Below are 57,671 nucleotides of genomic sequence, written 5' to 3'. Positions count from 1 at the left end.
TCGACAAGATCCCGCTCCAGGTCCAGAAGGCGTTCGTCGCCGCCGAGAACAAGACCTTCTACAAGGACAACGGCGTCGACATCAAGGGCACCACCCGCGCCGCCTGGAACACGGTCACCGGCAAGGGCAAGCAGGGCGGCTCCACGATCACCCAGCAGTACGTCAAGAACTACTTCCTGAGCCAGGACCAGACGGCGACCCGCAAGCTCAAGGAAATGGTCATCGCCATCAAGGTCGACCAGAAGATGAGCAAGAGCGACATCCTCGCCGGGTACATGAACACCAGCTACTACGGCCGCTCCGCCTACGGCATACAGGCCGCCGCCCGCTCGTACTACGGCGTCGACGCCCCCCACCTCACCACCGCGCAGGGCGCCTACCTCGCCTCGCTGCTCCAGGCGCCCAACCAGTACGACTGGACCTCCGCGAGCACCACCGGCCGCAAGCTCGTCGAGGAGCGCTGGAACTACGTCCTCGACAACATGGTCGGCGAGGGCTGGCTCAGCCCCTCCGAGCGCGCCGGCATGAAGTTCCCCGTCCCGCAGAAGCCCAAGCCCGCCCCCGGCATGGAGGGCCAGACCGGCTACATCGTCGAGGCCGCCAACCAGGAGCTGATGCGTCAGGGCGTCAGCGAGGAGGACATCAAGGCCGGCGGCTGGACGATCACCCTCAACATCGACGAGAAGAAGCAGAAGGACCTCGTCAAGGCGGTCGACAAGCAGCTGGAGGACAAGCTCGACCGCAAGGGCGACGAGAAGCAGGCGACCGTCCAGGCCGGCGCCACCTCCGTCGACCCGAAGACCGGCGCGGTCGTCGCCCTCTACGGCGGCGTCGGTGCCACCGAGCACTGGATGTCCAACGCGACCCGCCGCGACTACCAGCCCGCCTCCACCTTCAAGCCGATCGTCCTCGCCTCCGCCGTCGACAACCACGCGGTCACCCAGGACGGGCGGGAGATCGGCCTCGGCACCGTCTACGACGGCACCAGCCAGAGGCCGGTCGTCGGCAGCCCCATCGAGTTCGCGCCGGAGAACGAGGACGACGAGAGCTACGGCCCCGTCACCGTCCAGAAGGCCACCAACAGCTCGATCAACTCGGTCTACGCCCAGATGATCGTCGACGTCACCCCGGCCAAGGCCAAGAAGACCGCCCTCGCCCTCGGCATGAAGGACGGCGCCGGCTTCCCCGAGACTCCCGCCATCTCCCTCGGCACCATGGGCGCCTCCACCATGGACATGGCCGGCGTCTACGCCACGCTCGACAACCACGGCAAGAAGGTCACCCCGACCCTGGTGAAGACCGCCGAGCACAAGGACCGCACGGTCAAGGGCGCCGAGGCGATCGGCGAGCAGGTCATCACCCGCGAGGCCGCCGACACCGCCACGCGGGCCATGACGGGCGTCGTGCAGAACGGCTCCGGCTTCCGGGCCGCCGGCAACTACGAGGCCGCCGGCAAGACCGGCACCTCCGAGAACAACCGCTCCGCCTGGTTCGTCGGCTACACCCCCGAACTCGTCACCGCCGTCGGCCTCTTCGGCGAGGACGCCAAGGGGAACCAGGTCACCCTCACCAACACCATCAACCCCGGACGCGCCAACGGCGGCCGCACGCCCGCCCAGATCTGGGGCGACTACACCGAGCGCGCGCTGGACGGTGGCTCGGACGCCTCCTTCGACCTGGTGACCGGCGGCACCGCCCCGGACGGCACGCTGCCGGACCCCACCTCGACCACCGAGGAGCCGACGGAGGAGCCGACCGAGGAGCCGACCACGACCTCCCCGGACCCGACCACCCCGCCGGCCACGACGGCCACCACGCCGCCGCCGACGCGCGACCCCGTCACCACGCCGCCGGACCCCACCGAGGAGCCGACGGCGACCGAGGAGCCGACGACCGCCCCGCCGACCTCGATCCAGCCGCCGGACGGCGGCGGCGAGCCGGGCGCGAACAGCACCACCCGCTCGCCCCGCTGACGACACGGCCGAAGGCCGGACCCCGCACGGGGGTCCGGCCTTCGGCCGTACGGTACGGACGTCGTCCGGTACGGGCTCAGACGCGGGTCGCCAGCTCGAACCAGACCACCTTGCCGCCCGACAGCCGGGTCGCCCCCCACCGCCGGGCCAGCCGGTTCACCAGGAACAGTCCGCGCCCGCCCTCGTCCGTCTCGCGCGCCCGCCGCTGCCGGGGCAGCTGCGGGGAGTCGTCGCCGACCTCGCAGCGCAGCACGTCCGTCCGCAGCAGCCGCAGGGTCACCGGCCGCTCCGCGTACCGCACGGCGTTCGTCACGACCTCGCTGACCAGCAGCTCCACCGAGTCCGTCAGCTCCTCCAGGTCCCAGCGGGCCAGCGCCCGCCGGGCGAGCCGCCGGGCCCGCCCCGGGGCCGCGTCCTCCGGCTCCAGGAACCAGTACGCCACGTCGCTCGGCGCGATCCCGTCGAAGCGGGCCGCGAGCAGTGCGATGTCGTCGTCCCGGTCGCCCGGTCCCAGCATGTCGAGGACGTCGTCGCAGAGCGCCTCCAGGGGCGGCGAGTGGTCCGGCCCCGTCAGCTGCGCGGTCGCCGCGAGGCGCTCCCGCAGCTGCTCGATCCCGGTCCACACGTCCCGCAGCCGGGACTCGACGAGACCGTCCGTGTAGAGCAGCAGCGTGGCGCCCGCCGGGGCGTCCAGCTCGACCGCCTCGAAGTCCACCCCGCCGACCCCGATCGGGGCGCCGGGCGGCACCCGCAGCACCTCGGCGCGACCGCCCAGGTGGAGCAGTATCGGCGGCGGATGGCCCGCGTTGGCCACGGTGATCCGGTGCGAGACCGGGTCGTACACCGCGTACATGCAGGTCGCCATGCGGTTCTCGCCGAGCCGCTGCGCCTGCTCGTCCAGGTGGTGCAGGACCTCCTGCGGGGGCAGGTCGAGACCGGCCAGGGTCTGCGCGGTCGTGCGCAGCTGGCCCATGATCGCGGCCGAGGTCATGGAGTGGCCCATGACGTCGCCGACGACGAGGGCGACCCTGCTGCCGGGCAGCGGGATCGCGTCGTACCAGTCGCCGCCGACCCGGGCCGTCTCGGCCGCCGGCAGATAGCGCGAGGCCAGCTTGACGCCGGTCGGCTGCGGCAGCGAGTCCGGCAGCATCGTCCGCTGGAGCTCGTCCGCGATGTACGCCTCGCGGCCGTACAGCACGGCCTTGTCGATGCCGAGCGCGGTGTGCGTGGCCAACTGCGCCGCGACGAGCAGGTCGTTCGGCTCGAAGCCGGCCCGCTCGGGGCGGCGCAGGAAGACGGCGGCCCCGATCACCCGCCGTCGGCCGCGCAGCGGTGCGAGGACCGCGCGCAGCCCGCCGGGCAGCGGGTGCTCGGGGCCGAGCAGTTCGGTCAGCGCCGCCTTGGCGGCCGCGGAGTCGCCGAAGACCGGCCGCACCCCGCGCAGCACCTCGGCCAGCGCCCCGCCGGACCGCACCTCGCAGAGTTCGGCCGCGGGGGTCGGATCCGGATCGGGTACGAGGACGAGCTCCTCGCCCTCCAGATCGCTTAACCGCAGCCGGTCGGTGCGGCGCAGCCGCAGCACGAAGGGCGCCACCGGCCGCTCGTCGCCCACCGGGAGCGGATCGCGGAGGTAGACCAGGATCTCGTCGGAGAAGGTCGGCACGGTGGCCCGGCACAGACCGAGGACGATCTCGTCCAGGTCGATGCCGCGCGCGATGCGCCGGGTCGCGGCGCCGACGAACCGCAGCCGGTCGCCCTCCCGCCGGGCGGAGGTGTCCCCGCCGCCGGGATGCTGCGGGGAGACGGCGAGGGCCATGGTGCCGGGGGCACCGGGACGACCCGTACCGCCGGGGAAACCGGGGTGGTTCGTACCACCGGGGGAGTCCGGGTGGCCCGCGCCGCCCACGGGGCCCGGGTGGCCCGCGCCTCCGGCGGCGGCCGGGCCGGTGGGCTGCGGGGGCGCGTCCGGGGCCGGGGTCGTGGCGGCCGCCGGGCCGCCCGCCTTGCCGGGCACGTCGGAGGGCAGGCCGGCCGCCGCCTCCTGGCGAGGGCGCGCGCGTTCCTGCGGCCGGGCAGCCAGGGGCTGCCGGCCTTCGTGGGAGGTGGGATGCTCCGTCACGCCTGGGATTCCGTCCGTCCGGGCCGGTGGTGCGATGCACTCGCTCTGTTGGCCGATGCCGCGCCTTCGGCAGGGCTAAACCCCGAGTCTGCGGTGGATGCGGAGCTTTTGCGAGCGGCGGCAAGGGCGGGGGTCGGCACACCCGGGCACACGTCCGGCACTGCTCTCCCCCTCGTGGGTGACTCGTGGTCAGTTCCTGTGCTGGCTTACGCCTCTGACGTGCTGTTCGGTCGGTCTGACGTGCTCTTCGCTCGGTGTGGGCCTTGCGGAGGACGATCCTACGTTTGAACCCCGGGGGTGCATCAAGGGTCTCACGGGGCCGTGTGCGCCGGAGTGCGGTCCCAGTCCGCCGGGAGCATCGGCACCGGCCAGGCGGGATCCGGCCGCCAGGCCTCCCAGCCGTCCGCGAACGGCGACCCCCAGGAGGAGATCAGCTCCACCGCGTCCTGACCGGCGGCCAGGACCCGCGCGGCCTGCTCGGGCCCCATCAACCCGGCCCGCTGGGCCTGGGCGAACTCGTCCTCGTCCCGCCACAGCCAGCTGCGGTCGGGGTAGACGGAGATGTCGAGGAAGTGGTCCTCGGAGTCGATGCCGCCGGACCAGCGGGTCCGCGGCTCCTCCAGGTTCACGTACCAGCTGCGGAAGCGCCAGCCGCGCTCCCAGAACAGCCACACCGACCAGGGGTCCTCCGGCCGGGCCAGCTTGAGGACCCCGGTGCCGGCCCAGCGGGCGCGCTCGGTGGTGCGCGGGGCGGTGTAGCGGGTGGCGAGCGGCTCGTCGTGCACGGGGGTGCCGTCGGCGAGCACCGGCCGTACGCACTCGGTGCCGGGCGCCATCCAGACGGCGAGCAGCTCGGGCGTGTCCTGGACGACGGTCACCGGCCGGCAGATGGCCACGTCTTCGGTGCCGTTGCCGCGGTAGCGCCAGAGGATGTGCTCCCCCGGCGCCCAGTGCTGGGAGCCGTCCGATCCTGTCATGCGCAGATCTTAGGGGCGCGCTCCCATCGGCGCTGCGGCACAGGTCACGGATGAGTCATCCCGGGGTCGCGGCGCGGGTCGCGGGCGAGCCGTCCCGGGGCCGCGGCGCGGGTCGCGGACGAGCCGCTCCGGCGCCGCGGCGCGGGTCACGGACGCGTCATCCGCAGCACGTCCAGCGCCTCGTCCAGTTGCTCGACGGTGAGGTCGCCCCGCTCGACGTAGCCGGACTCCAGCACCACCTCGCGGATGGTCTTCCGCTCGGCGAGGGACTTCTTCGCGACCTTGGCGGCCTCCTCGTAGCCGATGTACTTGTTCAGCGGGGTGACCACGGACGGGGAGGACTCGGCGTACTCGCGGGCGCGCTCGGCGTTGGCGGTGACGCCGTCGACCGTGCGGTCGGCGAGGAGCCGGGAGGCGTTGGCCAGCAGGCGCACGGATTCCAGCAGGTTCTTGGCCATCACCGGGAGCATCACGTTGAGCTCGAAGTTCCCGGCCGCGCCCGCGACCGCGACCGTGGTGTCGTTTCCGGTCACCTGCGCGGCGACCATCAGGACCGCCTCGGGGATCACCGGGTTGACCTTGCCCGGCATGATCGAGGAGCCGGGCTGGAGGTCGGGGAGGTTGATCTCGGCGAGACCGGTGCGCGGACCGCTGGCCATCCAGCGCAGGTCGTTGGCGATCTTGGTGAGGGAGACGGCGATGGTCCTGAGCTGCCCGGACGTCTCCACCAGGCCGTCGCGGGCGCCCTGGGCCTCGAAGTGGTCGCGGGCCTCCGTCAGCGGCAGCCCGGTCGCGCGGGCGACCTCCGCGATGACGGCGGCGGAGAAGCCGGCCGGGGTGTTGATGCCGGTGCCCACCGCCGTACCGCCGAGGGGGAGTTCGGCGAGCCGGGGGAGCACGGCGCGCAACCGCTCGACCCCGTACCCGACCTGGGCCGCGTAGCCGCCGAACTCCTGGCCCAGGGTGACCGGGGTGGCGTCCATCAGATGCGTGCGGCCGGACTTCACCACCGACGCGAATTCGGCCGATTTTCGCTGCAGGGCGGCGGCCAGGTGGTCGAGGGCGGGGATCAGGTCGCGGGTGACGGCGGCGGTGGCCGCGATGTGGATGGAGGAGGGGAAGACGTCGTTCGAGGACTGCGAGGCGTTGACGTGGTCGTTGGGATGCACCTCGCGCCCCTCGGGGAGCCGCTCGGTGGCCAGGGTGGCGATCACCTCGTTGGCGTTCATGTTGGACGAGGTGCCCGAGCCGGTCTGGAAGACGTCCACGGGGAAGTGTTCGTCCCAGCGGCCCTCGGCGACCTCCTCCGCGGCCGAGACGATCGCCTCCGCGCGGTCCTCCTCCACCACCCCGAGCTCGGCGTTGACCTTGGCGGCGGCGGCCTTGATCCGGGCCAGGGCCTCGATGTGGGCGCGCTCCAGGCGCTGGCCGGAGACCGGGAAGTTCTCCACCGCCCGCTGGGTCTGGGCCCGCCACTTGGCGTGCGCGGGGACCTGCACCTCGCCCATGGAGTCGTGCTCGATGCGGTACCCGTCCGTGTCGTTCATGTTTCTCAACCTCCGATAAAAGATGAGCAGTTGTCTTGTTCGATGTATTCCCAAGGCGCGTACCGGCCAGTAAAAACCGTGGGTAACCCCACTTCCAGGAGGCGCAGTGAAGCGCACCAGGTCCAGACTCCGCTGGCCCGTCGCGGCCGTCGCCGCCGCGGCGGCGGCACTCGGCAGCATGACCGCGGCCGCCCCCGCCGGCGCTGCCGACACGAGCGGAGCGGCCGGAATCACCTCCGTACCGCTCTCTCCCGAGCTGGAGGCGATCCGGGCGGCCGAGGCCACCAAGATCTACGGCAGCCCCGAGGAACGGCCGCTCGCCCAGCGCAGGACCGGCCTGATCTCGCTCGGCGACAGCGAGATCTCCGGCGAGGGCGTCGGCACGTACGAGTCCCCCACCAACGGGCCCACCAACTGGTGCCACCGCTCCCCGGACGCCGCCATCCACCGCACCGGGATCCCCGCGGACCTCACCTTCAACGTGTCCTGCTCCGGCGCGTACACCGGGAACATCCGGATCGGCGGCTCCAAGCAGTACGCCGACGAACTCGTCCAGAGCGACAACCTCGCCGTCAAGGCCCGCAACACCCGCATCAAGATGGTCCTGCTCGTCGCCGGCGCCAACGACGACCTCCAGTTCGGGCCCGTCATGACCGACTGCGTCCAGCGCTACGTGCTCAGCCAGGGCACCTGCGAGCCCAAGTACGCCCCCGGCTGGCAGGCCCGCGTCGACGGACTCGTCCCCAAGGTCGAGCAGACCGTCCGCGACCTGAGGACGGTCATGCGCGACGCCGGATACGCCGACGGCGACTACAAGCTCGTCGTCATGGGCTACCCGAGCCCGATCGGCCCCGACTTCCACGACAACCCGAACTTCCCCGGGAAGCTCGCCTGCGGCGGCATGGGCTACGACTCCGACACCAAGTGGGGCCGCAACACCGCCGTCCCGGCCTTCGAGCGCGGCATGCGCACGATCGCCGCCGACACCGGCGCGGTCTACCTCGACAACTCGCGGCTCTTCAACGGCCACGAGGTCTGCATGGAGGACGCCTGGGCCCGGGGCCTCTACATCGACCTCTCCAAGCCCGGCGGACTCGACGAGAACTCCGTCCGCCAGTCCTTCCACCCCAACAGGAGCGGCCACGGCGCCTTCGCCTCCTGTCTGACCCAGCTCTACGACTCGGGCCTGCGCGAGGCGAGCTGCGCCGACGTCAACTCCTCCGGCACCCCGACGCTCTTCCCGCTCGCCTGGGACGACGCGTACAAGCCGCTGAAGAACCAGGCGACCGGCAACTGCCTCGACGTGAACGCCTCCGAGTCGGCCAACGGGACCGCCGTCCTCGGCTGGGACTGCCACGGCGGCCGCAACCAGGGCTGGTGGTACGACTCCGCCCGGGGGACCGTCCACACCCAGCTCACCCAGGACCGCTGCCTGGACGTGCCGGGCGCCGTCTACCAGACCGGCAAGGCCCTCGTCGTCTGGAACTGCGGCGGCGCCGCCAACCAGAAGTTCGTCCGCGACGGCGCCACCCTCCGTCCTGCCGCCGCGACCGGCCTCTGCCTCACCCAGAGCGCGGCGAAGGAGCCGGTCCGGCTCCAGAACTGCGACGGCTCCGCGAACCAGAAGTTCGCATAAGGGCCTTCCGCACGCCGTGGCCCCTCGTCCGGTGCGGGACGGGGGGCCACGGTCATGCGGTCGCGGTCGTGCAGTCGCGGTCACGGTCACGCGGTCGCGGTCAGGCTCTCGCGGTCCCGCTCAGAGCGCCTTGGCCGTGCTCCTCGCCAGCTCGTAGGCCGGGAGCATCGCACGGTGCTCCTCGGTGTCGAGACCGCCGAGGTGGATGATGACGACCGCGCCCTTCGGGGTGGAGACGGCGAAGGCCCGTTGCTCCTCGGTCTCGTCCATGAGCTCGCTGTACGCCGTGTACGTGACCTCGGTGGCGGCCAGCGCGCCGGCCCGGGTCTCCCGGTAGGAGACGGCGGAGGGCTCGTCCGCCGCCTTCACGAAGCCTTCGAGAGCGGCCCGGGCCGGGCCCTTCGCGACCGTCCACACCCGCAGGTAGCCGATGTTCCCGGTGGGCTTGGCGTCGATCTCGCAGCGCATGACGGCCGGCCCCTGCCGGACGAGCTCGGCGAACTCCGGGTCCTCGGGCTCCTCGACCGCCGCGGGCTTCCAGCCCGCCGCGAGCCCGAAGGAGACGGGCAGCACGCAGGCCGTCCCGGGGCCGCCGAGCGTGGCGGCGGGGCCCTTGGCGGCGGGAGCCGTGGTCCTCGCCGGGCCCGCCGCGGCGGCGTCGGGCTTCGGGGTCGTCCCGCAGGCGGTCAGCAGCAGCCCGGCCGCCACCAGGGCGACGGGGACGGCCGTACGCATCGGTCGTGCTCTCTCCGGCATGGCCCCATCGTCCCCGAGGGCCGCACTAGGACAGCTTGCCGCCGTAGTCCGGGAGCTTGAAGGCGCGCTCGGCGTGGCCGCCGACGAGGTCGGTCGTGTTGTTGCCGATGTTCGCGACGATCGTGTAGCCCTTGGCCTCGATCTCGGCGCGCTTCTCGGTCTTGTACGCGCTGACCTCGGCGAACAGATCGGGGAGCGAGCGCACGTACAGCCCGTCGACCGGGTAGCCGGCCTTCCTCAGGTTCCAGTCCGTCAGGGAGTGGACGATCCCCGGACGGGCCGTCACGAAGAAGACGGACACACCGCGCGCGTGGGCGTCGGCGACCAGGGCGCGGACCTCGGGGATGGCCGGGGTCGGCAGCTCCCAGAACGGGTGGAAGTCCGTCTCCAGCGAGGAGTTGTCGATGTCGAGGACGATCGCCTGCTTCTGGTGGCCGGCGTCCTCCGCGCGCTCCTCGATGTACGGGCGCGCCCGGTCGACGACCGCGGCCACGTCACGGCGCCAGGTCGTGTAGTCGACGCCCTGGATCGCCGCGCTCGACGTGTGGTGGGTGTCCGGATCGGCGGCGGAGGCGGCGGGTGCCGGGCCGACGAGGAGGAGGGCCGTCAGACCGAGGACGCTGGTGGCCGTGGCGGTGGCTTTGACGGAGGGCATGGGGGGCTCCCGAGGGGGTCGACCGGCTCAGTGGTTGACATGCTCGCGCCCCATACTGGCCAGTAGGCGACGGGAAGGCTACCGGCCGGTAGCGACTTTCTGAGCGAAGACCGACACCGGAGAACGACGGAACCCCCCGGTCCCAGGAGGGACGGGGGGTTCCGGGAGCCGTGACGGTCAGCCGAGACCGGGGCCGCGCACCGGGATGTGCGTGAAGGTCGGCTCGGGCGCCGGGTTCTGGAAGAAGTCGTTGCCCTTGTCGTCGACGACGACGAAGGCCGGGAAGTCCTCGACCTCGATCTTCCAGACCGCCTCCATGCCGAGCTCCTCGTACTCGACGACCTCGACCTTCTTGATGCAGTCCTGCGCGAGACGCGCCGCCGGGCCGCCGATCGAGCCCAGGTAGAAGCCGCCGTGCGCCCCGCACGCGTCCGTGACCTGCTTGCTCCGGTTGCCCTTGGCCAGCATGACCTTCGAGCCGCCCGCCGCCTGGAACTGCTCCACGTACGAGTCCATGCGGCCGGCCGTCGTCGGACCGAAGGAGCCGGAGGCGTAACCCTCGGGGGTCTTCGCGGGGCCCGCGTAGTAGACCGGGTGGTCCTTCAGGTACTGCGGCATCTCCTCGCCCGCGTCCAGGCGCTCCTTGATCTTGGCGTGCGCGATGTCGCGCGCCACGACCAGCGGGCCGCTGAGGGACAGCCGGGTCTTGACCGGGTGCTTGGTCAGCTCGGCGAGGATCTCGTCCATCGGCTGGTTGAGGTCGATCTTCACGACGTCCGAGGACTCGTCGAGGTGGGAGTCCTCCGTCTCCGGCAGGAAGCGCGCCGGGTCGGTCTCCAGCTGCTCCAGGAAGACGCCCTCGGCGGTGATCTTCGCGACGGCCTGGCGGTCGGCCGAGCAGGAGACGGCGATCGCGACGGGCAGCGAGGCGCCGTGGCGGGGGAGGCGGACCACGCGGACGTCGTGGCAGAAGTACTTGCCGCCGAACTGCGCGCCGATGCCGATCTTCTGCGTCAGCTCGAAGACCTTCTCCTCCAGCTCCTTGTCCCGGAAGCCGTGGCCGGTCTCGGCCGAGCCCTCGGTGGGCAGCTCGTCCAGGTAGTGCGCGGAGGCGTACTTCGCGGTCTTGAGCGCGAACTCGGCGCTCGTGCCGCCGACGACGATCGCCAGGTGGTACGGCGGGCAGGCGGCCGTGCCGAGCGAGCGGATCTTCTCCTCCAGGAACTTCATCATGGAGGCCTCGTTCAGGACCGCCTTGGTCTCCTGGTAGAGGAAGGACTTGTTGGCCGAGCCGCCGCCCTTGGCCATGAAGAGGAACTTGTACGCGCCGCCGTCGGTCGCGTACAGCTCGATCTGCGCGGGCAGGTTCGAGCCGGTGTTCTTCTCCTCCCACATGGTGACCGGCGCCATCTGCGAGTAGCGCAGGTTCAGCTTGGTGTAGGCGTCGTAGACGCCCTTGGACAGGGCCTCCTCGTCACGGCCGGAGGTCAGCACGTTCTGTCCGCGCTTGCCCATGACGATCGCGGTGCCGGTGTCCTGGCACATGGGGAGCACGCCCGCGGCGGCGATGTTCGCGTTCTTCAGGAGGTCGAGCGCGACGAACTTGTCGTTGCTCGACGCCTCCGGGTCGTCGATGATCCGGCGCAGCTGGGCCAGGTGGGCCGGGCGCAGGAAGTGCTGGATGTCGTGGACGGCCTCGGCGGCCAGCTTGCGCAGCGCCTCGGGCTCGACCTTGAGGAACGTACGCCCGTCGGCCTCGAAGGTGGAGACACCTTCGGAGGTCACCAGGCGGTAGGGCGTGGTGTCCTCTCCCAGGGGGAGCAGATCGGAGTACGCAAACTCAGGCATGACGGCGGCCATTCCTCACTCGGCAGACAGCAGCGCCGCCTCCGTTGGCGGCGCTCCCTCCAGCGTAAGACGCGGGGGCGGCCCGGATCCTGTGAGGTAAGGCTCACTAGGGCCTGCGACCGCGCCGGAACGGCGTGGTCGGACCCCGGGTCGTCCCCTAGGGGACGCGGCCGGAGCGTTGGGGGGTGCGCCCGGGGTGTTCCCTCTGGTTGCGATCTATCGCGTGTCGCTAGGCTGGCTCCGTGGACCTCGAAAAGCAGCCCGAACCCGAGAAGCAGCCGCGGCCGCAGCGGCCGGTCGCCCCCGCCGAGCCCGCCCCCGCCCTCGCCGAGCCCGCTCTCGCCGGGCCCGCCTTCGCCGATCCGCAGGGCTCGCTGCGGGCCTCGGACGCGGACCGGGACCGGATCGCGGACATCCTCCGGGACGCCCTGGCCGAGGGGCGGCTCGACGCCGAGGAGCACTCGGACCGGATCGACGCGGTCTACCGGGCCAAGACCGTCGGCGAGTTGGAGCCGATCGTCCGCGACCTGCCGGGCGCCCGCTCCGCCCGGGAGGCCGAACCGGCCTTCGCCTACGGCCCCGAGGACCCCGAGGGCCCGGCGGACAACCTCGTCGCGATCTTCTCCAGCACCACCCGCAAGGGCCGCTGGCGGGTGAGCCGCCGGACGAACGCCTTCGCGCTCTTCGGGAACGTCGAGGTGGACCTGACCGAGGCGATCTTCGCCCAGCGGCTGACCACCATCAACGCCACCTCCATCTTCGGGAACGTCGAGATCCGGGTCCCGGAGAACATCAGCCTGCGCGGCAGCGGCAGCGGCGTCTTCGGGAACTTCGAGGTCGTGACCCTGGAAGGGGCCGACCCGCAGGCGCCGGTCGTCGTCGTCAACGGCTTCTCGATCTTCGGGAACGTCGAGGCCAAGCCCAAGCGCGGCAAGTGGATCACCGATCTCCAGGGCAGGCTCCGCAAGCACCACGGACACTGACGCCCGGGGGGGCGTCCGGCGGCGACCGGAAGGCGGCCGGAAGATGACCGGAATTCGCCCCCGGCTCTCCGCAGTGCGGAACGGCGGGGCACGCAGTGCATAGGCGCGCGCACAACGGGTAAGGCTGGTGCATCGCCGCTCTCTCGCGAAGCCGTCGTCAGGAGTAGACCGTGCTGCAACCGCCGCATCAGCCCCTCCAGGTCGCCGCCGTACCCCCTCAGCGCGCCCCTGCCCGGGAGGACGAGGCCGGTCCATGGCACGCGGAGGCGGTGTGCCGCCGGGACGAGGCCGGGCTGTTCTTCGCCCCGTCCAAGGAGCCGACCGCCGCGCGGCTCGCCCGCGAGGAGGCGGCCAAGCGGGTCTGCGCGCGCTGTCCCGTGATGGTCGAGTGCCGGGAGCACGCGCTGCTCCAGCCCGAGCCGTACGGGGTGTGGGGCGGGCTCACGGCGGCCGAGCGCCGCGTCGTCCTCGCCCGGCGCCGACGGCGTGAGGTGGAGCTGCGGAAGGCGGCCGCGACCGAGCGGATGCCCCAGGCCGGCTGACGGGATCGCGGAGACCCTCCCCCGGTCCGTACGAGAAGGGGCGCCCCCACCGCACATGGGGGCGCCCCTCTTCGTGCGGCCGGCCTCCGGCCGCCTCGCTACTTGGCCCGGTCGAAGTCGATCTGGCTGTACGCGCGCAGCTTCGAGAGCCGGTGCGTCGAGTCGATCTGGCGGATCGTGCCGGACTTCGAGCGCATGACCAGCGACTGCGTGGTCGCGGTCTCGGCGCGGTAGCGCACCCCGCGCAGCAGCTCGCCGTCGGTGATGCCGGTCGCGACGAAGAACACGTTGTCGCCGCCGACCAGGTCGTTCGTGGAGAGCACGCGGTCCAGGTCGTGGCCCGCGTCCAGGGCCTTCTGGCGCTCGGCGTCGTCCTTCGGCCACAGCTTGCCCTGGATCACGCCGCCGAGGCACTTGATGGCGCAGGCGGAGATGATGCCCTCGGGCGTGCCGCCGATGCCCATGAGCATGTCGACGCCGGTGCCCTCGCGGACGGCCATGATCGAGCCGGCGACGTCGCCGTCCGAGATGAACTTGATCCGGGCGCCCGTCTCGCGGATCTCCTTGACGATGCCCTCGTGACGCGGGCGGTCCAGGATGACGACCGTGATGTCCTCGGGGGAGGAGTTCTTGGCCTTCGCGACCCGGCGGATGTTGACCGAGACGGGGGCGTTGATGTCGACGAAGTCGGCGGCCTCCGGGCCGGTGACCAGCTTGTCCATGTAGAAGACCGCGGACGGGTCGAACATGGTGCCGCGGTCGGCGGCGGCCAGGACGGCGATCGCGTTCGGCATGCCCTTCGCGTTGAGCGTGGTGCCGTCGATCGGGTCGACCGCGATGTCGACCTCGGCGCCGGTGCCGTCGCCGACCCGCTCGCCGTTGAAGAGCATGGGGGCTTCGTCCTTCTCGCCCTCGCCGATGACGACGACGCCGTTCATCGAGACGGTGGAGATCAGGGTCCGCATGGCGTTGACCGCCGCCCCGTCCGCGCCGATCTTGTCGCCGCGGCCGACCCAGCGGCCGGCGGCCATGGCGGCGGCCTCGGTGACGCGGACCAGCTCCAGGGCGAGGTTGCGGTCGGGGGCCTCGGGAGAAACGACAAGCTCGGGCGGAAGGTGGTGGTGCTCGGTCATCGGAACGCACCTTTCTGTACGGCGACGGCCGGGAAAAAGAGGGTGCTGCGACTCTATCGGTACGTCGACAAAATGAGCAGAGGGGCCCACGTATGAGCAGGACGCCGTGATGCGACCATGGTGGGCGTGGCAGGTATGCGAGGCAGGCAGACGGTACGCGGGATGTTCCAGTCCCTCGGGGTGATCATGGTCGCCGCGGGCGTGATGTATCTCTTCATCCCGCACGACGAGAGCGCCGAACCGGTCAAGGCGAAGGACTACCGGGTCGAGCTCCTCACGGCCCAGCGGGCGGCGCCGTATCCGGTGCTGGCCCCCGAGGGCCTCGGCGAGGGATGGAAGGCGACGGTCGTCTCGTACAAGCGCGAGAAGGGCGACGCCTGGCAGCTCGGTTTCCTCTCCCCGGACACCCAGTACGTGGCGGTCAACCAGTCGACGACGGAGCCGAGGAAGTTCGTCCCCGAGGTGACCCGGAAGGCGAAGAACACCGGGAAGACCCAGACGGTGGCCGGGCGGGTCTGGCAGCGCTGGGAGGGCCCGAAGTACGACGCGCTGGTCCGCACGGAGGACGGCGCGACGACCGTGGTGACCGGCACGGCCTCCTTCGAGCGGCTGGCCGAGATGGCCGGCTCGCTCCGGGCGAAGAAGGCCTGAGGCGTACGGGACGGGCCCCGCACTCGTGGAGTGCGGGGCCCGTCCTCGTGCTGCCGTCAGGCTCAGACGGTGGTGACGACCTCGTCGTACGACAGGCGCGGGGAGCGCGGGAACCAGGCGTCCTCGCCCGGCTTGCCGATGTTGACGACCATCAGCGGGGTGTGGTCGTCGTCCAGGAACTCCTTCTGGAGGCCGGCGAAGTCCAGGCCGGTCATCGGGCCGGCGGCCAGGCCGGCGGCGCGGACGCCCACGATGAAGTACGCGGCCTGGAGGGCGGCGTTCAGCAGCGCGGAGCCCTCGCGGACCGGGCGCTCCGCGAAGAACATGTCCTTGGCCTGCGGGAAGTGCGGGAGCAGCGCCGGCAGGTCCTCGTGGAACTCGTTGTCGGCCGAGAGGATCGCGACCAGCGGGGCGGCGGCGGTCTTGGCCCGGTTGCCCTCGGCCATGTGCTCCACCAGGCGCTCGCGGGCCTCGGGGGAGCGGACCAGGGTGATGCGCAGCGGGGTCTGGTTGAAGGCGGTGGGACCGTACTTCACCAGGTCGTAGATCGCCTGGACCTGCTCGTCGGTCACCGGCTCGTCGGTGAACGTGTTGGCGGTGCGGGCCTCGCGGAAGAGGAGGTCCTGGGCGACGGCGTCGAGGGCGAGAGACATGCTGCGTACCTTCCGAACTGCACAGGGGGGTTCGCTCGTACAAGATTCAAGCGATGTCTCGACAGTACGCCCAAGGTTGGTGAAAATTCAACTAACTCATCCGGATAGTGATCCGGTTCACTCGGAGTCGTCAGGGCGGGCCTACTCGTCCCCGCCCTCCCCGTCCGCTCCGGTTCCCCCGTCCGCGCCGGCCGTGCGCTCCGCCGCCAGCGAGGCGTCGAGCCGGGCCCGCGCCCCCTCCAGACGGCGGCGGCACACCTTCGCCAGCTCCTCGCCCCGCTCCCAGAGCGCGAGGGACTCCTCCAGGGACGTCCCGCCCGCCTCCAGGCGCCGGACGACCTCGATCAGCTCGTCCCGCGCCTGCTCGTAACCGAGGGCCTCCTCTTCCACGCCCGCGTCCGTGCTCGTGCCCGCTGCCATGTGCCGCTCCATCCGCCGTGTCCGGTCGTTCTTGCTCGACTGCCCCGTCTCCCGCGCAGGGGATTCCGCTCAGGGGCTTCCGCTCGGGGTTTCCCGCGCGGGGTCTTCCGTTCGGGGTCCCCGCTCAGGCCGTTCGCCCGGGGCCGGTCGGGGCGGGCACGCGGCGCACCGTGAACTCGCCCTCGGCGACCCGGGCCCGCAGCTCCTCGCCCTCCGGGGCCTCCCCGGGGGAGCGGACCACCGTCCCGTCCGCCCGCTGGAGCACCGCGTACCCCCGCTCCATCGTCGCGGCGGGCGACAGCGCCCGGACCCGCGCCCGCGTGTGCGAGAGCTCCGAGTCGGCCCGGTCCAGCAGGTGCCCGAGGACCCGCCGGCTCCGGGCCAGGAGCGCCGCGACCTCGTCCTCGCGGACCTCCACCATGCGCTGCGGACGCTCCATGACGGGCCGCGCGAGCGCGTTCGCCAGACCCCGCTCCTCGCGCTCCAGGAGACCGCGCACGGTCCGCAGCGCCCGGTCCCGCAGCCCGCGCACCCGGTCCAGCTCCTCGCCGACGTCCGGGACGACCTTCTTGGCCGCGTCCGTCGGCGTCGAGGCGCGCAGGTCGGCCACCAGGTCGAGCAGCGGGGAGTCCGGCTCGTGCCCGATCGCGGACACCACCGGCGTACGGCAGTCGGCCACCGTCCGGACCAGCTGCTCGTCCGAGAACGGCAGCAGGTCCTCGACGCTGCCGCCGCCCCGGGCCACGATGATCACGTCCACGTCCTCGTGGGCGTCCAGCTCCCTGACCGCCCGGACGACCTGCGGGACCGCCTTCACGCCCTGCACCGCGACGTTCCGCACCTCGAAGCGGACGGCCGGCCAGCGACGGCGCGCGTTCTCCAGGACGTCCCGCTCGGCCGCCGAGGCGCGGCCGCAGACCAGGCCCACGAGGTGCGGCAGGAACGGCAGCGGCTTCTTCCGGTCGAGGGCGAACAGGCCCTCCGAGGCCAGGCTCCGCTTCAGCTGTTCGAGCCGGGCGAGCAGCTCGCCGATCCCGACCGGCTTGATCTCCACCGCCCGCAGCGACAGCTGCCCGCGCGGCGCGTACCACTCGGGCTTGGCGTGCACGACGACCCGGGCGCCCTCCGAGACGACGTCCGCGACCGCGTCGAAGACCTGGCGGTAGCAGGTGACGCCGATCGAGACGTCGTACGAGGGGTCCCGCAGCGTCAGGAAGACGACCCCGGCGCCGGGGCGCCGCGACAGCTGCGTGATCTGCCCCTCGACCCAGATCGCCCCGAGCCGGTCGATCCACCCCCCGATGAGCCGGGAGACCTCACCGACGGGAAGCGGTGCTTCGACGGACGTAGTCAGAGCCATGGACCGAGCGTAACCGCGCGGTACGACAACGTCAGGGGCGCACGGCGGACCGGCCCCGCCCGACGAGCTCCGAACGGCGCCACGCGCGCGGGGGCGCCCTTGCCGGTCCACGTGCGCGGGGACGTCCCCGTCGACCCCCGCGCGAGGGAACGTCCCCGTCGGTTCGCGCACCCATGGACGTTCCCGTCGTCGCTGAGCATGCGTGGACGTCCTCGTCGGCACTGCGCGCGCGTGGACGTCCCCATCGGCACCTACGCGCGCGTGGACGTCCTCGTCGCGCCCTGCACGGCGAGGACGACGAGTCCCACCCCCAGCCACACCACGCCCACCACCTGCGCGGCGACCGAGGCCTCGACGATCACCGCGATCAGGATCGCCGCGCCGACCACCGGAAGGACGACGTGCTTCAGCCAGTGCGGCGGCCCCTCGGCCCGCCGCACGGCGAACCAGCCCACCACGCTCGCGTGCAGCAGTACGAAGGCGGTCAGCGCGCCGACGTCGACCACCGAGACCAGGTGGTCGAGTCCGTCGTCCCGGCGCGCCGCCCACACCGCCGCGATCATCGTCACGGTCGCCGCCACCAGCAGTGCCACCCGGGGGACACCGCCGTCGGTGCGGGCCAGCAGATGCGGAAGGCGCCGGTCGCGGCCCATCGCGAACAGCAGCCTGCCGCCCGCCGCCTGCCCCGCGAGCGCCGCGAAGGCCGCGCCGATCGCCTTCGACACGGCCACCAGGTCGTGCAGCCAGCCGCCGACGGAGGCGTCCACGGCGTCGTAGAAGGCCGAGCCCTGCTTGGCCGGGTCGGCGGCGAGCTCGGCCGAGGAGACCGGTTCGAGGAGCGCCACCAGCCAGGTCTGGGCCACGAACAGGACGCCCGCCAGCGCCAGGCAGAACAGCACCGCCCGCGCCACCTTCCGCGAGCCTCCCGTGACCTCCTCCGCGAAGGAGGCGATCGCGTCGAAGCCCAGGTAGGACAGGACGGCGACCGACACGGCCCCCACCACCGCCGCGAGCGAGAACGCGCCGTCACCGGCGAGCGGCGACCACCCGTCGCGCAGCGCCCCGTCCCGTACGAGCACGACCGCCGCCGACACGACGAAGACCAGCAGGACGACGATCTCCATCGCGAGCACCGCGAAGCCGACCCGGGCCGCCGCCCGCACGCCCCACAGGTTCAGCAGCGTGGTGACCACCACGGCGATCCCGGTCCACACCCACCGGTCCACCTCCGGGACCAGCGCCTCCATCGCGATGCCCGCGAAGAGGTAGGCGACGGCCGGGATCAGCAGGTAGTCGAGCATCGCCATCCACCCGGCGATGAACCCCGGCCCCTCTCCGAGGCCCTTGCGCGCGTACGTGAAGACGGAGCCGGCCTGCGGCGCGACCCGCACCATCTGGGCGTAGCTGAACGCCGTGAACGCCATGGCGACGGTGGCCACGACGTACACCAGTGCGACGGCCCCGTGCGACTTCGCGTCGAGCGTCCCGAAGACGCCGACCGGTGCCATGGGGGCGATGAACAGCAGTCCGTACACGACAAGGTCGCGGAATCCGAGATTCCGTCGGAGTCCCTCGTGCCCCGCCGCCTGCGTCTCCTGAGCCATGGCGCCAGTTTCGGCCACGGCGCCGCTCCAACCGCTCACCGACGCGGCCTTACGATGGGACGCATGACTGCAACGCCCGCGCCGACGCCCGATTCCGCCTCCGCGACGAACCGCCCGAAGCGTGTCCTGCTCGCCGCTCCCCGTGGCTACTGCGCGGGCGTGGACCGTGCCGTGATCGCCGTCGAGAAGGCCCTGGAGCAGTACGGGGCGCCGATCTACGTCCGGCACGAGATCGTCCACAACAAGTACGTGGTCCAGACGCTGGAGCGGAAGGGCGCGATCTTCGTCGACCAGGCGACCGAGGTGCCGCCCGGCAACATCGTGATGTTCTCCGCGCACGGGGTCGCCCCCACGGTCCACGAGGAGGCCCGCACGGGCCGGCTCGCGACCATCGACGCCACCTGCCCGCTGGTCACCAAGGTCCACAAGGAAGCCGTCCGCTTCGCCAAGGAGGACTTCGACATCCTCCTCATCGGCCACGAGGGCCACGAGGAGGTCATCGGCACCTCCGGCGAGGCGCCCGACCACATCCAGCTGGTCGACGGCCCCGAGGACGTGGCCAAGGTCGAGGTCCGCGACCCCTCCCGGGTCGTCTGGCTCTCCCAGACCACGCTCTCGGTCGACGAGACGATGGAGACGGTCGACGCGCTGAAGGAGAAGTTCCCGCAGCTGATCTCCCCGCCGTCCGACGACATCTGCTATGCCACGCAGAACCGCCAGACCGCCATCAAGGAGCTCGCCGGCCAGGCCGAGCTGGTGATCGTCGTCGGCTCGAAGAACTCCTCCAACTCGATCCGCATGGTCGAGGTCGCCAAGCAGGCCGGCGTCCCCGCCGCGTACCTGGTCGACTTCGCCAGTGAGATCGACGAGGCCTGGCTGGAGGGCGTGACCAGCGTCGGCCTCTCCTCCGGCGCCTCCGTCCCGGACGTCCTGGTGCAGGAGGTCCTGGAGTGGCTCGCCGCGCGCGGCTACGCGGACGTGGAGATCGTCAAGACGGCGGACGAGTCCCTGACCTTCTCGCTGCCCAAGGAGCTCCGCAACAAGGACCTGCGGGCCGAGGCCGAGAAGCTCGCGGCGACCGCGCCCGCCGCGCCCGTCGAGGAGTAACGCGGCGCGCCTGCCCTTACGGTGGGGTCCATGAACGTCTTCGGAGTGGACATCGGCGGCTCGGGCATCAAGGGCGCCCCCGTGGATCTGACGCACGGAGCGCTCGCCGAGGAGCGCCACAAGGTACTGACCCCGCAGCCCGCCACACCCGACGGTGTGGCGGGCTGCGTCGCGGAGGTCGTGAAGCACTTCGGCTGGACGGGGCCGGTGGGGGTGACCTTCCCCGGCGTCGTGACGGGCTCCACCGTCCGTACGGCCGCCAACGTCGACAAGGCCTGGATCGGCGTCGACGCGGGCGCCCTGATCAGCGACCGCCTCGGCGGACTCCCGGTGACCGTCCTGAACGACGCGGACGCGGCCGGGGTCGCGGAGATGACCTTCGGCGCGGGCCGGGGCCGCAAGGGCACGGTGATCCTGCTGACCCTCGGCACGGGCATCGGCTCCGCCGTCTTCGTCGACGGCCGCCTCGTCCCCAACACCGAGCTGGGCCACCTGGAGCTCAAGGGCCACGACGCGGAGACCCGGGCCTCGACCAGGGCCAAGGAGGACGAGGACCTCACCTGGGAGCACTGGGCGACCCGGCGGGTGCGCAAGTACCTCGCCCACGTCGAGATGCTCTTCTCGCCCGAGCTGTTCATCATCGGCGGCGGCGTGAGCCGCAAGGCGGACAAGTTCCTGCCGCTGATCGAGGGCATCCGCGCGAAGATCGTCCCGGCGGAGCTGCAGAACGACGCGGGGATCGTGGGGGCGGGGATGGCGGCGGGGACGGCGGCGGGGCTGGTGTGAGGGAGCGGGCGGGGCGGGGATCCGGGATCCGACATCCGGTCTACGAACCCCGGATCCCGGATCCCGGATCCGGATTACGCCACGGGTCGCCGCCCCGCCGCGGCCGCCGCACGCTGATGGCGCCGCCCCATCTCCCGCACCTTGCGGACGCTCGCGATGAGACCGGCGACGAGGGTGCCGCCGTAGAGCCACCCGGCGTGCACGGCGAGGGCGGTCACGACGGCCATGGCCTGGCCGCCGAAGCCGCCCGTGCCGCCCGCGACGGGGACGACGCCGACGGCGAAGGCGATGGGGACGCCGATCGGGGCGGTGACCAGGTCGGCGGTCCTGACCCAGAGCGCGGTCAGGGCGCTGACCGGCAGGAACAGCAGCCCGTAGACGACGGGGGAGCCGTCCAGGAGCAGCTGGTCGAGGAGACCGAGGGCCAGCATGACGGCGGAGGCGAAGAGCCCGGCGCCGAGCCCGGTGAGGCGGGGCGAGGGGAGCCGGCGCAGGGCGAGGACGACCGGCGGCACGGGCCGGCGCCCGGCGGGCCGCCCGGACGCACGGGCCGCCTGGCCGTCGGCGGCCACGGCCCGCTCCACGCGGGCGCGGCCGGGCGCGCGGCCGGCTCTGCCGGTCACGCGGTAGACGGCCGCACCCTCCACGAGAGCGCCGGGCGGTACGACCGGCGGAGTGGCGGGGGTCTGCGGCCTTCGGCGGCCTTGCGGCTGACTTGTCCTGTGCTGCTCCACTCGACCAACGTAGGTCGGAAAGGGCCGGGAACGGGGTCCGGGACACGCCCTTTGGGTGACCTTGCCCCCGAGAACGACCGAAGGTCTCCGTCACTGGCCGGTTCGACCCGCCCGTAAACTGGGGGATCGGCCCACCATCCACACTTCAGGAAGTCGCCACCGTGTCGCTCACGATCGGAATCGTCGGTCTGCCGAATGTCGGCAAGTCGACCCTGTTCAACGCCCTGACCAAGAACGACGTGCTGGCGGCCAACTACCCGTTCGCCACGATCGAGCCCAACGTCGGCGTCGTCGGGGTCCCCGACCCCCGCCTGACCAAGCTGGCGGAGATCTTCAGCTCCCAGCGCGTCCTCCCGGCGACGGTCGACTTCGTCGACATCGCCGGCATCGTGCGCGGCGCGAGCGAGGGCGAGGGCCTGGGCAACAAGTTCCTCGCGAACATCCGCGAGTCGGACGCGATCTGCCAGGTCATCCGCGCCTTCAAGGACGAGAACGTCGTCCACGTCGACGGCAAGGTCTCGCCGAAGGACGACATCGAGACGATCAACACCGAGCTGATCCTCGCCGACCTCCAGACCATCGAGAAGGTCCTGCCGCGCCTCCAGAAGGAGTCCCGGATCAAGAAGGACGTGGCGCCCAAGGTCGCCGCCGTCGAGGCCGCCCAGGCGATCCTGGAGAAGGGCGACACCCTCTTCTCGCAGGGCATCGTCCAGGGCTCGGAGAAGGCGGAGCTGCTGCACGACCTCCACCTCCTCACCACGAAGCCGTTCCTGTACGTCTTCAACGTGGACGAGGACGAGCTCACGGACGACGCCTTCAAGGCCGAGCAGAGCGCCCTGGTCGCCCCGGCCGAGGCGATCTTCCTCAACGCCAAGCTGGAGGCGGACCTCGCCGAGCTCGACGAGGAGGACGCCATGGAGCTCCTCCAGTCCGTCGGCGCCGAGGAGCCCGGCCTCGCCACCCTCGCCCGCGTCGGCTTCGCCACCCTCGGCCTCCAGACCTACCTGACGGCCGGCCCGAAGGAGTCCCGAGCCTGGACGATCAAGCAGGGCGCGACGGCCCCCGAGGCGGCCGGTGTCATCCACACCGACTTCCAGAAGGGCTTCATCAAGGCCGAGGTCATCTCCTTCGACGACCTCGTCGAAACGGGCTCGGTCGCCGACGCCCGCGCCGCCGGCAAGGCCCGCATGGAGGGCAAGGAGTACGTCATGCAGGACGGCGACGTCGTGGAGTTCCGCTTCAACGTCTGACGTCCGGTCGCCGGCCGCGCCCGCTCCGCTTCTCCGCGGGCGGGCGCGGTCGTCCGTGCGGGCCCGGGGCGCGGTGGGCGGGCGCGGTCGTCAGGGGTTCGCGGGGGTGACCGGGGTGGTGTGAGCAAGGCCACCCGGTGGTGGCGGTGTGCCGAGCCGGCTCGGCACGGGCGGTCCCCACGTCCACGTATTCTCGATTTCTCGGAAAAACGGGGGAGAGGGATCGCGGAGGTATACAGGTGGAGTTCCGGCTGCTCGGCTCCGTCGCGTTGGTGACGGAGGACAGGGACGTAGCCTTGGGGCCCGCCAAGCGGTCCAGTCTGCTGGCCATGCTTCTGCTGCGGCCCAACAGTGCCGTGAACGTCGGTCAGTTGATCGACGCCCTGTGGGAGGAGGAGCCGCCCACGCACGCCAAGACCGTCCTCCAGGGGCACGTCTCGCGGCTGCGGGCGCTGCTCGCCGAGCACGGGGCCGAGGCGTACGGGGTCGAGCTCGCGACGCAGGGTTCGGCGTACGTGCTCCGGATGCCCGAGTCGCTCGTGGACGCCCACCGCTTCGAGGAGCTCGTCGGCCTCGCCGGTGTCCAGCGGCGGCCCGCCGACGCGGTGCGGATGCTGCGGGAGGCGCTGTCGTACTGGCAGGGGCCCGCGCTCACCGGCACCGTGCACAGCAGGCCCCTCGAAGCCGCCGCGGGCGGCCTGGAGGAGATGCGGCTCGCGTCGGTGGAGGCGCTGGCGGAGGCGTACGGGCAGCTCGGCGAGCACGGCAGGGCCGCCGCCGTCCTGCGCACCGAGGCCGTCGCCCACCCGCTGCGCGAGTCCCTGGCCGCCGCGCTGATGCTGGCGCTCGCCCGCTCCGGCCGCCAGTCGGACGCGATCGACTGGTACCACAGGACCCGGCGGCTGCTCGCCGAGGAGCTGGGCGTCGACCCCGGCGAGACCCTCAGCGAGGCGTACGCGACGCTGCTCCGCTCCGCCGAGCCCGTCTCCGTGCCCCGTCCCGCCGTCGAGGCCAAGGCCCCGGCGCCCGAGGGCCTGCCGCGGGCGCCGCGCGGCTTCACCGGCCGCGGGGCCGAGCTGGCCGCGCTCGACCGTGCCGTCCGCGCCGGCGAAGGACCCGTCTGTCTCGTCACCGGGCCCGCCGGCGTCGGCAAGACCGCCTTCGCCGTCCACTGGGCCTACGAGCGGCGCGCCGACTTCCCCGACGGGCGGCTCTTCGCCGACCTGCGCGGCTTCAGCGAGACACCGGCGCCCGAGACCGCCGCCGTCCTGCGGGAGTTCCTGCTCGCCCTCGGCGTCCCGCCGCAGCGGATCCCCGAGGCCGTCGACGCGCGCGGGGCGCTGTTCCGCTCCCTCACCGCCGGACGCCGGCTGCTCGTCGTGCTCGACAACGCCCGCTCCTCCGAACAGGTCCGGCCGCTGCTGCCCGGCGGCGACCACTGCGCGACCCTCGTCACCAGCCGCGACCGGCTCGGCGGCCTCGTCGCCTCCGACGCCGCCCGCCCGGTGCCGCTCGGACACCTCGAGGCGGCCGCCTCGGCCGCCCTGCTCACCACCGTGCTCGGCGAGGAGCGGGTCGCCTCCGAACCGGCCGCCGCCGCCCGGCTCGCCCGGCTCTGCGACGGTCTGCCGCTCGCCCTCCGGGTGACGGCGGCCCGCCTGGCCGAGCGGCCGCAGTGGACGCTCGACGCGATGGTCGGGGAACTCGCCGACGAACAGAGCCGGTTGATGCTGCTCGACGTGGAGGACCGCGGCGTCTCCGCCGCGCTGCGCCTCACCGTGCAGCAGATTCCGGAGTCCGCGGCCCGTATGTTCCGCGCGATCGGCCTGCACACCGGCTCCGACCTGGACCGGTTCGCGGCGGGCGCGCTCGCCGGGACGACGCCCGGGCAGGCCTCCGCCGACCTGGACCGGCTCGCCGCCGCGCACCTGCTCACCGAGGCCGTCCCCGGCCGCTGGACACCGCACGACCTAGTGCGCCTCTACGCGCGCCACCTCGCCCCGCAGGCCGACCAGGAGGGGTTGCTCCGGCTCCTCGACCACTACCTCTACACCGGCCTCGCGGCCGACGCCGCCGCCGAGCCCGGCTCGCAGCCCTGCTACGCGCTGCCCGCCGACGCCCGACGGCCCGCCGCGACCAGGGAGTTCGAGGACCGTACGGCGGCGCTCGACTGGTACGCGGCCGAGCGGGCCGCCCTGGAGGGCGCCGTCTCCGCCGCGGCCGCCCTCGGGATGCACGACCGGGCCTGGCGGCTCGCGCTCGTGCCGTGGCCGCTGATCCTCAGGAGCATCGGGGACGGCTGGACCCCGCTCCTGGAGGCCGGACTCGCCTCGGCCGAGGCGATCGGCGACCTCGACGCGCAGTCACGCGCGCGTGCCCTGCTCGGCTGGATCCTGCACGAGGAGGGCCGGGACGCCGAGGCGCTGGTCCACCTGGAGAAGGCGCCCGGGCTGGCCGCCCGGGCCGGCGACCCGATCAGCGAGGCCATCGGGTACGTCAATTACGCCGCCGTCCTGGACGCGACCGGCGAGCACGAGCGGGCCGGGCTGCTCATGCTGCACGCCGTCGACCTCGCCGACCGCACCGGCCACCCCTCCACCCAGGTGCTGACCCTCCAGCACCTGGCGGGCCACTGCCTGAAGGCGGAGGAGTACGAGGCGGCGCTCGCGCACACCCTTCGCGCCGGGGAACTGGTCGCGCCCGACGCGGTGGTCATCCGGGCCTCGCTGCAGATCACCCTGGGCGAGGCGCTGGCCGGCATCGGCCGCCTCGAAGAGGCCGCCGACCAGCTGGAACGTGCGATCGTCGCGGCCGACGCGGCCGGTTTCACCGAGGGTTCGGCGCGGGCGGCGGCACACCTTTCGCGGCTGACAGCGAATCGTTAGCGGTACGCAAGCGGGACGGCAGCGCCGACCGGGAAGCTGGATGCAGCACCGGGGAGAACCGTCCGGTGCCACGGGGTGCACGCACCGAGCGTGCGCCCCGACCGACCGCGTCAACGGGGGAGCACCACCATGCGCAACCACCGCAAGAACACCGTCCTGGCCGCCGCCGCCGTCGCCGCCCTCTCGCTGGGTCTGACCGCCTGTGGCGGCGGGGACGCAGCAGCGGGCGCCAAGGACGCGGGGAGCGCGAGCTCCTCGCAGGTCACCGCCGGTGCGGGCGACAACGGCACGGCGAGCGGCACGGCCGGCGGCGGCACGGCGGACCAGACCGCCGCGAAGAGCGGCTCGGGCTCCACGGGCGGCTCGGCCACCGGCGTTTCCACGGCCGGGTCCACCACCGGCGGCTCGAAGGCCGGCTCCACCGGCTCCACCGGTGGCTCGAAGGCGGGTTCCACCGGCTCCAGCACCGGGAAGTCCTCCGCCACGACCCCCGCCTGCGCCTACGGCGACATCAAGGTCACGGCGGCGAAGGCGGACGAGGTCCCGACCGAGCACATCACCCTCACCGCCACCAACACCTCCGGCCGCTCGTGCACCCTGCTCGAGTACCCGCTCATCGCCTTCGGTCCGATCCAGACCGCCAAGGACGTCCCGGCCGTCGCGAAGAGCAAGCCGGCCGCGCCGGTCGTCCTGAAGCCCGGTGCGCCCGCCTACGCGAACGTGCGGATCGCGCTCGGCGGCGTCGACGAGGACAACAAGGTCGTGAAGGAGTTCAACGTGAACCTCTTCGCCCCCCAGGGCCCGGCCGAGGGCAGCATCGTCGTCAAGGCCCCCGCCGGCGGCCTGGCGGTCGACGAGGCCGCCGCGAAGACGGGCTACTGGACGTACGAGCTCCGCAACGGCGCCGACGAGTTCTGATCCGCACCGGGGCGTCCGTGACTCAGGGCGCCAGACCGGTCTTCGCGCCCGCCCCGCACAGCGGCACCACCGTGAGCCCGGGGCGGGGCGGGGCCGCGCTCACCGCCGCCCAGCAGGCCACGCCGGTCGCCTCGACGAACAGGCCCCGGCGGGCCAGGTCCCGCTGCGCCGTACGGATCTGGTCCTCCGTCACCGTCAGGAACGTGCCGCCCGTCGCGCGGACCGCCCGCAGGATCTGGCGGGCGCGCGGCGGGGCCGGGATCGCGATGCCCTCGGCGAGGGTGGGACGGGCGACGGCCGGCCGTGCGAGGTCCTCCGCGCCCGCGTGGAAGGCCTCGGCCAGCGGGGACACGGCCGCCGCCTGGACGGCGACCAGGGCGGGCCGGGTGTCGACGAGGCCGTGGCGGTGCAGCTCGTCGAGGGCGAGGGCGGCGCCGAGGAGCAGGGTGCCGTTGCCGACGGGGACGACGATCGTGTCCGGGAGGCGCCCGCCGAGCTCCTCCCACAGTTCGTAGACGTACGTCTTGGTGCCGTGCAGGAAGTACGGGTTGTGGACGTGCGAGGCGTAGAAGACGCCCGGCTCGTCGGCGGCCTCGCGCGCCGCCCGGGCCGTCGCCTCGCGGTCGCCGGGCACCTCGACGACCCGGGCCCCGTGGGCCCGGACCTGCTCCAGCTTCTTGGGGGACGTGCCCCCGGGGACGTACACGACGCAGTCGAGCCCGGCCCGCGCGGCGTACGCCGCGATCGCCGTGCCCGCGTTGCCGCTGCTGTCGGCGAGGACCGTGCGGGGCTCCAGCCGGCGGGCGTGCGCGGCGAGCATCACGGCGCCCCGGTCCTTGAAGGACAGGGTCGGCATGAGGAAGTCGAGCTTGGCCGAAACCGAGTCGGTGAGGCGGACGAGCGGTGTGCGGCCCTCGCCGAGGCTCACCTCGGGCCCGTACGGGAGCGGAGGCAGCACCTCCGTGTAACGCCACAATGAATTCACACGTGAGGCGAGTGACGCAAGGGGGACCGGCGCACTCGTGAACGCGAGGTCCCAGGGGCCGCGGCACCGCGGGCAACACCAGGTGAGGGCGTCGGTGGGGGACTGGATCCGGCAACGGGGGCACTCGTAGGCGGTCATGAGGGGCAGCATGTCAGGCGCGTGGCCCGGGTGTTGCGGGTCCGTGAGCGCCCTTGTGGGTTTCCTGTGGATCGGTCAGCCTTTCGCTCGGCAGCCGGACGTTCGAGACGGCGCGGGCCCTCCGTGTCGTATTGACATGTCCATGGCATTGCCGTGTCGTGCTCCTGTCTTGCCCCCACGAGGAGGACCCCCCACATGTCAGAGATGCGCACACCGCGTCGCCGGACGGCCACCGCCGCGGCCGTCGCCGTCGCCGCCCTCGCCCTCGGCTCCCTCACCGCCCTCCCGGCGGCCGCCGCACCGACCGCCCCCGAAGGCGTCATCGAGAACGCCGGCGCCGAGGGCACCGTCCCGGGCAGCTACATCGTCACCCTCGACGAGTCCGCGCCGGCGGAGACCGCCCGGGGCCGGGCCGTCGCGGCCAAGTTCGGCGCGAGGATCAAGCGGACCTTCACCACGGCGGTCAACGGCTACTCCGTCGAGCTCTCCGAGGCGCAGGCGCGGAAGCTCGCGGCCGACCCGGCCGTGAAGTCCGTCGTCCAGAACCGCGTCTTCCACGTCGACGGCACCCAGCCCTCCCCGCCGTCCTGGGGCCTGGACCGGCTCGACCAGAAGGCCCTCCCGCTGAACCAGAGCTACACCTACCCGGACTCCGCCGGCCAGGGCGTCACGGCGTACGTCATCGACACCGGCGTCCGCATCACCCACACCGACTTCGGCGGCCGCGCCTCCTACGGCTACGACGCCATCGACAACGACAACACCGCCCAGGACGGCCACGGCCACGGCACCCACGTCGCCGGCACCGTCGCGGGCACGTCGTACGGCGTGGCCAAGAAGGCCAAGGTCGTCGGCGTCCGCGTGCTCGACGACTCCGGCTCCGGCACGACCGAGCAGGTCGTCGCGGGCATCGACTGGGTCACCCGGAACGCCGTCAAGCCGGCCGTCGCCAACATGAGCCTCGGCGGCGGCGTCGACTCCGTCCTCGACGACGCCGTCCGCAACTCGATCGCCTCCGGCATCACCTACGCGGTCGCCGCCGGCAACGAGACCGACAACGCCGCCAACCACTCGCCCGCGCGCGTGGCCGAGGCCGTCACCGTAGGCGCCACCACGTCGAGCGACGCCAAGGCGAGCTACTCCAACTACGGCAGCGGCCTCGACCTCTTCGCCCCGGGCTCCTCCATCACCTCGTCCTGGGGCACCGGCGACACCGCCACCAACACCATCTCCGGTACGTCGATGGCGACCCCGCACGTCGCCGGCGCCGCCGCCCTCTACCTGGCGGACCACCCGACGGCGACCCCGGCGCAGGTCTCCACGGCCCTGACGACCGCCGCCACCCCGAACGTCGTCACGAGCCCCGGCACCGGCTCCCCGAACAGGCTGTTGAACGTCGGCGGCACCACCACCCCGCCGCCCACCGGCTCGAAGTTCGAGAACACCGCGGACCACGCGATCAACGACAATGCGACCGTCGAGTCCCCGGTCACCGTCAGCGGCGTCACGGGCAACGCCCCCGCCGCCCTCCAGGTGCCCGTGAACATCATCCACACCTACATCGGTGACCTCCAGGTCCAGCTGATCGCCCCCGACGGCACGGCGTACACGCTGAAGGCCTTCGGCACCGGCGGCAGCGCGGACAACATCAACACCACGTACACCGTGAACGCCTCCTCGGAGGTCGCCAACGGCACGTGGAAGCTGCGGGTCACGGACAACGCGTCCTTCGACACCGGGAAGATCGACTCCTGGGCCCTGCAGTTCTGAGCCCGAGCCGAACAGGTGAGGGGCGGCCGTCTCACGGCGGCCGCCCCTTCCGGTCCTTCCGTTGCTTCCCGCCCGTCGGGCCCCACGTGGCCGTCCCTTCCGCCCCGCCGCGTACGATGCGCGCCCGAGCGTTTGTTCGCATCGCCCGCCGCAACAGGAGCACGCACCCGTGGAGCCGAGCCAGCCGACCCCGCCGCCCCCTCCTCCCGCGGGCGGCCCGCGGCCCGGGGGATGGCCCGCCCCCGGCCCGTACACCTCTCCCGGAATGCCGTACGCGGCCGGCCCCTACGGCGGCCCGGGAGCGGTTCCGTACGGGCAGCCGCCGCGCCGCTCCACCAACGGCCTCGCCATCGGCTCCCTCGTCTCCGGCGTCGTCTGCTGCCTCCCGCCCCTCGGCCTGGTCCTCGGTCTCGTCGCCCTCCCGCAGATCAGGAAGAAGGGCCAGACGGGCAAGGGACTCGCGATCGCCGGCATCGCGCTCTCCGCCGTCAGCTCCCTGCTGCTGGTCGTCGGCCTCGCGACCGGCGGGTTCAGCTCGGCATGGGCCGGCTTCCGGAAGGGCGTGGACGAGGCCTCCCGCTCCGAGTCGCCGTACTCGCTGCGCACGGGGCAGTGCTTCACCGACGGCAGCAAGGGGGAGGAGTACGCGACGGACGTGAAGGTCGTCGACTGCGCCCGCCCGCACGACGGCGAGGTCACCGGCGGCTTCGAGGTGACCGGCTTCGACAAGTGGCCCGGCGACGACCCGATCGACCGGATCGCCCAGACGCGCTGCGAGACGATCAACTCGGCCTACGCGATGGACACCTGGAAGATCCCGAAGGACGTCTGGACCTACTACTACCTGCCGAGCAGTCGGAGCTGGCGCTTCGGCGACCGGACGGTGACCTGCGCGTACGCCGGGGAGAAGGGGCCGTTCAGCGGCTCGGTGCGCTCCGACTCGACGAGCCTGACACTCGATCAGGAGCACTTCCTGCTGAGCCTCAACCCGATCGAGACGGTCACCTACCGGGAGCCGGAGGACGACCCGGACGAGGACTTCGAGGCCAACCGGAAGTGGGCCGGTGAGCTGCTGGCGGCGATCGACTCGGCCCGCGCGGGCGTGCGGGACCACGACTGGCCCGGCACGTCCAAGTCCGCGCTCGCGGCGCTCGGCGAGCAGCTCGACACGGCGCACGAGCGCTGGGGCGAGCTGGCCGGGGCGTCCGGTGTGGACGCCTACTGGGAGGCGTACGACGCCGCCTGGGACGCCCTTCCCGAGGACCTTGGCGCCGAGGCGCGCACCGCGCTCGGCCTGACGGACACACCGCCGGCGGGCGAGGGCACCCAGGCCTGAACCGGGCGCGTCCGTACGGGACCGGGACCGGGGGCGGGGGACGGGGCCGGGTCCTCCTCGTCGGGAGGCCCGGCCCCGTCGTGTGCGGACCGGGCGGCGTCCGGCGACGGCGGCCCGTGACCGACCGCCGTCCCGGAACACCGCGGGCGGCGGGGTGCCGGTCCGCGGCTCATGGCCCGGCGCGGGCGACGCCGAGCACGCGGGCAGAACTTATTGGTCTGGACCAATGCTGGTCAAGAGTTTCGAGCGACCCGGAGTGTCATCACTTCGAGTGAAACTCTGGCCCATGCTTGCGGATCGCGACCGTCGGTTGTCACGCTGTTGCTTTCCGTCAACCTGAGGGGAGTGTCCAGTGACGTTCGGTGAGCAGCCCGCCTACCTGCGCGTGGCGAGCGATCTGCGGGAGAAGATCGCCAACGGCTCGCTTCCGCCGCATACCCGCCTCCCCTCGCAGGCACGCATCCGCGAGGAGTACGGGGTGTCGGACACCGTCGCGCTGGAAGCCCGCAAGGTGCTCATGGCCGAGGGGCTCGTGGAGGGCCGGTCGGGCTCGGGGACCTATGTGCGCGAGCGGCCCGTGCCCCGGCGGATCGCCCGCTCCGGTTACCGACCCGCGTCCGGCGCCAGCCCCTTCCGCCAGGAGCAGGCCGCCGAAGGGGCCCGTGGCACCTGGGAGTCGAGCAGCGAGCAGGAGCCGGCGAGCGCCGAGGTGGCCGAGCGGCTCGGCATCGAGCCGGGGGAGCGGGTGATGCGCACGCGGTACCTGTACCGGGACGGGGGCGAGCCCATGATGGTCTCCACCTCCTGGGAGCCCCTCGCCGTCACCGGCCGGACGCCCGTCATGCTGCCCGAGGAGGGCCCCCTGGGCGGCTGCGGCGTCGTCGAGCGCATGGCGGCGATCGACGTGGTCGTGGACAACGTGGTGGAGGAGGTGGGGGCCCGGCCCGGCCTCGCGGAGGAGCTCCTCGCGCTCGGCGGGGTGCCGGGGCACGTGGTCATGGTCGTGGAGCGCACGTACTACGCCTCGGGCCGCGCCGTCGAGACGGCCGACGTCGTCGTCCCGGCCGACCGCTACCGCATCACCTACCACCTGCCGGTGCGCTGACCCGGCGCGCCGACCGGGCGCGCCGCTCCGGTGCGCCCGCCCGGGCCGGCGCACCGGCGGAGGCGACGGGCCGTCAGCCCGTGTGCTCCCATGACGACCGCGCCCCGTCGCCCGCGGCCGTCGTGGCGGCTCCCGCCGCGTTCCTTCCGCGACCGCCCGCCCGCGAACCGGGCGCGCCGTCGGCGATCCCGCGCCCCCCGCCGTCCCGACGGCGGTGTCGGCGGTTCCCGCCGTGGCGCTCGGGGCGTGGCCTTCGGCCGCCCTTCGTCGGTTCCCGGCCGATCCGTGCCTCTTTGTGAAAACCCGTATCCGCTGTGTGAAGGTCAGGCGTAAGCTCCGGCATATGCGGATTGCGGTTTCCCGGAGATCCTTGGTGAGGCCCGGACCGACGGAGGGAGAAGCCTGATGACCGACAGCGGCCCCGTCCTTCCCTGGCTCGTCATACGGCAGGACGACAACGGCAACCGCTACCGGGTGGGGCGGTACGCGACCAAGGACGAAGCCCAGAAGATCGCGGACAGTCTCGACGACCGCGGCCACAAACAGCTCTACTGGATCGAACGCATCGGCAGCCCCGCCCTCTGACCCCGGCGGACGCCGACCGGGCCGGGCTACGCTCGCGCCCATGACGGAACGCACCACCGAACCCGCCGCGCCCGACGAGCCCCGTGAGTCCCACGGGCCCCACCGCGACGCCGACCCCGGCCGGGGGGCCGGCGCCGTGGTCGTCGTCGCGGGTGCCCTGTACGACCGGGGGCGACTGCTCGCCGCGCGCCGCAGCGCCCCCGTCGAGCTCGCCGGCCGCTGGGAACTGCCCGGCGGCAAGCTCGAACCGGGCGAGAGCCCGGAAGGGGCCCTGGTCCGCGAACTCCGCGAGGAGCTCGGTGTCGAGGTCGAGCCGGGCGAACGCCTCCCCGGCGAGTGGCCGCTGAAACCCGGATACGTCCTGCGGGTGTGGACCGCCCGGCTGCTCTCCGGCGAACCGCGCCCCCTGGAGGACCACGACGAGCTCCGCTGGCTCTCGCGGAGCGAGCTGGACTCGGTCGACTGGCTCGACCAGGACCGCCCCGCCGTCGCCGAGGCCGCGCTGAGACTGCCGGCGGACCCCGTCGGCGGAGCGCGCGACTGAGTCCCTACGCCGTTCGTGCCACCGTGCGCCCGTCGACGCTCCCGACGGGATATCGCGTCCTAAATAGCGGGTATGTCCCAAATGACCCCTCGGGAGGGGGCATGGACCTTCCTGCTGACGCACGGCTGGGGAAGTGATCGGGTGTGATCGACACCGACGGCGAGCGCGCGGAGTGGAACTTCCCGGCGGAGGCGAACGCCGTGCGTACGGCCCGCCACGCGGTGCGCGAGACCCTGCGCGCCTGGAAGCTCGACGCGGCCCTCGGTGACGTGACCGTCCTGCTGGTCAGCGAGCTGGTGACCAACTCGCTGCGGTACGCCTCCGGCCCCATCGGCGTCCGGCTCGTCCGCCCCCGCGACGGCGGCGCCGACCCGGCGCAGCCGCCGGCGCTCCTGGTGGAGGTCTCCGATCCGCTTCCGGATCCACCGACCGAGCGGGCCCCGGGGCCCGACGACGAGGGGGGCCGGGGCCTCGCGCTCGTGGCCTGTTCCGCCCGCCGCTGGGGAACCCGTAGAGGAAGGACGGGCAAAACCGTATGGTTCGAGCTGGCTCTCCCTGGTGAGTAAACAGGGTGGGACAACGATCACCGGTACTCGACCAGGGACGAACGAGACCACCCTGTGATCGTGAACGTCGTGCCGTCGGGGCCTGCCGTATTGAATACTGCGGGCATGGCCGGTCCGGTGCGGTGAGCTGGAGGGGACGGTCGCGTGAGCGAGATACCTGAGACGGCGAGCGGCGGCGTCGTGTGGCAGAGCAGCCCGCCCGGGTCCATCTATGACTACATCCGGGTGGCGTCCTTCTCGATCGGGCCCGACGGCCTCGTCGAGCAGTGGAGCCGACGGGCCGTGGACCTCTTCGGGGTCACCGCGGAGGAGGCCAGGGGCAAGGACCCCGTCGAGGCCTTCATGCCCGCCGACCTGCACGAACGCGGGCACCGGCGGGTCAGGGAGATCCTCGACGGCAAGGAGTGGACGGGACTCGTCCCCTTCCGGGTGCCCGGCGAGGACCGGGCCCGGGGCATCGCCGAGATGTACGTCATGCCGAGCGAGACCCAGGCCGGTGAACGGGCCGCGCTGTGCATCGTCGTCGACGTGCGCGCCCTGCGCCGCATCGAGACCGACCTCGCCGCCTCCCAGGCGATATTCGGCCAATCTCCCTTCGGCTTCCTCCTCTTCGGCACGGACCTCACCGTGAAGCGGGCCAACCGGCGCTTCGCCACCGTCTTCGGCGGCGAGGCCGACGACCACCGGGGCCGGTCCGTCCACGACTACCTCGGCCGCGCCGAGGCCGACCGGATGACCACCGCCCTCCGGAAGGTCCTGGAGACCGGCGAGTCCGTCACCGACTTCCGGATCGTCGGCGCCGCCCCCGGCGCCAGGGACCGCCGCCACTGGTCCATCAACCTCTACCGCGTGCACAGCGGCTCCGGCCGCCCGATCGGGGTCGCCGGACTCGGCATCGACGTCACCCGCCGGCACAACGCCGCCAGGGAAGCCGCCAGCGCCCGCCGCAACCTCGCCCTCCTCAACGAGGCCGGCGCCCGCATCGGCAACTCCCTCGACCTGGAGGCCACCGCCCGCGAGCTCCTCGACGTCGCCGTCCCCGGCTTCTGCGACCTCGCCTCCGTCGACCTCTACCAGGGCCTCCTGACCGGCGACGAGGCACCGCCCGGCCGGTGGGGGAACTCCCACGACGTCGGCTACGGCGCGGGCAGCGCCGAACTCCGCAGGGTCGCCTTCGCCAGCGCCGTCTCCGACACCCCCCTCAGGACCGACGAGGGGCACGGCGCGGGCGGCGACTGTTGCGGGCCCGTACCCATCGAGGTCGGAGCCGTCCACCGCTACCCGTTCAACTCGCCCTGCGCCGGAGCCCTGCGCACCGGACGCCTCCGGACGGTCCCGGGCTCCGACGGAGACCTCGTCCAGTCCACCCTGGTCGTCCCGATGACCGCCCACGACACCGTCGTCGGCCTCGTCCAGTTCTCCCGCGCCAAGGGCAGCGAGCCCTTCGGGGAGCGCGACCGGGCCCTCGCCGTCGAACTCGCCGCCCGCGCCGCCGTCTGCATCGACAACGCGCGCCTCTACCGCCGCGAGCACGAGCGGGCCCTCATCCTCCAGCGCAGCCTGCTCCCGCCCGGCGACCCCGAGGCCGCGGGACTCGACATCGCCTGCCGCTACCTCCCCGGCACCACCGCCACCGAGGTCGGCGGCGACTGGTTCGACGTCATCGAACTCCCCGGCCACCGCACCGCCCTCGTCATCGGCGACGTCATGGGCCGCGGCCTGCGTGCCGCCGTCGCCATGGGCGAACTCCGCAGCGCCGTCCGCACCCTCGCCCAGCTCGACCTGGAGCCCGCCGAGGTCCTCTCCCACCTCGACGAGATCGCCCGCGGCCTGGGCGCCCCCATCGGCGCCCAGCAGTCCCGCGCCCACAAGAACCGGGGACCCGAACTCTCCGAGGTCTACCTCGCCACCTGCGTCTACGCCGTCTACGACCCGGTCACCCGCCGCTGCACCTTCGCCAACGCCGGGCACCTCCCGCCGGTGCTCGTCGAACCCGGCGAGGAGGCCATGCTCCTCGACGTACCCCCCGGCATGCCGCTCGGCGTCGGCGGGGAGCCCTTCGAGGAGGTCGAGGTCGAACTGCCCGAGGGCGCCCTCCTCGCCCTCTACACCGACGGGCTCGTCGAGTCCCGCGAGCACCCCCTGGACGAAGGCCTCCAGGCCTTCCGGCGCGCCCTCACCGACCCGGCCCGCCCCCTGGAGGACGTCTGCGACCGGGTCCTCAGCAGCCTGAACACCGGTCACGGCGAGGACGACATCGCCCTCCTCATGGCCAGGATCCAGGGGCTGCCCAGCGAGGCGGTCGGCGACTGGCGGCTGCCCAGGGAACCCCGCTCGGTCGGCCGGGCCCGTGAACTCGCCCGCGCCCAGCTCGCGGCCTGGGACCTCGAACCGCTCGTCGACACCGTCGAACTCCTCGTCAGCGAACTCGTCACCAACGCCCTGCGCTACGGCGAGGGCGAGATCCGGCTGCGCCTGCTGCGCGACCGGACCCTCGTCTGCGAGGTCTGGGACTCCGGCCTGGTCCAGCCGCGGCGCCGCAGGGCCCGGGACACCGACGAGGGCGGCCGCGGCCTCCAGCTCGTCGGGCTGCTCTCCTCCTCCTGGGGCTCCCGCCGCACCCCGCGCGGCAAGACCGTCTGGTTCGAACTGCCCCTGCCGGACGGCGAGGGAGCGGCGGAGCCCACGGTGGAACAGCTCCTCAGCATGTTCTGACCGCGTCCGGCAGCCGCCGGATCAGCCCTTGAGCGCGGCCGGCCGGGCCTCGATCCCGGCGTCGTCGCCGAGCGCGTCCAGCTGCTCGAACCGGGCGTCCAGGGAGGAGGCGGCGAGCTCCTGCTCGCCCAGGGCCCGGGCCTCCTCCCGGCGCACCCTGTCCTCGAAGCGGCTCAGCTCGCTCGTCGGGTCGAGCACGTCGACGGGCTGCTCATGCTCGTTCTCCTTGCGTACGGGGGGACAGGACGGCCGTCCTCAGAAGCGACCTCCGCCGCCCAGCCGGCCGCGCGTGCCGCTGCCGCCGAAGCTGCCGGGCCCACCGCCGAAACCTCCGCCCCCGAAACCGCCCCCTCCGCCGGACCCGCCGTGTCCGCCTCCTCGCCCACCGTCGAACAGCCCGCCGAGGACGATGCCGCCGAGCACCGCGCCGCCGAGGCCGCCACCGCTTCCGTCCGTCCCCGTCACACCGCCCAGGCCGTTCGGATTCCCGTACCGGCGGACGTCCTGCTCGGCGAGGTCCTGGGCACGCCGGGCCAGCGCGTCCGCCCGCTGTGCCTCCACGAGGGCCGTCCGCGGGTCGTCGGCGGCGAGCGACCGCGCCTCCTCCCAGCGGCGCCGGGCCTCGGCGAGGCGCGTACGGGCCTCGCTGCCCACCGCGCCCCGGTGCGTGGTGACGTAGTCGGACGCCGCCCCGATCGCCGAACGGGCCGTCAGCATCGCCTGGTCGAGGAGCACGCGCGCGCGTCGCGTCCCCGACCCGCGCTCCCGCGCGCCCTCCAGCGCCCCGTCGAGCACCGCGTCGGCCTCCTCGATCCGGCGCAGGGCGTCGATCGGGTCGTACCGTCCGGCGTCCACCCCGCGCCGCACCTCGGCGGCCACCGACTCGGCACGGGCGATCCGGCCCCGGAGGCCGGCCGTGGACACCCCCTCGGAGGTCCCCTCCACCAGCCCGCGGGCCTCCGCCAGGTCCGCGTCCGTCTCCGCGAGCGCGTCCGCCAGCCTCCCCTCGGCCTCGGCCAGGTCCCGCGCCCGCCGGTCCACCGCCTCGATCAGCCGGGCCGCCTGGTCCACGGCGCCCTCGGCGGCCCGGATGTGCACGGCGGCCCCGCCGTTGTCACCGGCGTCGATCCGCCGGCGGGCCCGGTCGACGTGGGTGGTCGCGAACACGAGCCGGTCCTTCGCCTGCTCGACGTCGCCGGCGACGGGCGCGACCGCCGTCTCGGCGTACCGCTCGCGCATCGCGGTCAGCGCCGTCCCGGCGGCCCCGATCCGCCCGGTCCGCTCCCGGAAGGCCGCCTCCACCGCGGCCAGCGCCTCCGGGGCCGTGCGCTCCAGGGCCCGGAGCCGGTCGAAGTCCTCCGTCTCGGCGTCGAGGCGCGCGTTCGCCCCGGCGCAGCGGCGGAGGATCTCGTCCAGCATGGCCCGGCGGGTCGGATCGTCCTCGGGGAAGGAGTCGTCGAGCTTCTGCCGCAGCCGGAACGAGGCCGTCAGCTGCTCCTCGGCGAAGTCGACCGCCTCGGTGAAGGGGCGCACCGCCTCCTCGCCGAACTGGGCGGTCGCGAAGCCGAGTTCCTCCTGGCTGGTGCGGACGGCGTCGTCGGTGGCGACCAGCGTCCGGCGGGCCTCCCCGTCGAGCTCGTCCAGGGACGGCGGCGCGGGCTCCTTCGGAGGGCCCCAGCCCTGCCCGCCCCGTGGCGTGGTGCGGGTCTCGGCGCGCCGCCGCCGCTTGACGTACGCGTAGGCCGCCACGGCTCCCGCGCCGGCGACGAGGACCACGGGCAGGACGAGGTCGGTCGCCGAGGTGCCGTCGTCGGCCGCGGCGCCGGGGTCGGCGGGGCCGGGGGTGGGCGTCGGGGCGGGGACGGGCCGGCCGGCGAGGACGGCGGCGTAGCCGTTCGCCGCGCCGACGGCGGCGCCCGCCCGGTCGTTCTGCCGCAGGGCCGGTTCGATCGCGGTCCGCGCGACCTCGTCGAGCCGGGCCCGGGCGAAGCGGGAGCCGGGGTCGGCCGAGTAGCCGTCCTGCCGGTCGTGGGTGGCGGCGGCGAGCAGGACGTCGTCGAGGCCGAGCGCGTTGCGCTCCGCGGTGGCGTCGGCCCAGTCCTGGCCCGAGCGTCCGGAGAAGTCCCGTACGTGGACGACGAAGAGCCGGACGCGCCGGTCGTCGTAGGGCCGGTCGAGAGCCTGGACCACGGAGGCGCGGTGGTCGCCGAGCGCGCCGACCCGGTCGGTGATCTGTCCGTTCCGGGACAGGGCGACGGGGCCGTCGGCGTGGGCACCGTGCACGGCGGGCACGAGGAGCCACCACGCCGCCACCAGTACCGCCAGTACGGCGACAAGGGCTCGGGTGGCTGTTCGCGTCACAAAGGGGAGGCTATGTCCACGTATGACCGCCCGCGACCCGGCCGGGACGGGGAGTCCGTGACCGGATCCGTGGCGTCCGGAAACCGCCGCGCCCGCCGGGACGTCACTGTCCGTAGCCGCCGCTACGGTGGTTCCAGTGACGCGACGGCTCTCGGGGGGCTCGGGTGGACGGAAGGCTGAGGCGTGTGTGGAGGCGGGGGCGCTGGTTCGTCCTCGGCCTCGTCCTGTTGCTCGTGGCGCCCCCGCTCTTCGGGGCCCTGGCCCTGCGCGTCAGCTACACGGGCGACCTCCGGGAGGATGCGAGGACCCGTGGCAAGGACGCCTTCTGGATCGGGCACGCCTGGGTCGACGGACGGAAGGAGGACGCCGACCTCGCGGCCCTCGCCGCGCGCCTGAAGGACAGCGGCGTACGCGACCTGTACGTGCACGCCGGGCCCCTGGAGCACGACGGCACCCTGCGGGCGGCGAAGCACCCCCGCGCCGCATGGCTGATCGACGGGGTGCACCGCGCGATGCCCGGGATACGGGTGCAGGCCTGGCTGGGCGACGTCCTGGCCACCGAAGGGCCCGTGGGGCTGCGCCTGGAGGACGCCGGGTCCCGCCGCGCCGTGGTGGGCTCGGCCCGACAGGTCCTCGACGCGGGCTTCGACGGGGTCCACTTCGACCTGGAGCCGCTGCACTCCGACGACCGGGACTACCTCTCTCTCCTCGACGACCTCGGGAGACTGACCCGGGCCCGCGGGGTCCCGCTCTCGGTCGCCGCCCACCAGATCGACCCGCTGCCGGGCCTGCACTCGGTGAACGGCGCGCTGAGCGGCAGTGAGAAGTGGTGGTCGCAGGAGTTCTTCGGCGAGGTCGCCCGCCGCGTCGACCAGATAGCCGTCATGTCGTACGACACCTGGATGCCCCTGGAGAGCCTCTACGGCGGGTACGTCGCCCAGCAGACGGCCCTCGCCCTCGAAGTGACGCCCGGGACGACCGACCTGCTGATGGGCCTCCCCTTCTTCCACGAGGACGACCTCGGCCACCACGAGGGCGCGGAGACGGTCGCCGCGGCCGTCGAGGGCGCGAGACTCGGCCTCGGCCGCACCGACCCCGACCGCGAGCGGTTCGGCCTGGCCCTGTACGTCGACTTCGCGGCGCGGGAGGAGGACTGGGCGGCCTACCGCGCGGGCTGGCTCTGAGCGGGACCCCGCGCGTCGGGGCCGGGCCGGGCGGAGGAGGATGGTGCCGCGCGGCGCCGGGAGCGGGCCGCCGGGCGAGGGGGAGTACGCCATGACCAGCCGTCTGCTGATGCCGGTCCGCGCCGTCCGCACCACCGGGGCGGACCGCGCCTTCCGCGCTCCTGACGGGGAGGCGCCCGCCCGGGAGGTGCCCGGGTCCACCCGGCCCACCCCGATCCTGGACCGGGAGCATTCGCTCGTGACCGCGCTCGTGGCCCGGGTGCTGCGCGAGTCCGAGGCCCGGGGAGCGGTCACCGACCGCGCCCGGCTCCAGGTGGCGCACGGCGTCCTCGTCACCGCCGTGCGACCGGTGTACTCCGTCGAGGACCGGCGCCGGGTGTCGCGGACGCTGCGGCTCGGGCGCGGCTCGTGCAGTCAGAGGATGGCGGTCCTGGAGGCGGTGGCCCGGTCCCTCGGGGTGGAGACCCGGGTGCGCGGCCTGCTCGTCGACGGCACCTTCTGGTACCCGAGGTTCCCGAAGCTCCGCGCGTTCGTCCCGGAGGAGGTCCTGCTGGCCTGGCCGGAGTTCCGTCTCGAAGGGGCGGCGGGCACCGCCTGGGTGCCGATCGCCGAGCTGTTCACCGGTCTCGCGCCGGACGGGCACGGGGGCGGGTTCACCAACTCCGGCGCGGAGACGCTCTTCGAGGCCGTCGCCCGGACCACCGTCGACTGGGACGCGCCCGCCGCGTGCGCCGGCTCGGCCCCCTGCGACCTCTCCGCCCACCTCCGTACGGACCTCGGCCGCTTCTCCTCGCGCGACGAGTTGTTCGACCTCCACGGGCAGACCCTGTGCCGCCCCGCCCGCACCCTCGCCGAGCCGGTCCTCGGCCGCTGGAGCGCGGGCGCGGCGGCCTGACGGCGGGCCGGGGGCCCGGCGCGAAGGCCCCCCTTGTCCTCCTCGGCAGCCTGCCCGTCGCCCGCAGGGCTCCTCGGCCCTACGGCGCGTGGCGGTCGCGTGCTCCCGGGCCCTCGTCGTCGACGTCGGTCCACTGCCCGGTGTCGTACGGGGCGTCGGGGACGGTCACCATGCTCGCGGCGAGGCCGGGAGCGGGCACGGGAGGCGCGGTCCGCTCCGTCCCGACGCGGCGTTCCAGCTCTTCGACCGCGCGTTCCAGGTCCTGCAGGCGGCGCCGGACGGCCGCCAGATCGTCCTGAACGGACATGGGTGCCCCCACCTCCGTGAGCGTCGCGCGTCACCTCCATCTCAGGAAGCCGCACACACGGGCGGTTGGGCCGCACGAGTGGGGTTTGGCGGTCGTGCCGCCGTGTCGTCGTGGCCGAATCCGATCCGTCCTTTTCAGTGTATGAGCAATAGGTCTGATCATCTCCAAATGGAATAAATCTGGACGAAGGGGTACAAGTCATGTCCCAGATCGGCGCCCCTCGCGGGAGGACATGCTCCAGGAGCCCCCGCTCCCGCACGCTCCGCTCCGTCGCCACCCTCACCAGCGCGGTCCTCGCCGTCACCGTCCTCGCCGGCTGCAGCTCCGACGACGAGGCCGACGAGGCCCCCGTCGCCGCCCAGGACAACGCGCCCGCGGCACGCGACCGGGTCGCCGACGGCGGCACCCTCCGCTGGGCGGTCGACACGCTGCCCACCACGCTCAACACCTTCCAGGCCGACGCCGACGCCACCACCTCGCGCATCGCCGGAGCCGTGCTCCCCTCCCTCTACACGCTCGACGAGCGAGGCCGGCCGCGGCTCGACCCCGACTACCTGGAGTCCGCGCAGGTCATCGAGACCGAGCCCAAGCAGGTCGTCCTCTACAAGCTCAACCAGCAGGCGGTGTGGAGCGACGGCCGCGAGATCGGCGCCGCGGACTTCGTGGCCCAGTGGCGCGCGCTGAGCGGCCGCGACACCGCGTACTGGACCGCCCGCAACTCCGGCTACGAGCGGATCGAGAAGATCGAGCGGGGCAAGAACGACCTGGAGGTGCGGGTCACCTTCGCCAAGCCCTACGCCGACTGGCAGTCCCTCTTCACGCCCCTCTACCCCAAGCAGGTGATGGGCTCCCCGGCCTCCTTCAACGACGGGGCGCGCTCCACCCTCAAGGCCACTGCAGGACCGTTCCTGCTCAAGGCGATCGACCGGAAGAGCGGCGACGTCACCCTCGCCCGCAACCCCCGCTGGTGGGGGCAGCAGGCCAAGCTCGACAGCCTCGTCCTCAAGGCCGTCCCCCGCGCCGACCGGGCCGACGCGCTCGCCGCGGGCAGCCTCGACCTGGCCGAGATCGACCGGTCCGTCGCCGAGCGGATCTCCCTCGCCCTCCGGGACGCCCGCGCCGGCCGGAACGGCGCCCAGGCCGCCCTCGCCCACGGCCCCGGCTCCGCGATCACCCCCTCCAAGGCCCTGCGGTCCTGGGCCCTCGCCCACGGCTCCGACGACGCCAAGGCGGCGGAGGTCACGGCCGCCCGCAAGAAGAACCAGGAGGCGGTCGACCGGTACGCGAACGCCCAGGACGCCCTGGCGAAGTACGTGGTCCGCAAGTCCCTGGAGCCCGCCTACACCCAGCTCTCGCTGAACGGCGAGTCCGGCCCGCTGGCCGACGAGCGGGTCCGGCGCGCGGTGGCCCGCGCCATCAACCGCCAGGAACTGGCCGAATCCGTGCTGAAGCCGCTCGGCCTCCCCGCGAAGCCCCCCGGCAGCCACCTCGCCCTCGCGGGCCAGGCGGCGTACGCGGACAGCAGCGACGCGCTCGGCGACCAGGACACCGAGGAGGCGCAGGCGCTCCTCGCCGACGCGGGCTGGGTCCCCGGCGGCGCGCTCCGGAAGCCCGCCGGCACCAAGGCGGGCGGCGAGGCGGAGAAGAAGGAGTCGGAGAAGGAGGCCGAGAAGAAGGACGCGGAGAAGAAGGAGGCGGAGAAGAAGGACGGGGGCTCCACCGACGCCAAGAAGAGGGGCGACGACACCGCCTCCGACGAGGGCCTCTACATCGTCGGCGACGACAAGCCCGGCGACCGCCGTGCCGCCCCCGCCCCCGTCGTCGGCGCGAACGGCCCCGGGAACGCCACCGACGCCCTCGCCCCGGCTCCCGACGCCGCCCGCCAGAAGGCCGCGCTCCTCTCCCGCGCCGAGGCCCTCGACACCGGGACCGGCGCCGGCGCGCGCGCCGCCCAGTCGGCCACCAAGCCGGACCGGGGGATGGCCGGCGCCTACGCCCCGCGCGGCACCGCCGCCCCCGTGACGGCCTCCGACGCCACCAAGGCCCTCGGCAAGGACGGCAAGGCCCTCAGCCTCCGCTTCGTCCTGCCGTCCGGGCCCGGCTCCGAGTCGCTGCGGGCGGTCGGGGACCGGATCGTCCGCATGCTCGACGCGGTCGGCATCCGCACCGACGTCACCAAGGTCTCCGACGACAGCTTCTTCAAGGACCACGTGGCCTCGGGCGACTACGACCTGGCCCTCTACTCCTGGCCGGCCTCCGCCTTCCCGGCGACCGACGCCCGCCCGATCTTCGCCAAGCCCGAGCCGGCCTCGGACGGCTCGCTCCTCGTCGAGCAGAACTACTCCCGGGTCGGCACCGACCGCATCGACCAGCTCTTCGACCAGGCGGCGGGGACGCTCGACGAGGAGGAGGCCCACGAGCTGGTGCGCCAGGCCGACGCCCGGATCTGGGCCGCGGCCGGATCCATCCCCCTCTACCAGCGCCCGCAGCTCGTCGCCGCTAGGGCCGATCTGGTGAACGCCGGGGCCTGGGGGCTCGGCACCCCCCGCTACCAGGACATCGGCTTCAAGAAGCCCGAATCCTCCAACGGCGCCGAACGAAACCGCTGAAACTTCTGAAACCGCTGGTCACAACCTCTGAACCAGCTCAATTTCCTTGCCCGCCGGTGATCCCGGCGGGCAGGATCGCGTCGGCCCCTTGACCCGGTCGCACGACCCCCCGCACGGCCCCCCCACACCCTTGAAAACCCTCAGGATTACCACTCGGATCTTGGCCGGGGAAGCCCCTTGCACGGCAGCCCCGTACCATGGGACATAGCCGTGGCGCGTCCGCCCGGCGGGCGTACGAGGAACTGACGCCGCATCCCACGATCCGAGAGAAGCGCAAGCACCCATGCCCACGCGCCACGACATCCGTAACGTCGCCATCGTCGCCCACGTCGACCACGGCAAGACGACCATCGTCGACGCCATGCTCAAGCAGGCCGGTGCCTTCGCCGCCCACCAGCAGCTCGACGACCGCATGATGGACTCGAACGACCTGGAGCGTGAGAAGGGCATCACGATCCTCGCCAAGAACACGGCGGTGAAGTATCACCCCAAGGACGGCGGCGCCCCGATCACCATCAACATCATCGACACCCCCGGCCACGCCGACTTCGGTGGCGAGGTCGAGCGCGGTCTGTCGATGGTCGACGCCGTCGTCCTCCTGGTGGACGCCTCCGAGGGTCCGCTCCCGCAGACCCGGTTCGTGCTGCGCAAGGCCCTCCAGCAGCGCAAGCCCGTCATCCTCTGCATCAACAAGACGGACCGCCCGGACTCCCGGATCGACGAGGTCGTCAACGAGACCTACGACCTCTTCCTCGACCTGGACGCGGACGAGGACCAGATCGAGTTCCCGATCGTCTACGCCTGCGGCCGCGACGGCATCGCCTCGCTGACCAAGCCGGCGGACGGCACGGTCCCGCAGGACTCCGAGAACCTGGAGCCCTTCTTCTCCACCATCCTGGAGCACGTCCCGGCCCCGGCGTACGACGAGGAGGCGCCGCTCCAGGCCCACGTCACCAACCTCGACGCCGACAACTTCCTCGGCCGCATCGCGCTGCTCCGCGTCGAGCAGGGCGAGCTGCGCAAGGGTCAGACGGTCGCGTGGATCAAGCGGGACGGCACGATCTCCAACGTCCGCATCACCGAGCTGATGATGACCGAGGCGCTCACCCGCAAGCCGGCCGAGGTCGCCGGCCCCGGTGACATCTGCGCCGTCGCCGGCATCCCCGACATCATGATCGGCGAGACCCTGGCCGACCCGGAGAACCCGATCGCGCTGCCGCTGATCACGGTCGACCAGCCGGCCATCTCCATGACCATCGGCACCAACACCTCGCCGCTCGTCGGCCGTGGCGGCACCGGCAAGGGCGCCGACGCCAAGGCGGCCGTGAAGGACCGCAAGGTCACCGCCCGTCAGGTGAAGGACCGCCTGGACCGCGAGCTCATCGGCAACGTCTCGCTCCGCGTCCTCGACACCGAGCGCCCGGACGCCTGGGAGGTCCAGGGTCGTGGTGAGCTCGCGCTCGCCATCCTGGTCGAGCAGATGCGCCGCGAGGGCTTCGAGCTCACCATCGGCAAGCCGCAGGTCGTCACCAAGGAGGTCGACGGCAAGATCCACGAGCCCGTCGAGCGCCTCACCGTCGACGTCCCCGAGGAGCACATGGGCGCGGTCACGCAGCTCATGGGCGTCCGCAAGGGCCGCATGGACAACATGTCGAACCACGGCTCCGGCTGGGTCCGCATGGAGTTCGTCGTTCCGTCCCGTGGTCTCATCGGCTTCCGTACGGAGTTCCTCACCAACACCCGCGGTACGGGCATCGCCCACTCGATCCACGAGGGCCACGAGCCGTGGTTCGGCACCCTGACGACCCGCAACAACGGTTCGCTGGTCGCCGACCGCGCCGGTGCGGTCACCGCCTTCGCGATGACCAACCTCCAGGAGCGCGGCGTCCTCTTCGTGGACCCGGGCACCGAGGTGTACGAGGGCATGATCGTCGGTGAGAACTCCCGCTCCGACGACATGGACGTGAACATCACCAAGGAGAAGAAGCTCACCAACATGCGCTCCTCCTCCGCCGACTCCTTCGAGGCGATCGTCCCGCCGCGCAAGCTCTCCCTGGAGCAGTCCCTGGAGTTCTGCCGCGACGACGAGTGCGTCGAGGTCACCCCGGAGGCCGTGCGCATCCGCAAGGTCGTCCTGGACCAGAAGGAGCGCGGTCGTTCCGCCTCCCGCGCCAAGAACGGCTGAACGAGGCCGCATGCGGCCGATGACGACGGGGTAGATCATGCTTCTGTGATCCACTCCACTCGTGGTTGACACGACGTCAGCACCGGAGCCCGGACCCCCACAGGCACTGTGGGGGTCCGGGCTTTTCGTCAAGTTCCGTCAACTCCATTTCGGAGCCCGGGTGTCCGCATATCGGCGATCGCTCTCCGGTACGTGTGTTAACAGTCCGTTTCGGGCGTGTCTGTCTGTGCTCAGTTTGTCCGGATTTCGGTCACTCGGCGCCTGGCGATGTTGTCAAAACGAGACCGCTTAAGTGTGGTTTACAGCCCGGACGTACTTAATAGTTGGCTCCATTGAGCTCGGGTCAATGGGTCACGCACTGTGGGGAGTGCCGACTCACGAGCACACTCGGGGCACTTGAGTCCAAAGCCGTCAGGGGTGTCGGCGAAACTCGGAGTGCCCCTCTTGTAGTGACAAAGTGGACTCATGAGGAGGAACCCATGCGCGGTGCCAAGAGCGCCAAGTGGGTAACGGGCGCGATCATCGTCGCCCTTGCTGCGACCGCCTGTGGCGGGGGTAAGAGCGACGGCGGCAGCGACGCCAAGGGCGCTGTTGACCCGAACGGAATCTTCTCCATCGAGCTGGGCGAGCCTGAGAAGCCCCTGCTCACCGGTGACACGATGGAGTCCAACGGCTCCGCCGTCATGGCCGGCCTGTTCTCGACCCTGGTCGACTACAAGGCCGACGGCTCCCTGCAGATGATCAACGCCGAGTCGGTCACCACGACGGACTCGAAGACGTGGACCGTCAAGCTCAAGCCGGGCTGGACCTTCCACGACGGCACCCCGGTCACCTCCAAGTCCTACGTGGACGCGTGGAACTGGAACGCCAGCCTGAAGAACGCCCAGGGCCTCGCGTCCTGGTTCGCGGACATCAAGGGCTTCGACAAGGTCCACCCGGACGCCGAGGGCGCGAAGCAGACCGCCGACAAGCTCGAGGGCCTGAAGGTCGTCGACGAGAACACCTTCACCATCGAGCTCTCGAAGGCCGTTCCGTACTTCGGCCACAAGCTCGCCTACATCGTCTTCGCCCCGCTCCCGGCCTCCTTCTACAAGGACCCGGTCGCCGGCGGCCAGAAGCCGGTCGGCAACGGTCCCTACAAGTTCAAGAGCTGGGACCACAAGAAGAAGATCGAGATCACCCGGTTCGACGGCTACAAGGGCCCGAACAAGGCGAAGAACGGCGGTGTGGTCTTCAAGAACTACACCACCCTCGAGGCCGCGTACGAGGACCTGAAGTCCGGCAACGTCGACGTCCTGCGTCAGATCGCGCCGAAGGACCTCCCGGTCTACCGCCAGGACCTCGGCGACCGCGCCGTGGACCAGCCGTACTCCGCGATCCAGACCATCGCCGTCGCCTTCTACTCGGACCAGTGGAAGAAGCCGAAGCAGATCGACCCGCGCGTCATCCAGGGTCTGTCCATGGCGATCGACCGCGCCACCATCACCAAGACGGTGCTGAACGGCACGCGTGAGCCCGCGACCGGCTGGGTCGCGAAGGGCGTCCTGGGCTTCCAGGAGGACGGTGGCGCCGGCGTCACCAAGTACGACCCGACCCAGGCCAAGGCCCTCATCAAGGCCGGCGGCGGCGTCCCGAACAACAAGATCTCGATCCAGTACAACGCCGATGGCGGCCACAAGGAGTGGGTGGACGCCGTCTGCAACTCCATCCAGCAGGCCACCAGCGTCCAGTGCGTCGGCGACGGCAAGCCGGACTTCCAGGCCGACCTGACCGCCCGCAAGACCAAGCAGGTCAAGTCGCTCTACCGCTCCGGCTGGGTGCTCGACTACCCGGTGAACGCCAACTTCATCTCGGACCTGTTCCGCACGGGTGCGGGCGGCAACCAGGGCGACTTCTCCAACAAGGAGCTGGACGCCAAGATCGCGAAGGCCGACTCCGCCACGACCCTTGACGAGTCCGTCAAGGCGTACCAGGCGATCGAGAAGGACCTCAAGAACTACATGCCGTCCATCCCGCTCTGGTACTACAAGGTCAACGCGGGCTTCTCCGAGAAGGTTTCGGGTGTCGCCTACGGTCAGGACGGCGACCCGATCCTGACCGGCGTCGAGGTCAAGAAGTAATCACCCAAGCGTAGTCCGCACGCCGTCACGGGACTGACGGATCGTCAGTCCCGTCTCGGTGCCTTACGCAGCGGCTGGGGGGCCCTTCCACGACATCACCGTGCCCGGATCCGGGCACGGTGTCGGGGGAGGGCCCGTCGGTTGCGCTGTCACATCTCAACGGAGGCATGATGGGGCGTTATGTCGCACGACGACTGCTCCAGATGATCCCGGTATTCCTCGGGACAACCCTGCTGATCTTCCTCATGGTGCACAGCCTGCCCGGTGACCCCGTGCTGGCGATGTTCGGCGACAAGGGCGCCGATCCGGCGACGCTCGCCGCGAAGCGCCACGAGCTGGGTCTCGACAGGCCGCAGTGGGAGCAGTACGTCACGTACATGTGGGACATGATCTGGCACCAGGACTTCGGTACCCAGATCCGCAACGGCCTTCCGGTCACGGAAGTGCTCGGCGACGCGTTCCCCATCACCCTTCAGCTGGCGGCCCTCGCGTTCGCCATCGAGCTGGTCTTCGGCATCGGCCTGGGCATCATCGGCGGTCTGCGCGCCGGCCGCCTGGCCGACAACCTGATCCTGATCTTCACCCTGCTGATCATCTCGATCCCGGTCTTCGTCCTCGGCTACATCATCAAGATGGTGTTCGCCTTCAACCTGGGCTGGATCGCACCGAACGTCAGCACCGAGCCGACCCTGGGCGAGATGATCGCCCCGGCCATCGTCCTCGGCGGTCTCTCCCTCGCCTACGTGGCACGGCTCACCCGTACCTCCATGGCGGAGAACCTGCGCGCCGACTACATGCGCACGGCCGTCGCCAAGGGCCTGCCGAAGCGACGGGTCATCGGCGTCCACCTGATGCGCAACTCGATGATCCCCGTGGTCACCTTCCTCGGCACCGACATCGGCGCCCTCATGGGCGGTGCGGTCGTCACCGAGGCGATCTTCAACATCCACGGCATCGGCGGCGTCATCGCCGAGTCGATCTCCCGGCGTGAGGGTTCGACCCTGGTGGGCCTCGTCACCATCCTGGTGATCGTCTACCTCGTCACCAGCCTGCTCATCGACCTGCTGTACGCGGTCCTGGACCCGAGGATCCGGTATGCCTGACGTGACCAAGACCGCTGCCGCGGCCGTCGAGGACGCCATCGCCCCGCCCACCGTGGGCCCGGCGCCGGCTGCCAAGCAGGACAAGGCCCGCAGCCTCTGGGGCGACGCCTGGGCCGACCTGCGCCGCAACCCGTACTTCATCATCTCGTCGGTGCTGATCGCGCTGCTGCTGCTGATCTCGGCGTGGCCGTCCCTCTTCACCAGCGCGTCGCCGACCGCCGGTGACCTGGTCCACCACTTCCTGAGCAAGCCCGAGCTGGGCAAGATCGGCTCGCCCGAGTGGCTGGGCTACGACGGCCAGGGCCGCTCGGTCTACGCCCGTCTGATCCACGGCACGCGTGCCTCGGTCACCGTCGGCATCGCCGTCACCGCGATCGTCACCGTCGTCGGCGGCGTCATGGGCATGATCTCGGGCTACTTCGGCGGCTGGGTCGACGCGGTGCTCTCCCGGCTCACCGACGTCTTCTTCGGCATCCCGTTCCTGCTCGGCGCCATGGTCGTCCTGCAGTCCTTCGTCGACCGGACCGTCTGGGTCGTCGTCTTCGCCCTCGCGTTCCTCGGCTGGACCCAGATCACCCGCGTCATGCGCGGTGCCGTGATCACGGTCAAGCAGGCCGACTACGTCCACGCGGCGAAGGCGCTCGGCGCCGGCACCGTCCGGATCCTGTTCAAGCACATCCTGCCGAACGCCATGGCTCCCGTGATCGTCGTCGCGACCATCGCGCTCGGCGGCTACATCTCGGCCGAGGCCACCCTGTCCTTCCTGGGTCTGGGCCTCGCCGCCCCGACCGTCTCGTGGGGTGTCGACATCTCCGCGGGTGTCGCCCAGATCCGAGTCGCCCCGCACGTCCTGCTGTGGCCCTCGATCATGCTGAGCCTCACCGTTCTGGCGTTCATCATGCTCGGCGAAGCCGTCCGCAACGCCCTCGACCCCAAGCTGCGCTGAGGAGGGCGTAACAGATGAGCATCATCGACAAGACCGCGGCCGTCCCGGCGCCGCGCGGCGGCGACCACACGGGTCCGCTGCTCGAAGTCAAGGACCTGCACGTCGAGTTCCACACCCGCGACGGTGTGGCCAAGGCGGTCAACGGCGTCAACTACTCGGTGAACGCCGGCGAGACCCTCGCCGTCCTCGGTGAGTCCGGCTCCGGCAAGTCCGTCACGGCCCAGGCCGTCATGGGCATCCTCGACATGCCGCCCGGCAAGATCCCGCAGGGCGAGATCCTGTTCCGCGGCGAGGACATGCTGAAGATGTCCGAGGAGGACCGCCGGAAGATCCGCGGCCGGAAGATCGCGATGATCTTCCAGGACGCGCTGTCCTCCCTCAACCCGGTCCTCACCGTCGGTTACCAGCTCGGCGAGATGTTCCGGGTGCACCACGGCATGTCCAAGAAGGACGCCAAGGCCAAGGCCGTCGAGCTGATGGACAAGGTCAAGATCCCCGCCGCCAAGGCGCGGGTCTCCGACTACCCCCACCAGTTCTCCGGCGGCATGCGCCAGCGCATCATGATCGCCATGGCGCTCGCCCTGGAGCCGGACCTGATCATCGCCGACGAGCCCACCACGGCTCTCGACGTGACCGTCCAGGCCCAGGTCATGGACCTCCTCGCGGAGCTCCAGCAGGAATACAACATGGGTCTGATCCTGATCACCCACGACCTCGGCGTCGTCGCCGACGTCGCGGACAAGATCGCCGTGATGTACGCCGGCCGGATCGTCGAGCAGGCGCCGGTGCACGAGCTGTACAAGCGCCCGGCCCACCCGTACACCCGCGGTCTGCTGGACTCGATCCCGCGCCTCGACCAGAAGGGCCAGGAGCTCTACGCGATCAAGGGCCTGCCGCCCAACCTGCTCAAGGTGCCCACCGGCTGCGCCTTCAACCCGCGATGCCCCAAGGCCGAGGACATCTGCCGCACGGAGATCCCGGCCCTGGTGCCGGTCACCGAGCAGGACGGCGCGGATCTCCCGGGCCGTAAGAGCGCCTGCCACTTCTGGAAGGAGACGATCCATGGCTGACCTCAGCAAGACCGACGAGGCCGTGGAGGCCGCCCTCGACGCCCCTGTGGGCCGCGGCGAACCGATCCTCCAGGTGCGGGGCCTGAAGAAGCACTTCCCGCTGACGCAGGGCATCCTCTTCAAGAAGCAGGTCGGCGCGGTCAAGGCCGTGGACGGGGTCTCCTTCGACCTCTTCCAGGGCGAGACCCTCGGCATCGTGGGCGAGTCCGGCTGCGGCAAGTCCACGGTCGCCAAGCTCCTGATGAACCTGGAGCGGGCCACCGCCGGCGAGGTCTTCTACAAGGGCCAGGACATCACCAAGCTGTCCGGGCGCGCGCTGAAGGCCGTCCGCCGCAACATCCAGATGGTCTTCCAGGACCCGTACACCTCGCTGAACCCGCGCATGACGGTCGGCGACATCATCGGCGAGCCCTTCGACATCCACCCCGAGGTGGCCCCGAAGGGCGACCGGCGCCGCAAGGTGCAGGAGCTGCTCGACGTCGTCGGTCTGAACCCGGAGTACATCAACCGGTACCCGCACCAGTTCTCCGGCGGTCAGCGCCAGCGCATCGGCATCGCCCGCGGCCTCGCGCTCAACCCGGAGATCATCATCTGCGACGAGCCGGTCTCGGCCCTGGACGTCTCCGTCCAGGCGCAGGTCATCAACCTGATGGGGAAGCTGCAGGACGAGTTCAACCTGTCCTACCTCTTCATCGCGCACGACCTGTCGATCGTCCGGCACATCTCCGACCGCGTCGGCGTCATGTACCTCGGCAAGATGGCCGAGATCGGTACGGACGAGCAGATCTACGAGCACCCGACGCACCCGTACACGCAGGCGCTGCTCTCCGCGGTGCCGGTGCCGGACCCGGAGGCCCGCGCGCACCGCGAGCGGATCATCCTCACCGGTGACGTCCCCTCGCCGGCCAACCCGCCGTCGGGCTGCAGCTTCCGCACCCGCTGCTGGAAGGCGCAGGAGAAGTGCGCGCAGGAGGTTCCACTCCTCGCGGTCCCGGAGCGCTTCAAGGGCCAGGACACCCCGGCCGCCCACTCCTCGGCGTGCCACTTCGCCGAGGAGAAGCAGGTCGTCCCGGTGCACTGACGCACCGGCACGCCGTCCGGTCCGGCCCGCCCGGAGCCCGAGAGGCCCCCGCACCCACCAGGGTGCGGGGGCCTCTCGCGTTGCCGGGGCGCCCGTACGCCCGCACTCCGGCACCCGGGGCGACGGCGCCGCCCTCCACGCCGCTCCCCCGGGCGACGTCTGCGCCCGGGGGAGCAGCCACGGGGACGTGGCCTTCCTCGACCGGCCGAACCGGCCGCAACCCGGACAGCTGTCGCCGAGATGCGACCCCGTCCGGGTTGCGGTGGTATGAGGGCCTAAGTCTTGTGAAGACCAACGGGAGGCACTCCATGCGCGGAGCCACGCACGCCAAGTGGGCCGCACTGGCCACCGCCGTCGCCCTCGCGGCGACGGCCTGTGGCGGTGGCGGCGACAGCGGCGGCGGTGGCGGTGGGGCCGACGGCATCGTGAGCTCCTCGTGGGGCGACCCGCAGAACCCGCTGGAGCCCGCCAACACCAACGAGGTCCAGGGCGGCAAGGTCCTGTCCATGATCTTCCGCGGGCTCAAGCAGTACGACCCGAAGACCGGCGAGGCCAAGGACATGCTCGCCGAGAAGATCGACACCACCGACTCGATCAACTTCACCATCACGGTCAAGACCGGGTGGACCTTCTCCAACGGCGAGAAGGTCACCGCGAAGTCCTTCGTCGACGCGTGGAACTACGGCGCGAACCTGAAGAACAACCAGAAGGGCGCCTACTTCTTCGGCTACATCGAGGGCTACGACAAGGTCCACCCCGACTCGGGAGCGCCGACGGCCACGACCCTGTCCGGACTCAAGGTCACCGGCGACCAGACCTTCACGGTCAAGCTGACCCAGAAGTTCTCGACCTTCCCCGACACCCTCGGCTACGCGGCCTTCGCCCCGCTGCCCCAGGCCTTCTACACCGATCACGCCGGCTGGCTCAGCAAGCCGATCGGCAACGGCCCGTACACGATCGACTCCTACTCCAAGGGCTCCCAGATGGCCCTCAAGAAGTGGGACGCCTACCCGGGCCCCGACAAGGCGCAGAACGGCGGCATCACCCTCAAGGTCTACACCGACAACAACACCGCCTACACGGACCTGACGGCCGGCAACCTCGACCTCGTCGACGACATCCCCGCCTCCCAGCTCAAGAACGTCTCCGCCGACCTCGGGGACCGCTACATCAACACCCCCGCCGGCATCATCCAGACCCTGTCGTTCCCGTTCTACGACCCCGCCTGGAACAAGCCCGGGCAGGAGAAGCTCCGCACGGGCCTGTCCATGGCGATCGACCGGAAGCAGATCACCGAGACGATCTTCCAGAAGACCCGCACCCCCGCCGTCGACTGGACCTCCCCGGTCCTCGGCGAGGCCGGCGGCTTCAAAAACATCTGCGGCGACGCCTGCACGTACAACCCCGGTGAGGCGAAGAAGCTGGTCGCCGAGGGCGGAGGCATCCCCGGCGGCACGATGACGATCTCGTACAACGCCGACACCGGCTCCCACAAGGAGTGGGTGGACGCGGTCTGCAACTCCATCAACAACGCGCTCGGCAACAACAAGGCCTGCGTCGGCAACCCGATCGGCACCTTCGCCGACTTCCGCAGCCAGGTCAGCACGCAGAAGATGAAGGGTCCGTTCCGGGCCGGCTGGCAGATGGACTACCCGCTCATCCAGAACTTCCTCCAGCCGCTGTACTACACCAACGCCTCCTCCAACGACGGCAAGTACACGAACCCCCAGTTCGACAAGCTGGTCAACCAGGCCAACGCCGAGACCGACGTCCCGAAGGCCGTCGGGATCTTCCAGCAGGCCGAAGAGGTCCTCAAGAACGACATGGGGGCCATCCCCCTCTGGTACCAGAACGGCAGCGCCGGCTACTCGGAGCGGGTGTCGAACGTGTCCCTGAACCCGTTCAGCGTTCCGGTCTACGACCAGATCAAGGTCAGTTGACGCCGTAGCAGTTCGGCGGCGTACGGCCCGGACCGCGGACCCCCGCACCGGGCCGTACGCCGTCCCGCACCCCACCCTTCCTGGAGGCCTCCGTGGGTCGATACGTGATCCGGCGGCTGCTGCAGATGATCCCGGTCTTCTTCGGCGCCACGCTGCTGATCTTCCTGATGGTGAACGTGATGGGCGACCCCGTCGCCGGACTGTGCGGCGACCGCGCCTGCGACCCGGCCACCGCCGCCCAGCTGGAGAAGGAGTTCGGCCTCGACAAGCCGGTCTGGCAGCAATACCTGACCTACATGGGCAACGTCTTCACCGGGGACTTCGGCACCGCCTTCAACGGCCAGTCCGTCACCGAGCTGATGGCCAACGCCTTCCCGGTCACCATCCGGCTCACCATCGTCGCGATCCTCTTCGAGATCGTCATCGGCATCACCCTCGGCGTCGTCACCGGGCTCAAGCGCGGCCACCCCGTCGACACCTCGGTGCTGCTGCTGACCCTGGTCGTGCTCTCCGTCCCGACCTTCGTCACCGGCCTGCTGCTCCAGCTGCTCCTCGGCGTCGAATGGGGCTGGATCAAACCCGCCGTCTCACCCGAGGCACCGTTCAACGAGCTGATCGTCCCCGGCCTCGTCCTCGCCTCCGTCTCGCTCGCGTACGTCACGCGCCTCACCCGGACCTCCATCGCCGAGAACAAGCGCGCCGACTACGTCCGCACGGCCGTCGCCAAGGGCCTGCCGCGCCGCCGGGTCGTCACCCGGCACCTGCTGCGCAACAGCCTCATCCCCGTGGTGACCTTCATCGGCGCCGACATCGGCGCCCTCATGGGCGGGGCCATCGTCACCGAACGGATCTTCAACATCCACGGCGTCGGCTACCAGCTCTACCAGGGCATCGTCCGGCAGAACACCCAGACGGTCGTCGGCTTCGTGACCATCCTCGTCCTGGTGTTCCTGCTGGCCAACCTCCTGGTCGACCTCCTGTACGCCGTCCTTGACCCGAGGATCCGCTATGCCTGAGCCGCTCGAACCCCTTGAGTCCTACGACGAAGGGCGCGCCATCGCCTCCACCGGCGCCGGGGGCGCGTCCGACCTCGGCACGGCGGAGGCGGAGACCCTGGAGAAGACACCCGGCGGCCCCGAGGGGACGGGCGCCGAAAGGAAGCCCCGCTCCCTCTGGTCCGACGCCTGGCACGACCTGCGCCGCAACCCGATCTTCATCATCTCCGCGCTCGTCATCCTCTTCCTGGTCGTCATCTCCATCTGGCCCTCGCTGATCGCCTCCGGGGACCCCCTCGACTGCGACCTGTCCAAGGCCCAGGAGGGCTCCCAGCCCGGTCACCCCTTCGGCTTCAACGGCCAGGGCTGCGACGTCTACACCCGGGTCGTGTACGGCGCCCGCACCTCCGTCACCGTCGGCGTCTGCGCCACCCTCGGCGTCGCGATCCTCGGCGGCGTCCTCGGCGGCCTCGCCGGCTTCTTCGGCGGCGCCTGGGACGGCGTCCTCTCCCGGATCACCGACGTCTTCTTCGCCATCCCCGTCGTCCTCGGCGGCCTGGTGCTCCTCTCGGTCGTGACCAGCTCCACCGTCTGGCCCGTCATCGGCTTCATGGTGCTGCTCGGCTGGCCGCAGCTCTCCCGCATCGCACGCGGCTCGGTCATCACCGCCAAACAGAACGACTACGTCCAGGCCGCCCGCGCGCTCGGCGCCTCCAACCCCCGGATGCTGCTCCGGCACATCACGCCGAACGCCGTCGCCCCCGTGATCGTCGTCGCCACCATCGCCCTCGGCACGTACATCGCGCTGGAGGCGACCCTGTCGTACCTCGGCGTCGGACTGAAGCCGCCGACCGTCTCCTGGGGCATCGACATCTCCTCGGCGTCGCAGTACATCCGCAACGCGCCCCACATGCTGCTCTGGCCCGCCGGCGCGCTCGCGATCACCGTGCTCGCGTTCATCATGCTCGGCGACGCGGTGCGCGACGCCCTCGACCCGAAGCTGAGGTAGGGACCCATGCTGCTCGAAGTGCGCGACCTGCACGTGGAGTTCCACACCCGGGACGGGGTGGCCAAGGCGGTCAACGGCGTCGACTACTCCGTCGACGCGGGGGAGACCCTCGCCGTCCTCGGCGAGTCCGGCTCCGGCAAGTCCGTCACCGCCCAGGCCGTCATGGGCATCCTCGACGTCCCGCCGGGGAGGATCAGCGGCGGCGAGATCCTCTTCCAGGGCCAGGACCTGCTGAAGCTCAAGGAGGAGGAGCGGCGCAAGGTCCGCGGCGCCAAGATGGCGATGATCTTCCAGGACGCGCTGTCCTCCCTCAACCCCGTCCTCAGCGTCGGCGACCAGCTCGGCGAGATGTTCCAGGTCCACAAGGGGATGTCCCGCAAGGACTCCAGGACCAAGGCCGTCGAGCTGATGGACCGGGTCCGCATCCCCGCCGCCAAGGAACGCGTCGGCCAGTACCCCCACCAGTTCTCCGGCGGCATGCGCCAGCGCATCATGATCGCGATGGCGCTCGCCCTCGAACCCGAGCTGATCATCGCCGACGAGCCCACCACCGCCCTCGACGTCACCGTCCAGGCCCAGGTCATGGAGCTCCTCGCCGAGCTCCAGCGCGAGCTCCACATGGGCCTCATCCTCATCACCCACGACCTCGGCGTCGTCGCCGACGTCGCCGACAAGATCGCCGTCATGTACGCGGGGAAGATCGTCGAACAGGCACCCGTGCACGAGATCTACAAGGCGCCCGCCCACCCCTACACCCGGGGCCTGCTCGACTCCATCCCGCGCCTCGACCAGAAGGGCCAGGAGCTCTACGCCATCAAGGGCCTGCCGCCCAACCTCCTCGCCATCCCGCCCGGCTGCTCCTTCAACCCGCGCTGTCCGCTCGCCCGGGACCGGTGCCGCACCGACGTGCCGCCGCTGTACGACGTGACCGAGTCCCCGGTGCCGCGCGCCAGCGCCTGCCACTTCTGGAAGGAGTGCCTCCATGGCTGAGGCGATTCTCGAAGTCCGGGACCTCCACAAGCACTACCCGCTGACCCGGGGCGTCCTCTTCAAGAAGCAGGTCGGCGCCGTCAAGGCGGTCGACGGCGTCGACTTCGACCTCGCCGCCGGCGAGACCCTCGGCATCGTGGGCGAGTCCGGCTGCGGCAAGTCCACCGTCGCCAAGATGCTGGTCAACCTGGAACGGCCGACCTCCGGGACCATCCGCTACAAGGGCGAGGACGTCACCACGCTCTCCCCGCGCGCCCTGAAGTCCGTCCGCCGCAACATCCAGATGGTCTTCCAGGACCCGTACACCTCGCTCAACCCGCGCATGACCGTCGGCGACATCATCGGCGAGCCGTACGAGATCCACCCCGAGGTCGCGCCCAAGGGCGACCGGCGCCGCAAGGTCCAGGACCTCCTGGACGTCGTCGGCCTCAACCCCGAGTACATCAACCGGTACCCGCACCAGTTCTCCGGCGGCCAGCGCCAGCGCATCGGCATCGCCCGCGGCCTCGCCCTCCAGCCCGAGATCATCGTCGCGGACGAGCCGGTCTCCGCGCTCGACGTCTCCGTCCAGGCGCAGGTCGTCAACCTCCTCGAC

Annotated in this window: 46 protein-coding genes and 1 pseudogene (2 of these 47 cut by a window edge); 31 read left to right on the top strand and 16 right to left on the bottom strand. The window is 71.8% G+C overall.

What is annotated here, in order from left to right:
- On the top strand, nucleotides 1-1,973 hold the 3' portion of the coding sequence (locus ACZ66Z_RS07550) for a transglycosylase domain-containing protein (RefSeq protein WP_469933051.1). 244 nt of this gene lie to the left of the window's left edge; only the last 1,973 of its 2,217 coding nucleotides appear in the window; its start codon lies off the left edge, out of view; the stop codon is at nucleotides 1,971-1,973.
- Between the two features lie 76 nt (nucleotides 1,974-2,049).
- On the opposite strand, the gene ACZ66Z_RS07545 is transcribed toward ACZ66Z_RS07550, so the two are convergent.
- From ACZ66Z_RS07545 to ACZ66Z_RS07535, 3 genes are all read right to left on the bottom strand, one after another.
- Nucleotides 2,050-4,092, bottom strand: coding sequence for a SpoIIE family protein phosphatase (locus tag ACZ66Z_RS07545; protein ID WP_469933050.1), 2,043 nt, complete (start codon nucleotides 4,090-4,092; stop codon nucleotides 2,050-2,052).
- Between the two features lie 311 nt (nucleotides 4,093-4,403).
- Nucleotides 4,404-5,069 (bottom strand): cytidylyl-2-hydroxypropylphosphonate hydrolase, encoded by a 666-nt coding sequence (gene fomD / locus ACZ66Z_RS07540; RefSeq protein WP_469933049.1) that lies wholly within the window; start codon nucleotides 5,067-5,069, stop codon nucleotides 4,404-4,406.
- A gap of 146 nt (nucleotides 5,070-5,215) precedes the next feature.
- Nucleotides 5,216-6,616 carry a class II fumarate hydratase gene (locus ACZ66Z_RS07535; protein WP_469933048.1) on the bottom strand — a complete coding sequence of 467 codons (1,401 nt, stop codon included), beginning with the start codon at nucleotides 6,614-6,616 and terminating at the stop codon, nucleotides 5,216-5,218.
- 106 nt (nucleotides 6,617-6,722) lie between these two features.
- Here ACZ66Z_RS07535 and ACZ66Z_RS07530 point away from each other — a divergent pair, with 106 nt between their 5' ends.
- A complete protein-coding gene (locus tag ACZ66Z_RS07530; RefSeq protein ID WP_469933047.1) occupies nucleotides 6,723-8,252 on the top strand; it encodes a ricin-type beta-trefoil lectin domain protein in 1,530 nt (509 codons plus the stop codon).
- Between the two features lie 120 nt (nucleotides 8,253-8,372).
- Here ACZ66Z_RS07530 and ACZ66Z_RS07525 read toward each other — a convergent pair whose 3' ends face one another.
- The 3 genes from ACZ66Z_RS07525 to ACZ66Z_RS07515 form a co-directional block, all read right to left on the bottom strand.
- Nucleotides 8,373-9,008, bottom strand: a complete 636-nt coding sequence (locus ACZ66Z_RS07525) for a lipoprotein (protein ID WP_469933046.1) — start codon at nucleotides 9,006-9,008, stop codon at nucleotides 8,373-8,375.
- A 25-nt stretch (nucleotides 9,009-9,033) separates the two neighbouring features.
- Entirely contained in the window at nucleotides 9,034-9,663 is a 630-nt protein-coding gene (locus ACZ66Z_RS07520) for an HAD family acid phosphatase (protein ID WP_469933045.1), read from the bottom strand.
- A 177-nt stretch (nucleotides 9,664-9,840) separates the two neighbouring features.
- Nucleotides 9,841-11,511, bottom strand: a complete 1,671-nt coding sequence (locus ACZ66Z_RS07515; protein WP_469933044.1) for a fumarate hydratase — start codon at nucleotides 11,509-11,511, stop codon at nucleotides 9,841-9,843.
- A gap of 242 nt (nucleotides 11,512-11,753) precedes the next feature.
- Between ACZ66Z_RS07515 and ACZ66Z_RS07510 the strand changes: the two genes are divergently transcribed.
- Together ACZ66Z_RS07510 and ACZ66Z_RS07505 are read left to right on the top strand one after the other, a co-directional pair.
- Nucleotides 11,754-12,494, top strand: coding sequence for a DUF1707 SHOCT-like domain-containing protein (locus ACZ66Z_RS07510; protein ID WP_469933043.1), 741 nt, complete (start codon nucleotides 11,754-11,756; stop codon nucleotides 12,492-12,494).
- Nucleotides 12,495-12,664: 170 nt separating this feature from the next.
- Nucleotides 12,665-13,036 (top strand): WhiB family transcriptional regulator, encoded by a 372-nt coding sequence (locus tag ACZ66Z_RS07505; RefSeq protein ID WP_469933042.1) that lies wholly within the window; start codon nucleotides 12,665-12,667, stop codon nucleotides 13,034-13,036.
- A gap of 98 nt (nucleotides 13,037-13,134) precedes the next feature.
- On the opposite strand, the gene glpX is transcribed toward ACZ66Z_RS07505, so the two are convergent.
- The gene (gene glpX, locus ACZ66Z_RS07500) at nucleotides 13,135-14,169 is read right to left on the bottom strand and encodes a class II fructose-bisphosphatase (RefSeq protein WP_469933041.1); all 1,035 of its coding nucleotides are present in this window, start codon (nucleotides 14,167-14,169) and stop codon (nucleotides 13,135-13,137) included.
- Between the two features lie 117 nt (nucleotides 14,170-14,286).
- On the opposite strand from glpX, the gene ACZ66Z_RS07495 reads away from it, so the two are divergent.
- Complete coding sequence (locus ACZ66Z_RS07495; RefSeq protein WP_469933040.1) at nucleotides 14,287-14,820, top strand: DUF4245 domain-containing protein; 534 nt, start codon at nucleotides 14,287-14,289, stop codon at nucleotides 14,818-14,820.
- Between the two features lie 62 nt (nucleotides 14,821-14,882).
- On the opposite strand, the gene ACZ66Z_RS07490 is transcribed toward ACZ66Z_RS07495, so the two are convergent.
- The 4 genes from ACZ66Z_RS07490 to ACZ66Z_RS07475 form a co-directional block, all read right to left on the bottom strand.
- On the bottom strand, nucleotides 14,883-15,473 hold the full coding sequence (locus ACZ66Z_RS07490) for a malonic semialdehyde reductase (protein ID WP_469933039.1): 591 nt from the start codon (nucleotides 15,471-15,473) through the stop codon (nucleotides 14,883-14,885).
- Nucleotides 15,474-15,614: 141 nt separating this feature from the next.
- Nucleotides 15,615-15,893, bottom strand: coding sequence for an exodeoxyribonuclease VII small subunit (locus tag ACZ66Z_RS07485; RefSeq protein ID WP_469933038.1), 279 nt, complete (start codon nucleotides 15,891-15,893; stop codon nucleotides 15,615-15,617).
- Between the two features lie 124 nt (nucleotides 15,894-16,017).
- Complete coding sequence (gene xseA / locus ACZ66Z_RS07480; RefSeq protein ID WP_469933037.1) at nucleotides 16,018-17,253, bottom strand: exodeoxyribonuclease VII large subunit; 1,236 nt, start codon at nucleotides 17,251-17,253, stop codon at nucleotides 16,018-16,020.
- A gap of 251 nt (nucleotides 17,254-17,504) precedes the next feature.
- Nucleotides 17,505-18,857 carry an APC family permease gene (locus ACZ66Z_RS07475; protein ID WP_469933036.1) on the bottom strand — a complete coding sequence of 451 codons (1,353 nt, stop codon included), beginning with the start codon at nucleotides 18,855-18,857 and terminating at the stop codon, nucleotides 17,505-17,507.
- A 54-nt stretch (nucleotides 18,858-18,911) separates the two neighbouring features.
- On the opposite strand from ACZ66Z_RS07475, the gene ACZ66Z_RS07470 reads away from it, so the two are divergent.
- Both ACZ66Z_RS07470 and ppgK read left to right on the top strand, forming a co-directional pair.
- On the top strand, nucleotides 18,912-19,964 hold the full coding sequence (locus tag ACZ66Z_RS07470) for a 4-hydroxy-3-methylbut-2-enyl diphosphate reductase (protein WP_469933035.1): 1,053 nt from the start codon (nucleotides 18,912-18,914) through the stop codon (nucleotides 19,962-19,964).
- Between the two features lie 30 nt (nucleotides 19,965-19,994).
- On the top strand, nucleotides 19,995-20,750 hold the full coding sequence (ppgK, locus tag ACZ66Z_RS07465) for a polyphosphate--glucose phosphotransferase (protein WP_469933034.1): 756 nt from the start codon (nucleotides 19,995-19,997) through the stop codon (nucleotides 20,748-20,750).
- Nucleotides 20,751-20,824: 74 nt separating this feature from the next.
- Here ppgK and ACZ66Z_RS07460 read toward each other — a convergent pair whose 3' ends face one another.
- Nucleotides 20,825-21,484, bottom strand: a complete 660-nt coding sequence (locus ACZ66Z_RS07460; protein ID WP_469933033.1) for a DUF6542 domain-containing protein — start codon at nucleotides 21,482-21,484, stop codon at nucleotides 20,825-20,827.
- A 161-nt stretch (nucleotides 21,485-21,645) separates the two neighbouring features.
- On the opposite strand from ACZ66Z_RS07460, the gene ychF reads away from it, so the two are divergent.
- The 3 genes from ychF (at nucleotide 21,646) to ACZ66Z_RS07445 (ending at nucleotide 26,537) form a co-directional block, all read left to right on the top strand.
- Nucleotides 21,646-22,734: a redox-regulated ATPase YchF gene (ychF, locus tag ACZ66Z_RS07455; RefSeq protein WP_469933032.1), complete on the top strand. Its 1,089-nt coding sequence runs from the start codon at nucleotides 21,646-21,648 to the stop codon at nucleotides 22,732-22,734.
- 239 nt (nucleotides 22,735-22,973) lie between these two features.
- Entirely contained in the window at nucleotides 22,974-25,619 is a 2,646-nt protein-coding gene (locus ACZ66Z_RS07450) for an AfsR/SARP family transcriptional regulator (protein ID WP_469933031.1), read from the top strand.
- Nucleotides 25,620-25,748: 129 nt separating this feature from the next.
- A complete protein-coding gene (locus ACZ66Z_RS07445) occupies nucleotides 25,749-26,537 on the top strand; it encodes a DUF4232 domain-containing protein (protein ID WP_469933030.1) in 789 nt (262 codons plus the stop codon).
- Nucleotides 26,538-26,559: 22 nt separating this feature from the next.
- Here the strand turns inward: ACZ66Z_RS07445 and ACZ66Z_RS07440 are convergent, their stop codons facing one another.
- Nucleotides 26,560-27,672, bottom strand: coding sequence for a pyridoxal-phosphate dependent enzyme (locus tag ACZ66Z_RS07440; RefSeq protein ID WP_469933029.1), 1,113 nt, complete (start codon nucleotides 27,670-27,672; stop codon nucleotides 26,560-26,562).
- Nucleotides 27,673-27,855: 183 nt separating this feature from the next.
- Between ACZ66Z_RS07440 and ACZ66Z_RS07435 the strand changes: the two genes are divergently transcribed.
- The 7 genes from ACZ66Z_RS07435 (at nucleotide 27,856) to ACZ66Z_RS07405 (ending at nucleotide 36,281) form a co-directional block, all read left to right on the top strand.
- Nucleotides 27,856-29,430, top strand: coding sequence for a S8 family peptidase (locus ACZ66Z_RS07435; protein WP_469933028.1), 1,575 nt, complete (start codon nucleotides 27,856-27,858; stop codon nucleotides 29,428-29,430).
- Between the two features lie 265 nt (nucleotides 29,431-29,695).
- Nucleotides 29,696-30,766: a DUF4190 domain-containing protein gene (locus ACZ66Z_RS07430; protein WP_469933027.1), complete on the top strand. Its 1,071-nt coding sequence runs from the start codon at nucleotides 29,696-29,698 to the stop codon at nucleotides 30,764-30,766.
- Between the two features lie 352 nt (nucleotides 30,767-31,118).
- Nucleotides 31,119-31,871 (top strand): GntR family transcriptional regulator, encoded by a 753-nt coding sequence (locus ACZ66Z_RS07425; protein WP_469933026.1) that lies wholly within the window; start codon nucleotides 31,119-31,121, stop codon nucleotides 31,869-31,871.
- Between the two features lie 405 nt (nucleotides 31,872-32,276).
- Complete coding sequence (locus ACZ66Z_RS07420) at nucleotides 32,277-32,456, top strand: SPOR domain-containing protein (RefSeq protein ID WP_469933025.1); 180 nt, start codon at nucleotides 32,277-32,279, stop codon at nucleotides 32,454-32,456.
- 40 nt (nucleotides 32,457-32,496) lie between these two features.
- A complete protein-coding gene (locus ACZ66Z_RS07415; protein WP_469933024.1) occupies nucleotides 32,497-33,000 on the top strand; it encodes a (deoxy)nucleoside triphosphate pyrophosphohydrolase in 504 nt (167 codons plus the stop codon).
- A 143-nt stretch (nucleotides 33,001-33,143) separates the two neighbouring features.
- Complete coding sequence (locus tag ACZ66Z_RS07410) at nucleotides 33,144-33,566, top strand: ATP-binding protein (protein WP_469933023.1); 423 nt, start codon at nucleotides 33,144-33,146, stop codon at nucleotides 33,564-33,566.
- A 144-nt stretch (nucleotides 33,567-33,710) separates the two neighbouring features.
- Nucleotides 33,711-36,281: a SpoIIE family protein phosphatase gene (locus ACZ66Z_RS07405; RefSeq protein ID WP_469933022.1), complete on the top strand. Its 2,571-nt coding sequence runs from the start codon at nucleotides 33,711-33,713 to the stop codon at nucleotides 36,279-36,281.
- Nucleotides 36,282-36,302: 21 nt separating this feature from the next.
- Here the strand turns inward: ACZ66Z_RS07405 and ACZ66Z_RS07400 are convergent.
- Both ACZ66Z_RS07400 and ACZ66Z_RS07395 read right to left on the bottom strand, forming a co-directional pair.
- A pseudogene (locus ACZ66Z_RS07400) lies at nucleotides 36,303-36,485 on the bottom strand (PspA/IM30 family protein); the annotation flags it as partial.
- Between the two features lie 51 nt (nucleotides 36,486-36,536).
- Entirely contained in the window at nucleotides 36,537-38,642 is a 2,106-nt protein-coding gene (locus ACZ66Z_RS07395) for a TPM domain-containing protein (protein WP_469933021.1), read from the bottom strand.
- Nucleotides 38,643-38,806: 164 nt separating this feature from the next.
- Here ACZ66Z_RS07395 and ACZ66Z_RS07390 point away from each other — a divergent pair, with 164 nt between their 5' ends.
- Nucleotides 38,807-39,826 (top strand): glycoside hydrolase family 18 protein, encoded by a 1,020-nt coding sequence (locus ACZ66Z_RS07390; protein WP_469933020.1) that lies wholly within the window; start codon nucleotides 38,807-38,809, stop codon nucleotides 39,824-39,826.
- Between the two features lie 91 nt (nucleotides 39,827-39,917).
- Nucleotides 39,918-40,721 carry a transglutaminase domain-containing protein gene (locus ACZ66Z_RS07385; RefSeq protein ID WP_469933019.1) on the top strand — a complete coding sequence of 268 codons (804 nt, stop codon included), beginning with the start codon at nucleotides 39,918-39,920 and terminating at the stop codon, nucleotides 40,719-40,721.
- Between the two features lie 79 nt (nucleotides 40,722-40,800).
- On the opposite strand, the gene ACZ66Z_RS07380 is transcribed toward ACZ66Z_RS07385, so the two are convergent.
- Nucleotides 40,801-41,028, bottom strand: coding sequence for a hypothetical protein (locus ACZ66Z_RS07380; protein ID WP_469933018.1), 228 nt, complete (start codon nucleotides 41,026-41,028; stop codon nucleotides 40,801-40,803).
- 200 nt (nucleotides 41,029-41,228) lie between these two features.
- On the opposite strand from ACZ66Z_RS07380, the gene ACZ66Z_RS07375 reads away from it, so the two are divergent.
- The 12 genes from ACZ66Z_RS07375 to ACZ66Z_RS07320 form a co-directional block, all read left to right on the top strand.
- A complete protein-coding gene (locus ACZ66Z_RS07375; RefSeq protein WP_469933017.1) occupies nucleotides 41,229-43,637 on the top strand; it encodes an ABC transporter family substrate-binding protein in 2,409 nt (802 codons plus the stop codon).
- A gap of 283 nt (nucleotides 43,638-43,920) precedes the next feature.
- A complete protein-coding gene (gene typA, locus ACZ66Z_RS07370; RefSeq protein WP_469933016.1) occupies nucleotides 43,921-45,822 on the top strand; it encodes a translational GTPase TypA in 1,902 nt (633 codons plus the stop codon).
- 479 nt (nucleotides 45,823-46,301) lie between these two features.
- The gene (locus ACZ66Z_RS07365) at nucleotides 46,302-47,942 is read left to right on the top strand and encodes a peptide ABC transporter substrate-binding protein (protein ID WP_469933015.1); all 1,641 of its coding nucleotides are present in this window, start codon (nucleotides 46,302-46,304) and stop codon (nucleotides 47,940-47,942) included.
- Nucleotides 47,943-48,112: 170 nt separating this feature from the next.
- Nucleotides 48,113-49,045 carry an ABC transporter permease gene (locus ACZ66Z_RS07360; RefSeq protein WP_469933198.1) on the top strand — a complete coding sequence of 311 codons (933 nt, stop codon included), beginning with the start codon at nucleotides 48,113-48,115 and terminating at the stop codon, nucleotides 49,043-49,045.
- Nucleotides 49,038-49,991, top strand: a complete 954-nt coding sequence (locus ACZ66Z_RS07355) for an ABC transporter permease (RefSeq protein ID WP_469933014.1) — start codon at nucleotides 49,038-49,040, stop codon at nucleotides 49,989-49,991. Before ACZ66Z_RS07360 ends, ACZ66Z_RS07355 begins: the two co-directional genes overlap by 8 nt.
- Before the next feature lie 14 nt (nucleotides 49,992-50,005).
- Nucleotides 50,006-51,061, top strand: coding sequence for an ABC transporter ATP-binding protein (locus ACZ66Z_RS07350; RefSeq protein ID WP_469933013.1), 1,056 nt, complete (start codon nucleotides 50,006-50,008; stop codon nucleotides 51,059-51,061).
- Nucleotides 51,054-52,142, top strand: a complete 1,089-nt coding sequence (locus ACZ66Z_RS07345) for an ABC transporter ATP-binding protein (protein ID WP_469933012.1) — start codon at nucleotides 51,054-51,056, stop codon at nucleotides 52,140-52,142. The genes ACZ66Z_RS07350 and ACZ66Z_RS07345 overlap by 8 nt, the downstream gene beginning before the upstream one ends.
- A 308-nt stretch (nucleotides 52,143-52,450) precedes the next feature.
- The gene (locus tag ACZ66Z_RS07340; RefSeq protein ID WP_469933011.1) at nucleotides 52,451-54,082 is read left to right on the top strand and encodes a peptide ABC transporter substrate-binding protein; all 1,632 of its coding nucleotides are present in this window, start codon (nucleotides 52,451-52,453) and stop codon (nucleotides 54,080-54,082) included.
- Between the two features lie 92 nt (nucleotides 54,083-54,174).
- On the top strand, nucleotides 54,175-55,098 hold the full coding sequence (locus ACZ66Z_RS07335; RefSeq protein WP_469933010.1) for an ABC transporter permease: 924 nt from the start codon (nucleotides 54,175-54,177) through the stop codon (nucleotides 55,096-55,098).
- Nucleotides 55,091-56,086 (top strand): ABC transporter permease, encoded by a 996-nt coding sequence (locus ACZ66Z_RS07330; RefSeq protein WP_469933009.1) that lies wholly within the window; start codon nucleotides 55,091-55,093, stop codon nucleotides 56,084-56,086. Before ACZ66Z_RS07335 ends, ACZ66Z_RS07330 begins: the two co-directional genes overlap by 8 nt.
- A gap of 6 nt (nucleotides 56,087-56,092) precedes the next feature.
- Nucleotides 56,093-57,076: an ABC transporter ATP-binding protein gene (locus ACZ66Z_RS07325; protein WP_469933008.1), complete on the top strand. Its 984-nt coding sequence runs from the start codon at nucleotides 56,093-56,095 to the stop codon at nucleotides 57,074-57,076.
- Nucleotides 57,069-57,671 carry the 5' portion of an ABC transporter ATP-binding protein gene (locus tag ACZ66Z_RS07320; RefSeq protein ID WP_469933007.1) on the top strand. The gene runs 441 nt beyond the window's last position, so 603 of the gene's 1,044 nt are visible here — the first part of the coding sequence; its start codon is at nucleotides 57,069-57,071; its stop codon lies beyond the right edge, outside the window. Before ACZ66Z_RS07325 ends, ACZ66Z_RS07320 begins: the two co-directional genes overlap by 8 nt.

This window comes from Streptomyces sp. NPDC107498 (genome assembly GCF_055582805.1).
The sequence above is the reverse complement of the archived record's forward strand: the minus strand, read 5'-3'. Positions and strand labels throughout refer to the sequence as shown.

Bases quoted from the DNA above. Each gene is read 5' to 3' on its own strand.
- fomD (WP_469933049.1), bottom strand. From the start codon at position 5,069: ATGACAGGATCGGACGGCTCCCAGCACTGGGCGCCGGGGGAGCACATC.
- ACZ66Z_RS07535 (WP_469933048.1), bottom strand. From the start codon at position 6,616: ATGAACGACACGGACGGGTACCGCATCGAGCACGACTCCATGGGCGAG.
- ACZ66Z_RS07525 (WP_469933046.1), bottom strand. From the start codon at position 9,008: ATGCCGGAGAGAGCACGACCGATGCGTACGGCCGTCCCCGTCGCCCTG.
- ACZ66Z_RS07520 (WP_469933045.1), bottom strand. From the start codon at position 9,663: ATGCCCTCCGTCAAAGCCACCGCCACGGCCACCAGCGTCCTCGGTCTG.
- ACZ66Z_RS07515 (WP_469933044.1), bottom strand. From the start codon at position 11,511: ATGCCTGAGTTTGCGTACTCCGATCTGCTCCCCCTGGGAGAGGACACC.
- glpX (WP_469933041.1), bottom strand. From the start codon at position 14,169: ATGACCGAGCACCACCACCTTCCGCCCGAGCTTGTCGTTTCTCCCGAG.
- ACZ66Z_RS07495 (WP_469933040.1), top strand. From the start codon at position 14,287: ATGGTGGGCGTGGCAGGTATGCGAGGCAGGCAGACGGTACGCGGGATG.
- ACZ66Z_RS07490 (WP_469933039.1), bottom strand. From the start codon at position 15,473: ATGTCTCTCGCCCTCGACGCCGTCGCCCAGGACCTCCTCTTCCGCGAG.
- ACZ66Z_RS07485 (WP_469933038.1), bottom strand. From the start codon at position 15,893: ATGGCAGCGGGCACGAGCACGGACGCGGGCGTGGAAGAGGAGGCCCTC.
- xseA (WP_469933037.1), bottom strand. From the start codon at position 17,253: ATGGCTCTGACTACGTCCGTCGAAGCACCGCTTCCCGTCGGTGAGGTC.
- ACZ66Z_RS07475 (WP_469933036.1), bottom strand. From the start codon at position 18,857: ATGGCTCAGGAGACGCAGGCGGCGGGGCACGAGGGACTCCGACGGAAT.
- ACZ66Z_RS07470 (WP_469933035.1), top strand. From the start codon at position 18,912: ATGGGACGCATGACTGCAACGCCCGCGCCGACGCCCGATTCCGCCTCC.
- ppgK (WP_469933034.1), top strand. From the start codon at position 19,995: ATGAACGTCTTCGGAGTGGACATCGGCGGCTCGGGCATCAAGGGCGCC.
- ACZ66Z_RS07445 (WP_469933030.1), top strand. From the start codon at position 25,749: ATGCGCAACCACCGCAAGAACACCGTCCTGGCCGCCGCCGCCGTCGCC.
- ACZ66Z_RS07440 (WP_469933029.1), bottom strand. From the start codon at position 27,672: ATGCTGCCCCTCATGACCGCCTACGAGTGCCCCCGTTGCCGGATCCAG.
- ACZ66Z_RS07435 (WP_469933028.1), top strand. From the start codon at position 27,856: ATGTCAGAGATGCGCACACCGCGTCGCCGGACGGCCACCGCCGCGGCC.
- ACZ66Z_RS07430 (WP_469933027.1), top strand. From the start codon at position 29,696: ATGCCGTACGCGGCCGGCCCCTACGGCGGCCCGGGAGCGGTTCCGTAC.
- ACZ66Z_RS07420 (WP_469933025.1), top strand. From the start codon at position 32,277: ATGACCGACAGCGGCCCCGTCCTTCCCTGGCTCGTCATACGGCAGGAC.
- ACZ66Z_RS07415 (WP_469933024.1), top strand. From the start codon at position 32,497: ATGACGGAACGCACCACCGAACCCGCCGCGCCCGACGAGCCCCGTGAG.
- ACZ66Z_RS07385 (WP_469933019.1), top strand. From the start codon at position 39,918: ATGACCAGCCGTCTGCTGATGCCGGTCCGCGCCGTCCGCACCACCGGG.
- ACZ66Z_RS07380 (WP_469933018.1), bottom strand. From the start codon at position 41,028: ATGTCCGTTCAGGACGATCTGGCGGCCGTCCGGCGCCGCCTGCAGGAC.
- ACZ66Z_RS07375 (WP_469933017.1), top strand. From the start codon at position 41,229: ATGTCCCAGATCGGCGCCCCTCGCGGGAGGACATGCTCCAGGAGCCCC.
- typA (WP_469933016.1), top strand. From the start codon at position 43,921: ATGCCCACGCGCCACGACATCCGTAACGTCGCCATCGTCGCCCACGTC.
- ACZ66Z_RS07365 (WP_469933015.1), top strand. From the start codon at position 46,302: ATGCGCGGTGCCAAGAGCGCCAAGTGGGTAACGGGCGCGATCATCGTC.
- ACZ66Z_RS07360 (WP_469933198.1), top strand. From the start codon at position 48,113: ATGGGGCGTTATGTCGCACGACGACTGCTCCAGATGATCCCGGTATTC.
- ACZ66Z_RS07355 (WP_469933014.1), top strand. From the start codon at position 49,038: ATGCCTGACGTGACCAAGACCGCTGCCGCGGCCGTCGAGGACGCCATC.
- ACZ66Z_RS07350 (WP_469933013.1), top strand. From the start codon at position 50,006: ATGAGCATCATCGACAAGACCGCGGCCGTCCCGGCGCCGCGCGGCGGC.
- ACZ66Z_RS07345 (WP_469933012.1), top strand. From the start codon at position 51,054: ATGGCTGACCTCAGCAAGACCGACGAGGCCGTGGAGGCCGCCCTCGAC.
- ACZ66Z_RS07340 (WP_469933011.1), top strand. From the start codon at position 52,451: ATGCGCGGAGCCACGCACGCCAAGTGGGCCGCACTGGCCACCGCCGTC.
- ACZ66Z_RS07330 (WP_469933009.1), top strand. From the start codon at position 55,091: ATGCCTGAGCCGCTCGAACCCCTTGAGTCCTACGACGAAGGGCGCGCC.
- ACZ66Z_RS07325 (WP_469933008.1), top strand. From the start codon at position 56,093: ATGCTGCTCGAAGTGCGCGACCTGCACGTGGAGTTCCACACCCGGGAC.